The organism is Hyphomicrobium sp., assembly GCF_041674905.1.
Taxonomy (GTDB): Bacteria; Pseudomonadota; Alphaproteobacteria; order Rhizobiales; family Hyphomicrobiaceae; genus Hyphomicrobium_B.
Genome location: NZ_JBAYUV010000010.1, coordinates 57479 through 98757, shown reverse-complemented (window position 1 = coordinate 98757; position 41279 = coordinate 57479). Strand labels below are relative to the sequence as shown.

Below are 41279 nucleotides of genomic sequence, written 5' to 3'. Positions count from 1 at the left end.
GATGTGCGCATACGCTCCGTACAGGAAGACCAACATCGACAGCGTACCGAGCATGTAAAACATGATCAGCTGCTGCGTATTGATGCCCCAAAATAGCTCGCGCGATTCCACCGATATGTCCCTATCGATCCACGACATCGAGCCGTGGCGAATCCATAAATTCGAATGAATGCGTGGCGACGCTCATGCGGTCGCGTGAATAATGCCGAGCCGGCTCTGGAAGCCGGCTCGGCAAGGATAGGCGCTTAACCCACCGTTTCGCGATCGGAGATCTTGGGATAAGTCTCGTGACCCCAAACCTGACGCTCGCGGATCCAGGGTTGCGCACGCTGCGGGTTGGAGGACTCGAATTCCCGAGCGATGCGATGCCCTTCGAACACGGCCTGTGCAATGAGGCCCGGAGCGAAGCAATCTCCTGCTTGGTAGATTGCCTGGATGTCGCGCTTCTCCCATTCGTCTTTACGCTTGGCGAGTTCGCGATAGAGGCTGTCGTTCGGAACGCGCGCCGTGCAGACGACGAGCGTATCGAAAGGAACCTCCACGACATCCGTGCCGGCACGACGCGGAAGCTCGCCCGTCTTCGGTGCGAGATTACGCTTATAGCCGTCGCGGAAGAGATAGTACGCGGTGGCCTTCCCGGGCTCGACCTTGGTCAGCCAATGGCTGGTCAGCTCGTGGATCTTCTTCTCGTACATCATGCGGTGAAGGTTCGGCGCCTCGAGGGTGAAGTGCGTATAAGGCGCAACACCCTTGAGCGGCGACAGGATCTTCACGTGCTTGCCGCGATCGGCGAGATATTCGGCGATCGAAACGCCCGTGAAATACCCGTCGCAGTCGACAACCAGAACATTGTCGCCGACAGGCTTGTTCTGCATCAGGATCTGCTCAGGCGTGCAGATGTGCGGCAGCGAAGCGTCGATACCCTCGACAGGTGCATGCGTGACGAAGTTCAAGCCGTCGGTCGCCCAATGCGAGCCGGTGGCGAGCACGACTTTGTCGGCGCCGTAGTTGAGGACGTCTTCCGCCGTCATCTTGCCGATGCCGGTGTGGACTTCGACGTTCTTCAGCTTCTGCAACTGAAGTTGCCGATAGATCGCGACGCGACCCCACTCGGCAAGGCCCGGATACTTGACGACCTTGCGGATACGGCCGCCGATTTCGGCATCCGCTTCGCGAAGGTGGACGTCGTATCCGCGCTCACCGAGAACGCGGGCGCATTCCATGCCGGCCGGACCGGCGCCGACGACCAGGACCGAGCACGAGTCTTTGGTCTTGGCGAACTTCTCAGGATGCCATCCACGACGATATTCTTCGTTGGCCGTGGCGTTCTGCGTGCAGATCATCGGCGGGCCGCCGATTTCCCAGCGCGAGATGCAGACGTTGCAGCCGATGCACTCGCGGATATCCTCGTAGCGACCTTCTTCGATCTTCTTCGGGATGAACGGATCGGCAATCGAGGGACGGGCAAAACCGAGAATATCGAGACGGCCTTCGCGAATGCGTGCGGCCATATCGTCAGGGCTCGTCTCGCGGCTGACGCCCAGAACCGGAACTTTCGCCGCTTTTTTGCAATCGTCCGTCCAGCTACGCTGGTGACCAGCCTTGTAGAAGCGCGACGGACCCGCGTCCTCGCCCCACTCCGCGATGTCGCCGACGTTGAGGTCCCAAAGATCGAGCAGACCCTTGCTGTCGACGAGTTCGACGAATTTGATGCCTTCGTCCAGTGCCTCGATGCCGTCGGAGCCATAGAGCGTGTCGACGGCAAAGCGCGTGGCGATCGCGGCCTCATGGCCGACAGCCGCCTTCACCTTCTCAAGCGTCTCGACCCAGAAGCGGGCACGATTTTCGAACGATCCGCCGTAACCGTCTGTCCGGTGATTGTAGTACTTGGACAGGAACTGGAGCGGCAGATAGCTGTGCGCGCCATAGACGTAGACGATATCGAAACCAGCCTGAACCGAACGCTTCGCGGCTTCGACATAAAGGTTCTGGAGATGCTTGATATCGTCCAGATCGGCTTCGTGGCAGTAGGTCAGGTATTCGAATTCAGAAGCCTGCGAAGTCGGGCCGTAGGAGATGGCGCGCGATTCCATGCACGGCGCATGCGAGCCGCCGTACCAAAGTTCGACGCCACCGAGCGCGCCATGCTTATGCAGGCTATCGTTCATGTAACGCAGGTTGATAACGTCGCCCTCGTCCCAGATACGTGCGGAAACGCGATGGCAGTCATCGGCTTCCGGTGAGATCGAGCAGTATTCAGTGCAGCAGGCACCCCATCCGCCTTCGGCCTTCATGCCGCGATGGCCGGCCTGGGTTCCGGGTTTCTCCGATCCGGCGCCGATGCAATGCGGCACCTGATAGAATCGGTTCTTCATCGTCTTTGGGCCGATCTTGATCGGCTCGAACAGAATGTCGTGCTTGGGGTTTCTTGCCATGGGCGTTTTCTCCTCCCTCCTCAGGGAAACCATTTAAGACCGTTTTTATCCATTTTGGTCTATAATGTCACCATGTATAGGTCCAAAATTTGGCCTAAGGCAACCAGAAAAAAGTGGTTGGAGAGACAAAACAGCCCATGTAAAAACCATCCCGCAGTGCAAAATAACCAATAAATCCGCCCTTAATTCTACAGTGTCGCACCATTAAATATTGAAAAAACAACATCGAATCCATGTGGTTTAATTTGGTTTACAATAGCCCAATTGTATGTTAGAATTTTTTAAGTTCTTGCATTGCAACATCCCGTGGTCGACCATTAAAAACCATTCTAAAGTGAAAACATCCGCATGCAGCGTATTTTGCACGAGGAAGATTTGGTTTCTGGGGTATCGAGAGATCAGTCGGATTCGAGCACGGGAGTTGGACAATGGGTCATCCGGCAAGCCCTGTTATTGACCCGCGGAACTGACAATCGCCGAGACGGCTAAACTGAAGCGGCAAGATTCAAAACATGGACCATAGAATCAGCGAAGCACTTCCGCCCTGGGAACTGAGCAGAGACAATCATCCGCTCATCAAGGAACGCGTGAAAGCTGCGGCGGACACGCTTTTCCATCAGATCGCATCGGGCCAGTATTCATATGGGACGCGCCTCGCCTCCGAACGCGATCTGGCGAAAGAATTCAGCCTCAGCCGCGCGGCGATCCGACAGGTCATCGACTTTCTCGAAATCTATGCCGTCGTAAAGCGGCAGCCGAACAGCGGCACCTTCGTGAATTACGTCCCGCCTAAGAACGGCTTCTCCGTCGGAGGTACAAAAGCGGGAGAAGGCCATCTGATGGACATCGGCGCGATAGCCGAAACCGCGTCGCCGCTCGAGATGAACATTCTTTGCTCGATCATCGAGCCTGAGATGGTCAGGATCGCGGCCCTTTACATGTCGGTCCGCGACCTCGCGAATTTGCGCAGCGTCTTCGATGAAATCGAAAAAATCGTCACCGACGCCGAACTCTTCGCGCACCTCGAGAAGAAATTCCTGATGACCATAGCCGAGGGAACGCACAATCGGCTGCTCATTACCGTCTATCGCATCGTCACCGAAGTGCGCCGCCAGCCGCACTGGTGCGCGACGAGAGTCAAATCTCTGACGCCTGAGCGGATCAGCGATACCCAGAACCGCTTGAAGTCGCTCTACACGGCGCTGGAAAACCACGACATCGAAAGCGCCGTCGAGTTCATGAAACTCGTCATCGCAGGTGCCCAGGACGACCTGCTGAACGCGCGCTGATCGCCTGAGAGTGCTTCCGGAAAAGCGGGAACCGGCTTTCCGCTAAGAAGCACGGCAAAGGAAAGAGCTAAAGAGCTAGAGCCTTTCGGCGTTTCCACCAAAATCGGAAAGGCTCTAGCGGCTCAGCGCCAGTTTTTCTTCTCGCTGATCCCACATCAGATTGAGCGACCGCATGTGCTTGATCAGCAAATAACCGTATTGGCTCCACCACGCGAGAGGCGAGCCGAACTCGACGATACGGGCGCGGCCGTTGCGAATGGCGACGACAGGCCAATCCCCGACAAGCGCGTTATCAATGCCGAACAGCTCGCGACCCCACCACGTCGCCTCGCCGAACACGTGCTTGCCCTTTCCGCCGACTTTCATCATCGCGAGAACGGTCAGCGGCTCGATCGTGCGGGCGCGCTCGACCGCGACCTTCCACATCTGAAGGATCGCGGAATATTCCCACGACACCGCGCTCCATTCGCCCGGATAACGGCGGCAGAATTCACTAAAGAAACCTGCCGGATCGCCAAAATTGATTTGCGGTCCGGTGAGCATCGGATCGTCGAAATCCGGAAACTGGAAGACGAAGTTCTCCATGAATTCCGGGCTCGTTTTCTTGATCAGATCGAGATAGTTGTCGCACGTGCAAGAGATAATCCGGCCTTTGAAGCCGCGCTTGTAGGCTTCGATCGTCATGGCGTGGACGAACGGCTCGTACGCCGTATCCCAGCACAGCACGTCGGGCTTCTTTTCCAGCAACCGCCCGATAATCCCCGAAAAATCGCTCGTCTGATTGGGAAAGAGATGCTCGTCGACGAGCGTCAGACCGGCCGCTTCAAACGCCGCACGATACGTCGCAATCGACGGCAAGCCGTGCTCATCGTTCTGGGTACACATCGCGACCGTCTTGAGACTTGGATCGTCCCGCACCAGCCAATCGACGCCGGTTACGTTGTAGATAGGGTGGACTTCACAGGGCGCGATCAACGTGCGCGCGTTGGGCGACAGATCGCTCGGCAGCAACGTCGTAACGAGCGCCTTGCGTTGGTTCACGAAATCCCTGAGCGGCCGCGAGAAGTCATTGCCGCCGAGCATCATCACCAGTTGCACGCCATGATCGATGAGCAGCTTTCGCGCGCCGGCCAAAGCTTTTTCCGGCCTGAACTGCGTATCGTAGGGAATGACGTCGACCTGGTAGCGGCGATCCCCGATGCGGATTCCGCCCTTTCCGTTCACCCAGTCTTTCCAGATGAGACAGCCCATGAACCCCGGCTCGGCCCAGGATTTCATTTTGCCGGACAACGGCGCAAGCATTCCGACTTTGAGTACCTTGTCGGCGTCGATGACCGTTCGAGGCAAGGTGAGCGACAGCGCCGAGGTGACCGTGGTTGGAGACCGCATTTCTAGCCTTCTTTCATCCCAGCGCCCTATCTGGGATCGCATCGTCGACTTTTAAACTCGGCAGGATCGATGGCCACAATGAGAATTTGAGACGGTCGTCGAGTTAACGTTCGAATGCCTCGACCCGGCGCCAACCTCAGATAATAAGTCTCTCGCGCCGAAGACCACGAAACACCAGCTTTCAAAGTTGCGCGAGATGACATTGCGCGCAAAAGCGAAGTGCGAGGGTCATCCGCAGGCATCGGCACGGCGCGTACTATACATTTTTTGTATACAAAAAAGGTCAGAAGCGCGAGCCAGAATATGCGTCGCACGCAAGTCGCCAATAGAACCCAGGCGACCAAACCGTCTTGAACATCGGATTATTTGAAATCGAGACTGTTCTATCGCATTGCAGCAGCGGATTTACACGCACCCCTCAGCGATCATGATGCTTCATCACGATGAGCCGATTTAGCCGGCGCCCAATTCCCCAGATTTCAAACTCGCAGTTTTTAAGGCTTCTCAAGATAGCCAAAAGCGCCAATTTGCGTCGATTGGACTGGTAACAAATTGTTCACATTGCCCAGTAATTAGGCTAGGACCCCGCTACGCCTCAACCTCAAATCGGAATGCATAAACAGTGGTCAACATTGATGAAAAGCTGGCGCCAATCCTTGCAGAGGTTCTCCGCAGGAATGCCGGCGAAGAAGAATTCCATCAAGCCGTCAGGGAAGTCCTTGGAAGTCTTGGCCGCGTCGTCGCCAAACATCCCCGATACACCAACAACCATGCTCTGATCGAGCGTCTGTGCGAGCCGGAGCGGCAGATCATCTTTCGCGTGCCGTGGGTCGACGACGCCGGGCACGTTCGGATCAACCGCGGTTTCCGGGTTCAGTTCAACTCGGCTCTCGGCCCCTACAAGGGCGGCCTGCGCTTTCACCCATCGGTCAACGTCGGCATCATTAAATTTCTCGGTTTTGAGCAGACGTTCAAGAACGCGCTCACCGGGATGCCCATCGGCGGCGGCAAAGGCGGGTCCGACTTCAATCCGCGCGGCCGCTCCGACGGCGAGATCATGCGCTTCTGTCAGTCCTTCATGACCGAGCTTCATCGCCACCTGGGCGAATACACCGACGTTCCCGCCGGCGATATCGGCGTCGGCGGCCGCGAGATCGGCTTCATGTTCGGCCAGTATAAGCGCCTGACCAACCGCTACGAAGCCGGAGTCCTGACAGGCAAAGGCCTGACTTACGGCGGTTCTCGCGCGCGCACCGAAGCCACCGGCTACGGCACCACGTATTTCGTTCAGAGCATGCTGGCCACGAAAAAACAGGCCTTCGAAGGACGCCGCGTCGTGGTGTCGGGATCGGGCAATGTCGCGGTCTACGCCATCGAAAAGGTCGCCGAGTTCGGCGGCAAGATCGTGGCGTGCTCCGACTCGAACGGTTACGTCGTCGACGAAAACGGCATCGACCTCGCTCTCGTCAAGGAGATCAAGGAAGTCAAGCGCGGCCGCATTTCCGACTATGCCAAGGCCAAGGGACCAAGCGTCCGCTATATCGAAGGCGGATCGATCTGGGATGTGCCGTGCGATATCGCGATGCCCTCGGCCACACAGAACGAACTGACCGGAAAGGACGCGCAGGTTCTCGTGAACAACGGTGTTATCGCGGTCGGCGAAGGCGCCAACATGCCGTGCACGCCGGAAGCAGTCCACATCTTCCAGCAGGCCGGCGTCCAGTTCGCACCCGGCAAGGCGGCCAACGCCGGCGGCGTTGCGACCTCCGCGCTCGAAATGCAGCAGAATGCATCACGCGACAGCTGGACCTTCGAGCAGACGGAAGCACGTCTCGCCATCATCATGCGCGACATCCACGACAGCTGCGCCGAAACCGCCAAGGAATACGGCGCTCCCGGCGACTACGTCCTGGGCGCGAACATCGCGAGCTTCGTCCGCGTCGCCGAAGCGATGGAATCTCTCGGCGTTATCTAAGGCATGGAATGATCGGCCGGGCGATGCCGCACAAGGCGTCGCCCGGCCGAACCAATCCAATTCCTCACGCCGCAGACAACGTGTTCAACTCGGCTCGCACGCTATCGACGGTCGGCTTGATGAGCGCGCTGACGCCCGGAATGGCGAGCGCCTTGTCGAAGAGCTGGTCCAGCGCGGGCCGCGTCGCGGCGATCGCATTGACGACCGTCTTGCGGACATCCGGCGAAAGCTGATCGAGAAGCTTCTTGAGCCGCGAAAACTCATCGGCGGATTTTGCCAGAGGCTGAGCAACCGCTTGCGCGGAAGCCTCGTCTTTTATGCTCATAAGCGACGAACGCATTCCATCCACGGCATTGGCGAGTTGCGCGCCGACGTCCGTATCTCCGATTCTGATGCCTCGTATATTATCGAGGGCTTGGAACGGCGCCGGGATGACGTCGGTGCCGGCAGCACCCGTGCTGGTGCCCGTGCTCGACGGCGCGGTGGAATTGGCGTTCGAATGCACTGGTGTTTCCGTCGCTGGCGGCGTCGTGACTGCCGTCACATCCGGACCGGGACCGGAACGCAGATTCCAGGCAATGCCGAGCAACGCCAGCACAGCAAGCGCCGGAAGGGCCCAGCGCCACGGCGACGACGGCTCACGCGCCGCGTCGCTGTATCCCGGCGGCGAAGCCGTCGTGTAACCTGCTCTCGACGAGGCCGTCGCCGACGTGGCGACACGCTCATCGCTCGTGACGCTATCGAGAACCCCCGTGCCCCGGAGATACTTCGAAAAACCCGCAGGAAGCGCGCGCGCAATGGTGTCCTTCTGCGACTCGAGCAAATCGGCAAGGCCGTCAGCATCGAGGCTCTTCGCGCGTTGCTCTTGCCCCAGCGCGCCCATGACGACCGGCGCGAGCAGACCCATGAGACTTTTCGAGATGCCACCGCCGATGCCGCCATATTGACTGACGGCGTTGGCGAGCGCGGACGTCGTGGAACCGCCGAGAAGTGAATCCAGCATGCCCGTGCCGCTGTCGATCACGCTCTTCTGTGTCGGACTGCCAATGACATTGCCGAGGTTCGACAGCAGCCCTGGCTGCTGCTGCGCTACGGCGCCGTTCAACGCCGATGCGCCTCCGGGCCTTGTAATCAAAGAAACTAGCGCGGCGAGAAGGCCGGGAACGCCAGCCTGCAAAGCTTTTTCTGTTTGAGTTTTATCGAGCCCGAGGCCCGAAGCGATGCGCGCAATAATAGTGGGGCTTAGAATTTGCGTAATGCTGGAGATCAGATTTGCCGACATGGGAACCGTCCTTCCGGTTACCCCCCGATGCAGAAACTCCCTCAGGCTCGTTAGTTAGACGCGCAAAGCCGCGTCGAGTCCATCCATCGCATCTGCCCCTCGCATCTGCATGACGGACGAGAGAGAAAGCTCCATAGCTCTAAAAAGTTCGCGCGCGCGAACGTGACCATCGTTCAGCGAGCGACAGATTCAAATTATGTATCGTTTGAGAAAAATGCGGCCAGGAGCTGAACGTGCAGCTGCCGGTGCGCAGCCGGAAAACGCGATCAGAATTGCGATCCGTCAAAAACAACAAGGCCGACGCCCGCAAGGGCGCCGACCCGTTCGTGGACATCGGATACGGGAATGAAGAAGGGAGTACCCGACGAACAAAAAATATCTTCAACCGACAGACGAGTCAATTGCAAAGAAACTTTTTTTCTCTATAGTCACTGAAATGTGCGTCCGAATGATTTTATTTCCGGCTGACACATGAAATTCGGGCGCGTCATCGCAGATGAGTTGAGGTCGAGGCCGACGAAGCGCCGAGATGATGTCACGCAAGCTCCTCAATCAGCAGCAGCGGCGGAACTCCGATGACGAACACGTCAGCATACCAAAAAAATTGCATTCGCAGGCGTGCATATTCCAGCACACATCAAATCATCCGTGTACGGTACATTACAAGTAAGCGTTTTCAATCAGAAACGGATTATCAAATTTTGTGAAAATCATGAAGCTCAAACACCGAACATTGCCGTTCGATCTTCGCTCGCTCGAGATATTCCTCGCCGTCTGCGAGACCGGAGGCATGGCCGCCGCCGCAGGCGAACTCGGGCTGACGCAGCCCGCGGTGTCACAAACGATTTCGGAGCTTGAGAAACGCACCGGCACCGCTCTGTTTGATAGGAAGTGCCGCCCCCTCGCCCTGACTCTCAGCGGCTCGTTGATGCGCCAGCGCGCAACGGCGTTGCTCTCCGACGCACATCAGATCTCACCCCTGCTGCAGGACGCCAAGCAGGGAAAAGTCTCATTTATCCGCGTTGGTTTGGTCGACTCCCTCAATCGCGCCCTGACCATCAAGCTCTCGGAATATCTGCAATCGCGCGCCGGCAAGGTCGCCATCCTCACCGGATTGACGGCCGCCCATGCGAGCGAACTCCTGACACGCAAGCTCGATCTGTTTCTGGGTGTTGACGATCTCGAAGAGACGGCAGGTCTCGAACGATGGGAAATCGGACGGGAGCCCTACGTCCTGCTCCTGCCAGCGGGCACGCGCATGGTTCAAAGCATCGATGATCTGAAGCGCCTAGCCGACACCAAACCGTTTATCCGCTTTAGCGCGCGTTCCCAGACGGGCGTAGAAATCGAACGTCACTTGCGCCGTCTTGGCATCGTCGCGGCGCAATCGTTCGAATATGACAGCCCCTATTCGGTAGCGGCCATGGTCTCCGCCGGACAAGGCTTCGCGATCTCGACAGCGCTCTGCGTCTCCGAATCCCAGGTCGGCAATGAAGGCCTGATAACATGTCCGTTACCAGGCCCGATCGTGTCGAGAAAACTGTCCGTCGTCGCCCGCTTTCGAGAGCTGGGGCAGATCCCACGGGACGTTGCAGACGTCACGCGCGTCGCATTGGGCGAGCAAATGTGCGCCCTGAACGTTTAGGCCCGCTTAAGCCGAATATTGGTGCGCAACGGGCAAAACAATAATCGGCTTCATCGGCTCTTCGACGTTTTCTGCTTCGGTCACGGCAACTTGGCCGCTCGTCCCGCTCTGCAACCGGGTCTCTGTCGTCTCCGCCGGGGAGGATTTGTCGTCGGCATCGCTCATATCGAACAATCCTTCCATGTTTGAGTTCTGTCGCGGCTCGCGACGGCTACTGCGAGAAACCTGGAAACGCCGTCTGACGCTGCAGACTATCGCTTTTTGAAATAAAGACGATAGGAAAAGTCATTCGTTCCGTGTGCCCGAGAATTTCTGCATCAACGCGAAGATTGCTATGATGCGCGGGCAGCGCGACGCGATCCCAATCGCCCGGAACGAAGCTATGCAAACTCTCGCCCGCCCTGATGCCGCCGGCTAATGCGATGAGATCGTGAACGGTGCTGAATACGGGAGCCTTGTAGATCCCAGGCCGTGAAACACAGCCGAGCAACGCATAAAGAGTCTGCGGACCGTTCGGCATATCGCTGCCGAGCGTATCGCCCGTTGCCACGATCTCGGGCACCCACGAGACGAATTCCGGATCGGCTATCAGCGCCGACGCCCTCGGTTCCTCGCTGTTTGACGAAAGACAGATCTGCCGCAAGCTCTGCTGTTCCGGCTGACTGTCCGCATCGATCAAAGTGAACTGGACATTCGATCCCAATCCACGATCCCGCAAAAACAGGAATTCCTTGTAGAACTTACGGCAGGCACTCTCGTGCCTTCGCGTGTAACAGAGGACGATCTCCGCCGCGCCAAGCGCATGCGCGACAATCAGCAATCCTTCGAGAACCCGATGCGGAAACTGGGTCAGGAAGTAGGATTGCGCCATCTCGCCCGGCCGGTCTTCATCAATGAGCATGACGACCTTGACCATTGAGCACAGCGCCCGAAGCTCTCTGATCCGGACGCCAAAAGGCGCTTCCGCCTTCTCGAAGAGACGCACCGCCGCCGAGGACAACGCGCAGATGACGCTTTCGGGACTGCGCCGCTTGGCGACACAGCTTTTCAACACGCCGTAGCCGCCGGAAGCACAATAGGGCTCGAACGCCTCCGCCGATCCGAAATCCAATTTTTCCCGCGCTCCCGAGTGGACACGCCCGTTCTGCATAATGGCCGGAGCGCGCCAGCATTGGGCCAGGCATGTCTCGCGCGAGATCAACTCGCTGCGAATGAGCCCCGACTCCACCAAGGACCGGCAAAACTCTTCTGCTCCCGCCAGCGCGCACGGCAGACCGACGCAGACACGCGCGCGATTTTCATCCGCGTCGCTAATGTCATCGTCAGGAACATGATCGCTTTCGTCGCGAAGCACGGAAGCGAAATCGGCTTCAGAAACATAGCCGCGATAGTGTTGCACTGCTCTGAGCCAGCCAGAAAGACATGAGCGTCTGTTCAATGGCGCCCCAGCCTCTGCTGGAAAACCGATCTACGAGCGTCACGAGCGTGCTTCATTTCCTGAGCATCGCCGGCGAATGCGAAGTCAAAAAAAGACGGCTGAGAGCGGTCGCTCCCAGCCGAGTTAGACGCACAGTGGGAAAAAGGCTGTGTGTGCGCCGCGAGGACTAGTGGAACACAACGACCCCCCTTGACGTGTATTCCGGCCAGGACAACCGAGGAGGAACACGCTCGCCCTGACCATTCGCCACGTGAAAGCGCCGAGGTCAGGCTCAACGGGACCTCGGCACATGCCGCGATGAATTCCGATGCCGTCAGATCGCGCACAGGACTCCGAGCACTGGAAAAAGCGCAGCAAAGGCGACCTGTTTTCGACGTGCTCAACATTACGACCAAATACGATCAGTGCTGACGACCTGTCGCAGTATTATGGTCGCTCACACGAGCGCAAGTAAAAAAACTTTCCGGATGAGAAATAACTTTGCGGGTGCGAACGGCCTTCGCAGTGCGCCATAAGCCCACCGTTATGGAAATGTCGCGATATAACCGAATACCGCGCATCCTCACGAAATTGGTCGATTATGGTCAGCAATCGGAATTTTTGAAGCGCATTCAGCAAACATGGCGTCGGGCAAATTTTATCCGAACGCCGCGCAAGCAAGAAACAACGTTTGCTGACGATCAGCCGGTTTGCTCTTGCGATGTCAATGACACTGCCGGGGCGCCACGCGCATGCCGGCTTATCCCCCAAAGCGCCAGGAACGTAATGATCGAAGCTGCCGTGAGATAAAGTCCGACCGCTTGAACTCCGAACTTGGTCGCAAGCGTCGTGGCGACATAGGGAGCCAGCGACGCTCCAAATATCCCGGCAAGATTGAAAGCCAGCGAAGCGCCCGTATAGCGCACGCCGACGGGAAACGGCTCCGAAAGCGCCGTGCCGAGCGGTCCGTAGGTGAAACCCATCAGTGCCAGACCGAGAACCATGAACGCGACCACACCGACAACGCTGCCGGAGCCGAACAGCGGTTCGAATAAAAGTCCGAAAACGCCGATGAGCGCCGTCGCCCAGAGCAGAACAGTCTGCCGCCCGACCCGATCGGCGAGCCATGCCGACAACGGGATGGTCAGCCCGAAGAAAAGAACGCCGATCATTTGAATCGGCAGAAATTGCTGGCGCGTGAAGCCGAGGTCGCTGATGCCCCAGCTCAATGCGAAAACCGTCATCAGATAAAAGAGAACGAACGTCGCCAGCGCGCCGAAGGTGCCAAGGACCAGCAGCCAGAGATGACGCGAGAGCACGGCCGCCAGAGGAACGCGCACCCGCTCATTCTTCTCGATAGCTTTCTGGAACGCCGGCGTTTCTGAAATGCGCAGACGCACATAGAGACCGACAAAAACCAGAACAGCGCTGGCAATGAACGGAATCCGCCAGCCGAACGAGAGGAATTGCTGATCGGTCAGCAGTTCGGTGATCGCGAGAAAGACGCCCGTCGAGCAGAGAAAGCCGATGGGTGCGCCGAGCTGCGGAAACATGCCGAACCACGCCTTCTTGTCCTTCGGCGCGTTCTCCGTCGCGAGCAGCACCGCTCCGCCCCACTCGCCACCAAGCCCCAGCCCCTGAAAGAAGCGGCACAGCGCAAGCAACAGCGGCGCCCAGACACCCGCCGTTGCATACGTCGGCAGCAGCCCGATTGCGATCGTCGCCAAACCCATGGTCAGCAGCGCCGCCACCAGCGTCGCCTTGCGCCCGACCCGATCGCCGAAATGCCCGAACAGGACGGCGCCGATGGGCCGCGCGAAAAACGCGATTGAAAATGTCGCGAACGATTGCAGCGTCGCGGTCGTCGCGTCGGCGCTCGGAAAGAACAATTGCGGAAAAACGAGAACCGCCGCCGTCGCGTAGATGTAAAAATCAAAGAACTCGATCGTCGTTCCCGCAAGGCTCGCGAACAGGACGCGGCGCGTCGAGACGTTCTCTGATCCGGTCAAAGGCTCACCCGATGATGCTTGGCGAAATACGATTCGGCTGCCGGAATATTTCAGCCTGCGCGAACCTCCGCAAGCGGAACCAGGCACGTAAGCCCGTTAGCGTCGTCAGCCGGCGCCCGCGGCGGCTTTTGCGAGCCGCCTCACTTCCAGTCAGGAAAACCATCGGCTGAGCCAGGAGAGCGCTTTCGTCGCCCAGCTTCGTACAAGTGCCAAAAAAAAATGGAGAGAGGCAACGTCGCCGCTGCCTCTCCCCACGGTGCGGGCGCTACCTTCGGCGCAATAGCCTCCCGCCTTCTCGTCAGCTCAGGGATTTCTGCGCGCAAACGATGCGGCATACACGGCTCCACGATCCGCAATCATCGGATCAGCAGCCTCTATCCCAGCCGGAACTGCGTTAGGCATGAAGATGAGCTCTTTGTTTGCCGCATCGTCGCCAGCGCTTTTCGTGAGCGAAATCGTCCCAAGTGAAACCGTTTTGCGATCTGCGGGCCAGGCAATCGATGGATTATCGACCTTGTCGCCCGCGTCCGCGATCTGCGCGACGAGCGTGAAAGTCACCGGACCGTCCCCGACGCGCTTTTTGATTTCGTCGCTGAGGTAAGACGCAGCCGCCGCTTTCGCGTCAGCTTCGTTGAGATAATGCTCTCCTCCAGCCGGCAAGATTTGGTATCGAACGAATGCCGCGGTGCCGTCCTTGTTCGTGAACTTGAAGGCGTTGACGGCGTAATAGGGCAGGCTGGCAAAGCTCACAGGATTGGGTTTGGCAGCGGTCAGGAAGGCCTTGGCGATGGGATGATCGCCGAGAAACGTGTCGAGCGGCGTCGGCTTCGGGGTATCGGGCTTGCTCGTTCCCAGCGCCACGAGAAGCTGACGGAACTCGCTGGTCGTGGCGGCCGGAAAGCCGTTGAACGAATGCGCGACAATGTTGGTGTCCGAACCGTCCGCCAGTTTGAACTTCACCGCCATTCCGCGCGGGCTGGCCAAGCCTTCGTTGTCGGCGATCGTCGGAATGCCGGCGAAATTCGAAAAGCGCACCGTGACCGGCACGCTCGATCCGGCTTGCAAATGCGGCGCCGTCGTGAGGCTCGCAGCTTCGGGCGAAGCGATAAATGTCCCGCTCAAAACTGTTCCCTTGGCGTGAACGGGGCGCGCCCCCTGGTGCACGCCAAAAACGCCATTGATGGCATCGACCACCGCGTCCGGGGCGGGAGCCTCGTCGGCATTGGTCGTGATCGCGAGCAAAGAGATCGCGGCGGCAATCAGTACGGGGATAGCAGCTTCCTTCATAACCGATCTCCTATGTGGGACGCTTTCAAGCAGAAAAACGCACACACACCCGGCGGTCGCGACGGCACAATGACAGCCCGTTCTCACGTAGATGTGCGTTTGGTTTGCTGATTAGTCGGGCGAGAACAGCCGGACGTTACGCGCAGTTCGGACGAATTCCACAAAATGGACACTCGCCTTCGGAAAACGATCGCCGAGGAAGCCGCCGAATACCGGCCGCTGCTTTTTCGGATGGCTTTGACACAGTTGAAGAACGCGGCGGCAGCCGAGGATGCGACCCAGGAAACCCTGCTCGCAGCCATCGAGAAGGCCGAAAGTTTCGAGCGGCGCTCGACGCTGCGCACGTGGCTGTTTTCGATCCTGCGATTCAAGATCCTGGACATCATGCGCGACCAGTCCAAGGCGCGACGGCGCGACCGCGAGCTGCCGATCGAGCCCACCGCCGACGACGACGGCGGCGGCACCTTCGACGCCCTGTTCAATGACAGCGGCTGCTGGGTTGACACCAAGGACGTCTGGACGAACCCTCACACCGTCGCGGAGCGCGACGCGTTCTTCAAGGTTCTGGAAGTGTGCATGACGCGCCTCCCGGCACGAACCTCGCGCGCATTCCTGATGCGCGAGTGGCTCGAGCTGGATCCGCCCGAAATTTGTCGGGAACTCGGGATCTCTCAGGGCAACCTGCGCATTCTACTTTACAGGGCCCGGATGCAGTTGCGGCTTTGCCTCGACGTGCATTGGGAGCGAGACTGAGAAATGGCAAATCCGATATCCTGCAAGGACTCGACCTGGCTCGTCAGTGAATCGCGCGAGCGCCCGCTTTCGAAGGCGGAGCTGGATAACCTCGAAGGCCACATCGCGGAATGCCCGTTCTGCAAGGGCGCCAGCACGCAGTTCTCCGTTCTGTTCAAACAGCTCGACCGCTATCTGGGAAATAGCAAAGCCGAAAAGGACGAGTCCGGCTGAAAGCTGCCCCGCACCATGCCCTTTTTCTCGGCCCCCGAGATAACAGCCCGACCTAAAAGATTGAGTTTCAAGCCTGATTTTGAAATGGCCACGCCTCGCTCTTGCCCCGACTCGTGCGTTATGAATAACGAATGAATCGGTCGGGGACTCCTTGCCCCTCGCCGAAAGAAGCGTGCTTCGTCGAAGGGTGGCGGCGGGACCAGGTGATCGACAAACCGAAATCATCGCTGTCGAAACTGTTGCTGCTCGCCGCCGCAAGCGTTCTGCTGTCGGCACATCCGGGCCACACGCAGCAGCAGCAGCCAAATCCGGCTGAAGCGGCAGGCCAGATCGCCGATTTCTTCGGTAAGGTCGGCGACCAAATCTACGAGAACTGCATATTCGAGCTATCGGACGAGCAGATCGAAGTGCAGCACGCGCTCGTCGCAGCCTACATCGAGCACGGCGCGAACGGCGCCGCCGCGAGAAAGCTCGCCGCGAAACAAATTCAGCCTCCGAAATTATCCGCCGAGTGCGAGCAGATCCGCGATTTGCCGCGAGTTGCGCCGCCGCCCGCCGAGGCCGCCATTCCACCGGGCGCATGGGAGCCGAAAGTTGCGGCCACGCCCAAACCGAAAACTCCGCCCGCGCCCCCTGCTCCGCCGGCGCGCGCCATCAGCTTAGCGAGCAAAAAAGTTCTGCCGCAATGGGACTGCGCCGAAGGCGTCGACTATGTCACGATCCAGCACAAGGGCTATCCTAGAAAGCTGACCGGCGGCGAAATCTGCAATCCGTTCCAGGACGTCGTGCATGAAGTCCCAACTGCGGTCGGAAACTTCCGCCTGGGCTACACGATCAAAACCGGACGCCTGTTCGTCATCGCCGAGGGTGGAGCGCGCGGCCAGACGATCGCTTGGGCCATCTCCGGCCGCGAAGTCTGCCGAAATAATCCGGACCCCGACTGCCTCGCGACGCGCGCCGTCGGACCGCTCCCGCCCGGCGAATACACGTTCTCCGCGAATAAGGATCAGCGCGTCACATGGGGTCCGACGATCAAGCGCTATGTCGTCGGCGTCTACATGAAGAAGTTGTGGGGCAAGGAGCTGTATTCTCCGCAGCAGACGTCCGCCATTCTTGCGCGCGGCAATATCGCGATTCACGAGCGCTTGAAGGGCGAGATGTCGGAAGCCTGCCTCGGTTTAGAGCCCAACGGATGGGCCTATGTCGCAGCGCTGATCAGGAACGCGCGCGCCACCGGCCTCAGCGTCTACGTCGACGAGCCCTATCCGCAGGTCGCGGAAAATCCGCCAATCGTCGTCGCATCCTCGTTCTCGCTGACCTCCATTTTCAAATAATTGAACGAGCGGCTAAGCTGGCCTGAAATCGCACTTGGCCTGGCTCGCAATGCGTCATTGCACCATCAGCGCGACATGTAACAAAGACGCCCGTCAGATCGAAAAATCCCCCGAAAGCCGACGGCGCACATGGAGGAACGCAGAATGAAATTCACGAAAGATCAGGATGCCATCGCCCGCCTGACGCCGGAGCAATACCGCGTAACGCAGGAGAGCGGCACTGAACGTCCCGGCACCGGCGAATATCTTAACAACAAGGAGCCGGGCATCTACGTCGATGTCGTATCGGGCGAACCGCTTTTTGCATCGTCCGACAAATACGAATCCGGCTGCGGCTGGCCGAGCTTCACCAAGCCCATCGTGCCCGCACACATCAACGAAAAGCGCGACACGACCCACGGCATGATGCGCATCGAGGTTCGCTCGATGCACGGCGACAGCCATCTCGGTCACGTCTTTCCCGACGGCCCTCGCGATAAAGGCGGACTGCGCTACTGCATAAATTCAGCGTCGCTGCGTTTCGTCCATCGCAACGACATGGAAGCGCAAGGCTACGCCGCTTACCTTGATCAGGTGCAGGATGTCCGCTAACCCGGAGTCATCGGCGAATACAATTCTGTAATCTCGACGCAGAAGAGGCCCGCCTCTTGCGAAATCGCGCGATTTATCGCCTCGACACACAAGCCGATCTGGACCGCGCAGTGAAAAAGCTCGCGCGGCGTGACCCTCGGCTTAAGCCCATCCTCGCGCAGGCCGGGATGCCCCAGCTCAGGCGACGGCCTGCGGGATTTTCCGGATTGGCGGCGATCGTCGTCGGGCAACAGCTCTCGATCGCAAGTGCGTCAGCAATCTGGTCGCGGCTGGAACTCGCATTTGACCCATTTCATCACGACGCGCTGCTCCGCTCCCGCACCGACAGGTTGGCCCGCCTTGGATTGTCGGCGGCCAAGATCAAGACGCTCAAGCACATCGCCCGGGAAATTGCGGAAAAGCGCCTGGACCTCGACGCGCTCGCGGATGCCGACGCCAACGAAGCGCACCGCATCCTGACGTCGCTGCATGGCGTGGGGCCGTGGACAGCCGATATCTATCTCTTATTCTGTCTTGGCCATGGCGATGCCTGGCCGTCGGGCGATCTCGCTGTGCAGGAAGCCATGCGCATCGGGCTTGATATGGCATCGCGCCCGACAGCAAAGGAAATGAATCCGCTAGCGGAAGAGTGGCGGCCGCTCAGAGGCGTCGCGACGCACCTATGGTGGGCCTACTACAAGGTTGCGCGCAACCGCGATGGCGCTCCCGTGCCCAGCGTTGCGAGCATCGCTGGCATCGGCAATAATTCGCCGACGCCACGCGCAACGCGTCTCAATCCTTCTTCGCCAGCGCAACCAGAACCGGCCGCAGATCTTGCGCCGACTGCAACGGGGCATCGAACCACAAGCGCGCGACCTCGTCGCCCGACGTGAGATCCAGCCCCTCGGGATCGAGCGCCGCGAGCTTCCAACCCGATGTCTTGACCCCTACTTGTTTGGCGTACTTTTCGACAGCGTCCGCATGATCCGAGTTCATATGCGAGACCGCGCCTTCCTCCATGTCGACGAGTCCCTCGACCCCTTCGAGCGACGTTGCGAGATCGCTGATCTTCGGCGCGAAGGCTTTTCCGAAGCCCCCGTTCAGTGACGAGCGCACGGTCTTGAATTTCCAGAACGCGAAATCCGGAAAATCTGCGTAGAGCGACGCCTTCGGATGGCGGCTGAGATAACGCCGCCTGAGGTTGTCTCGCTCGCGTCCGGCCGGAACGATTTCCGCCGTTCCGATCAGCGTGATGCGCGCGTGCGCAAGCGGATCGCCCTTGCCCGGTTCCCCGACCAGCAGCGAGCACCGGCCATCCTTTTCCAGATTGGCGAAATGTCCTGACAACCGCGAGATGAGAAAAACCGGCGCGCCGTCCATCGCCGTTGCGAGGCTGACGCGCGACACGAAGGGAGAGCCATCGAGGGGATCGATTGTCCCTAGTGCCGCCTGTCGCGCCGTGCGGATCAGCGTTTTGCCAAGTCGGCGCGCATTATCGTCGACCGGTTGAAGAACGTCTTTTTTTTCTGCTGTCATTTTTTCCTCTGCCAAGAGCAACTGCTGGCTTCGAAACCCCAGCTCGCTATGTCGAAATTGAACGCTGGGCGCAAGGATTATATCGGCAGAAAAAAATGCAGACGGACACGGCGCCGGCGCTGAAGTGTCGTTCTGACGTCCGTAAATTACTTTAGCGGATGATCATCGTCATCGAACAAAATGCGCTCCGCCGCCCCGTCGAGGTCTTCGTATTGGCCGCTGCCGAGCGCCCACATGAACGCACCGAGAGCAAGCGCGCCGAGAACCAGAGCGATAGGGACCAGATATAGAAAATCGAGCATCACGCGCTCCGGGTCTGAAGCCTCAGTCGCGGAAGAAAATGCGCTATCTTACCGTCAAAGTATCGCAACCGCCCGCCATCGCGCAAGCGCAGCGCATTGGCGACAACCAGCAACGACGACAGCGACATCGCAACGGCCGCGATGAGCGGCGTTACGAAACCGGCAATCGCGATGGGCACGGCAAAGAGATTATAAATCACCGCCAATCCGAGATTCTGATACACGAGCTTGCGCGCCGCCTGCGCGATGCGAAACGCCTGCGGCACGGCCATCAGGTTTTCGTGCAGGAAAACAAGATCCGCCGCGTTGCGCCCTATGTCCGCCGCCGACGCAGGCGCCATCGAAGCGTGCGCCGCGACGAGCGCTGGCGCATCGTTGAGACCGTCGCCCACCATCAGAACCTTGCGGCCGGAGTCTTGCAGATCGCCGATACGCATGACCTTTCCATCGGGCCGCACGTCCGAGGAAAAAGCGATGCCAAGAGAGTCGGCAACCTGCCGGACCGATTGCGCGCGATCGCCTGAAAGAATTTCCACCACCACACCGGACTGCTTCAAGTCCTGCAGAGCTTCAGCAGCCCCACAGCGAAGCGGATCGCTGAATTCGAACGCCGCGAGACGTTTGCCATCCTCCGACAAAACGACGTTCGAACCATCGGTCTCTATTTCATGACCGGCGCTCGCAATCACAGCCCACGACGGCCGGCCGAGCCGGTACACATGCGCGCCGATGCGCGCTTCCATCCCCGCCCCGGCAACTTCGGTGATGACAGCGTCGTTCGGCCAGGACGCATCGGCCCCGTTTGCGAGAGCCGCCAGTGCGCGGGCATAAGGATGCTGCGAATGCATCGCAATCCTCGCCGCAAGCGCGACAATAGCCGGATCGAGTTCTCCGCGATTGATAAGGCGCGGCGCGCCGATCGTCAGCGTGCCGGTTTTGTCGAACACGACGGTATTAATTTCCGCCAGCCGTTCGAGCGCGCCGCCATCCTTGAGCAATATGCCCTTCTCGAACAGCCTCCGCGCGGCCATGACCTGCACCATCGGAACCGCGAGCCCCAGCGCGCACGGGCAGGTGATGATCAGCACGGCAATCGCGATCGTAATAGACCGGTGCGCATCTCCGGTCGCGATCATCCATCCGACGAACGTCAGAAAGGCGGCGCTATGAACAGCCGGCGCATAGAGTTGCGCGGCGCGATCTGAAATCCGTCTGAATCCGGATCGTCCGGCCTCCGCCGTCTCCATCATCCGGATCATTTCGGCAAGAAAGGAGTCTTCCGCTTCCGACGTCGCCTCGATCGTCAGCGGCCCAGTCAAATTCATCGTTCCCGCCTGCAGCAACATTCCAACCGTCGCTGGCCTCGGCAGACTTTCGCCCGTGACGAGCGAGCAATCGAGGTTTGATTGACCCGAGATGGCGCGCGCATCGACCGGGATGCGTTCTCCCGCCACCACCAAAATCGTCATGCCGGGCTTGAGATCGTCCACCGGTGTATAAACCCGCGTCCCGTCAGGACGCAGAACGAGCGCGCCCCGCGCCGCAAGGTTAGCCAAGCCGGTGACGGCCGTCCGCGCGCGCTCGCGCATCACATAATCGAGCGTCCGCCCGATCAGCAAAAAGAACAACAGAGACGCCGACGCATCGAAATAGGCGTGCGCTCCGTGATGGATAGTCTCGTAAAGGCTTAACCCGTAGGCAAGCAGGACGCCGATGGAAATCGGCACATCCATATTGGTATGGCCGCGGCGAAGCACGCTCCACGCCGAACGAAAGAAGATGCGGCCGGAATAGAGCAGCGCCGGCAGCGCGATCGCGGCGGACACCCAGTGAAATAAATCACGCGTCGCGCCATCTGCGCCGCTCCAGACCGAAACCGATAGCATCATGATGTTGCCGGCTGCGAACCCCGCAACGGCAAGCGCGCGTATGAGTTCCGAAAGCGTGCGATCCTTTGTGACCGCTTTGGTACTGGTGAGATGCGCTTCGAAGCCGAGATTGTGCAGTGTCTCGACGAGCGGCGGCGGATCTCCCTCGTCGTGCCACTGAACCGTCACGCGCTTGCTCGAAAGATTGACGCGCGCCTCCGAAACGCCGGAGAGCTTCGACAGGCTCTTTTCGATTTTCTGCATGCAGCCGCCGCAATGCATCGTCGGGACCGAAATCTCGACTTGCCGCAAGCCATCTTTGAGAACGCGGCTCGCGAGCCGCAGCTCATCAGCCTTCGCGCGATCGCCATTGCCTGTCACGGCGAATGAATTTCCGGCAAAGCCCGATGCCATCGCAATTTCCAATTCAGCCGTTTCGACGCAAAGTCTTCCGGAAAAGTGGGAACCGGTTTTCCGGTAAGAAGCACGACAAAATAAAGAGCTAGAGCCTTTCCGCGATTCCACCAAAATCGGAAAGGCTCTAGGGTTTGATGCTCTCGTACGCATGCCACGTCCCGTGCCCAAGCACCGGAAACGCAACGATCAACCCGAGAAACCCTGTCGCGACGCTCAATGCGATGAGGCCAAGCATGATCGCACCCCACGTCAGCATGAGCGGCAGATTGTTCCACACCAGCGCCAGGCTCGTGCCCATCGCAGTCAGTGCGTCGACCCGGCGGTCGAGCAGCATCGGAACTGCAAAAGCGCTGATAGCAAACGAGAAGCCTCCGAAAAGCGCGCCCACCACGCACCCGACGATGAGCATTGCCCAGCCCGTCGGCGTCGTGAGCAGCATCTCGGAGATATGGTTGAGGCCCGGAAACGGCCGCATGCCGAAAAACAGCGCATAAACGATGACCGCCGCGCGCATCCAAAGCAGCATGAGCAGGCACAGCAGCGCGCCAATAAACAAAATTTGCGCGCCTGATTTCGGATGCACAAAGATCATCCGGCGAAGACTGACGGGTTCGCCAGCGGCAATCCGGCGGCTTTTCTCATAAAGCCCGATCGCCAGGATCGGCCCCACGACCATGAAGCCCGCGAGCGCCGGAAACAGGATGTAATCATGTCCATAAAAGAACATGCCACCGACAATAACCAGCGAAAGCAGAAAGATCAGGACCCCGTAGGCGATGCTTGGAGCCGGTTTCGTCCAGAAATCGCTCCAGCCTTTCTCCAGCCAGCGAAACGCCGTCGATGGCGCGAGATCGCGTTTCCATCTTTCTTCGTGGGCCAGCGGCGGGCGGACTGCCGGAATGATTATCATCATCACCTCTCTACCTGCTGAACGCCTCAGGGTGTGCAGGATGATTGTGCGGCACTGAATGATCCTGACGTTCCATGAGAGTCACCAGCCCGCACGTGTGCAACGCAATCCGGTTGCGATGAAAATGCGACGTGGACCAGATGCCAATTCGCGGCCGTTACGAAAGCCACGCCCGCAGCCACCGAAAACCAGATTATGACGTTGCGCTTCCATTTTTCCATGACTCGACGACACTACTTCTGATCCGGTTTTCTCAAGTCGGCCGTGTAAATTGCCAGAATCTTGCGTTCGACGGGAGAAAGCCGCGCTTCCCAGGTTGGCATATGCCCCTGTCGCCCGCCCCAGACCGTCGTATAGATCGTTTGCGGATCGCCGCCGTAAATCCAGAACCGATCTGTAAGATTGGGCGCGCCGGTTTCACTGTTCCCCTTCGCATCTTCCCCGTGGCAGGACGCACAATTATCGGCGAAAATCTTCTGCCCCGCCGTCACGTCGCCAGCCTGAGCACCACTCGCGCCCGATAAACTCCGAAGATATGCGACGACTTTTTCGATGTCGTTACGTTGCAGAATGCCGTCACGTCCGAACGCCGGCATTTGCGACGTGCGGCTCTCGGGATGCGTCGAATTGATTCCGACTTTGATCGTCTCCGCGATCTGCTCGGGAGACCCGCCCCACAGCCACGAATTCGTCGTCAGGTTCGGAAATCCTTTGCCGCCGGTCGCCTGTCGCCCGTGACACGCGGCGCAATTGTCGCCGAACAGCGCCTTTCCCGTCTCGCGGACGTCATGCATCAACCGAGGGTCTTTCTGAATGTCCGCGAAGCTCTCCTTCTCGATGCGATCCGTCCATGCGGCACGCTCGGCCGCAGCCTGTTTCACGTCTTCTGTCACGAAGATTCGCTGATCGAAACCGAGCAAGCCCTTCGTATAGCTCGTGCCTGTCGGCCATGTGGGCATCAGGATCCAGTAGCCGACACCGAACAGGAACGCGAGAATAAGGAAGAAATAGACCGCGCGCGGAACCGGCGTATTTAATTCCTTGATGCCGTTCCACTCGTGCCCCGTCGTCAGATAGCCCGTGTGTGCATCGCGTTCTTCTACCGACATGGCTTGTCCTCGTCGTAAAAGATCGAACCGGCGGCCTCGTCAAAGCGCTTCTTGTTGGTCGGCCAATAAGTATAGATCAGGACGATCGCCGACAGCCCAAGCAAATAGAAAAGGCCATACGACTTCGAGAACCATACAAGCGTCTCGTGTTCGAAGCTCATGATCATTGCCCCACGGAGGCTAATGGCTTCTTGGCGGCATCGGTGAGATGACCGAGGATCTGAAGATACGCCACCATCGCATCCATTTCGGTCAGTTGCTCGGGATGACCGCCGAATACGCGAACCGTCGTCGCCTTGCCGTAACGCTGCACAACTCCTTCGGCTTCCTTCGAATCCGGCTTCGCCTGCCCCTGAGCATCATGCGATGCGTTCGCGATCATATCGTCGGTATACGGAACGCCGACGGCGCGCAGCGCACTCAGATCCTCGCCGAGATTGCTTGTTTTCAACGGCGTGCGCGACAGCCAATCGTAGGACGGCATCACCGATTCCGGCACGACACTCCTCGGATCGTTGAGATGCGCGACCTGCCATTCGTCGGAATACTTGCCGCCGATCCGCGCCAGGTCCGGTCCCGTGCGCTTCGAGCCCCACAGCATCGGGTGGTCATACTTCGACTCGACCGCCAGCGAATAAGGACCGTAGCGCTCGACCTCGTCGCGCAGCGTGCGGATCATCTGCGAATGGCAAGCGTAGCAGCCTTCGCGGATGTAGATGTTGCGGCCCGCAAGCTCCAGCGGCGTGTAAACCCGCATGTCGGGGGCATCCTCCACCGTTTGATGGATGGTGAACAACGGAGCAATCTCGACAAGGCCGCCGATGCTTGCCACGGCGACGATCGCGACGACGAGCCCGATCGCCTTGCGCTCCATACGATAGTGAAAGCCGAACATGCGCTTACTCCCCGGGCTGCAAGGCCGGCATTCCGGCCAGCACGGGGTCGGGATGATCGCCCACCGGCTCCGCAGTGGCCTGCGGCGCGGTCCGGATCGTCATCCAGATATTGTAGCAGCCGATCAGTGCGCCGATGAGGAAGAACAGCCCGCCAACCGCCCGCGCGATGTAGTAGGGGCGCATCGCGACCAGCGAGTCGACGAACGAATAGGCCAGTGTCCCGCTGTCATTGTAGGTGCGCCACATCAGCCCCTGCACGATGCCGGAGTTCCACATCGCCACGATGTAAATAATGGTCCCGATGAGCGCGAGCCAGAAGTGAGCCTCGACCAGCTTCCAGGAATACATGGCATCGCGCTTCCAAAGCCACGGCACCAGCGCATAGATTGAGCCGAACGTAATCATCGCCACCCATCCGAGCGCACCCGCATGCACGTGACCGATCGTCCAATCCGTATAGTGCGACAGGGCATTCACCGGACGGATCGCCATGAACGATCCTTCGAAGGTCGAAAGTCCGTAGAACACGGCTGCGACCATCATGAAACGCAGCGTCGCGTCATCGCGAACTTTGTCCCACGCACCATTGAGCGTCAGCAACGCATTCCCCGCCGATGCCCATGACGGAATGAGCAGCATGAGCGAGAAGGTCATGCCCAGCGACTGCACCCACTGCGGCAGCGCCGTGTAGTGCAGGTGGTGGGACCCGGCCCACATGTAGAAGAACGTAATGCCCCAGAAGCTGATGATCGACATCCGGTAGGAATAGATCGGACGCCCGGCGCGCTTCGGCAGGAAATAGTACATCATGCCGAGAAAGCCCGCCGTCAGGAAGAACGCGACTGCGTTATGACCGTACCACCATTGCGTCATCGCATCCTGAACGCCGGAAAAGAGCGAATAGCTTTTCGCGCGGAAGATGGACGTCGGCACCGCCAGGTTGTTGACGATATGAAGCATCGCCACGACCAGGATGAACGCCAGGAAATACCAGTTGGCGACGTAGATATGCGGCTCCTTGCGCCGCGCCAGCGTCCGCAGGTAGATGACGAAATACGTGACCCAGACGACGACCAGCCAAATGTCGGCATACCACTCGGGCTCGGCGTATTCCTTCGATTGCGTGATCCCGATGAAATAACCCGTCACGGCGAGCAGGCAGAACAGGTTGTAACCATAAAGCACGAACAACGGACTGAGCTGATCCGGCAGACGCGCGCGCGTCGTCCGCTGCATGACGTAAAAGGAGGTGGCGATCAGCGCATTGCCGCCGAACCCGAAGATAATGCCCGTCGTATGTACAGGCCGTATCCGGCCGAAGCTCGACCATCCAGCATCGAATGCGAGGTTTGGATTGACGAGTTGCCAGGCAACCCAGTCGCCGATGGTCAGCGCGAAAGCGGCCCAGATCATGGCCAATATGACACCGGCTTTCGTCGGCTCGTCATAGTAGTGGTCGAAACGGTCGGCGCCAGGCTCGGGCTCGAAATAACCCGAGATCACGAACAGCAAGCCGGCAATCGCGTAGAGAACGATGAAAACGCCGTGGATGCCGATCAGATCATCGCGACCTCCGATCGCGATCGTCAGGCCAATGCCGGCAAGCACCAGCAAAATGAGCATCGCGGCCTGACGTTCGAATTTCGTGAGTTGTCCGATCATGCCTTGAGGCCCTCTTCCTCCGAACCAACCAGGAGAGATATATCGCGGGTCGATCCATAGGTTTCGCGAGAAACTTATAAGTCGTGCCCGGCAAGGCCGTAAAATGTCAAGTGTGCGCTGCAATCCGCCGGAGAGCGGCAACGCAACCGTTCGCGGAAGCAGAGTTCCACAATTGCAAATGTGGTCAAAGAAAATTTAACAAAAATTCGCGTGGGCTTCCGTTTTTTCTGAAACCCGCAAGACGATCGGCAATGAGCCCTTAGACGACTTCCACGGTCGCATCGGAGAACAGCGCACCCGCATCCGAATGACTGCGAAAAACATCTTCGGGAAGACGAGCGACGGAATTCTGCGCCGTCGTCTCCAGCATAGCAGCAACGCGCGCTTTCGAACGATCGAGATTTGCGCCGCTGAGCACCCCGGAGCGCCGAGCCTCGATAACGCGCTCCGCTAAGGGGCGCGCGCGCTCAGTGTCTCCCCAGTGCGCGCAGATCATGAGCATGTCGTTGCCTGCCGCCATGAAATTGACCGCCATATCGGGATTGTCGAACAACCGGCTCACCGCGCGCATGCTGACGTCGTCCGAGACGATGATGCCCTCGAAGCCCAATTCTTCCCGCAGCAGACCGTGCGTGATCTTGCGCGACAACGTCGCCGGCCAATCAGGATCGATTGCCTTGAACAGAATGTGCGACGTCATGATCATGCCGAAGCTCGCATTGATCGCCGCCGCGAACGGCAGCAGCTCCCGCCGCCGGAGCTCGTCGAGTGTGGCGTTGATGACCGGTAGCTCGAGATGGGAATCGACCTGCGTATCGCCGTGGCCGGGGAAATGCTTGCCGCACGCACGCACGCCTTTGGCTTCCATTGCCTTCGCGAACGCGAGCGCCTTCGTGACCACCCCCTCGACGGTGGAGTCGAATGACCGCGCCCCGATCACCGGGTTTTTTGGATTGCTGTCGATGTCGAGGACGGGCGCGAAACTGAGGTTGATGCCGAGCGACGCGAGTTCCGCACCCATCGCAGCCCCAACCGCCCCCGCATCCTCGCCCCACGCGCGCGCATAATTGTATCTTGTGATCGGCGCAGGCGTTCGGCAGACGCGGCCGCCTTCATGATCGATGGCGATGAACAGGCGCTCTCGTCCCGTCTCTTCCCGGACCGCGCTGATCAGCTTGGCATGACTGGACAGCCACGCTTCATAGGGCACGTCGTGGCAGAAATTACTTTTGTACAGAATGACGCCCGCCGGCCGCAGGTCGCGAAGCAGCGCGCGATCCGCGGGGTCGAGCGTCGTCGTCGGACGCAATCCGACGATAAAATGATCGCCAACGCTCGCGAGGTCGGTGCTGGACATGCTGAAATCTTCTTGCAGGCTGATCGGACGCCGGTCACGGCACAATACGACTAAGCCCGCATTATGACACCTGGGCCGAGTTCACAATAAGCCGGTAGCTGGCGACAGGCGCAAAGCTTTCCAAAAAACCGCGCAAAAAAGAAAACGGCGGACCGGAGTCCGCCGTTTTCCCAGCACGGGAAGAAGCTCGAGAGACTTTAGAATTTCACTTTCACACCACCGTAGGCAGCGAACGGTATGGCAGGCGTAATCGAACGTTGACGGCCGCCTTCGTCCGCTTCCTCGAACTCGATCGGCGGGGTATCGGCCGCGCCGCCAACATTGGCAAGCTCAGCGTTGTAGTAAGTGCCGTAGAGCCCATAGCGACGATCGAAGACGTTCTCAAACAAGCCATAAATCTGGATGTGGTCCGTCACATCGTAGGACGTATGGAGATTGAGTCGCGCATAACCCGGCAGCGGACTATCCTGGTTGGCCTCGTCGCCAGTGAAGTATTGGCTGCTCTGGGCAATGAGATCCGAACCGAACTTCCACTTCTCTGTCAGCCAATAGTCGAAGCCGACTTTGAAGATATGATGCGGCGTCCCCGGCAGGCGATCACCCGGGCGCACTTGGACGCAACGGGCTTCATCCGCATCCGGACCTTCCGCCCCTTCGCATTCGCCGGCAAACGGATTGTCAGGTGATGACAACTGGATCGAGTCCCGGAACGTCGCGTCGAGGTAGGTATAGTTGGCGTAGGCATAGAGCCGGCGCGACCGGTATTCGACGGCCGCCTCGACACCCTGACGCAGCGTATCGCCTGCGTTCAGGAAGTAGCCGCGACCGTTCGACGTCGCATCCGCCACACTCAGGATATCGTCGGTGTTGAGCGTCCGGAAGAGGCCGAGGCTCCAGTTGAGGCGGTCGCCCGTCCACCCGAGGCCTTGCTCGCCACGGATACCGAGTTCAACTGTCCGAGACACGATTTGCTTCAACGGCGGGTCGGCCGTCAGGAAGCTCTCGATGATGCACGGAAGCTCCGGATCGGAGCACGCGATCTCGGCCGGCGTCGGCGCACGGTTGGCTTCCGAATAGCCGCCATAGAGCGAAAGGCCCGGCGCGAGCTGATAGGTGAGGCCCGCCATCGGGTTGAAGCGGTTGAACGTGTTGGTGCCGTTCAGCGCTTCCAGCTCTTCGCTGTCCGTGTTGTTCTTGATCTTGATCGACGCGTAGTTGAACCGTCCGCCGACCGTCAAAGCCAGACGATCGGTGAGGTCCGTCGTATTGAGGAAGTAGGCGCCGAAGTAGTCGTTGGTCGTCGTCAGGTTGCGCGGCGTGACGTCGTCGGAACCGCACTCGCCGTCTTGCAGCGGCACCGGGCAATCGTCATCATCCGGCGGTGCGACGAACTTGATGCCAGTCCCGCCGACGACAAAGCGCGGCTGGAAGATGCCAAGCTCGCTGTTCGCGGTGTAACCGACGCGGCCATGATCATAGCTCGTGCCGATGGTGAACTGGTTGCGATAGCCAAAGAGGCGCGACTTATCGGTCGCCTGCAAAGCTATGCCCCAGCTATCGGCATCCTGGCTCGTGCGATCAATTGAGCCGTAGTGTGCGGTCGGATCGAAGTTGATCGTGCCATCCGGGTTGACGCCCGGAGTTGCCGGATTGGCAAATGCCACACCGTCTTCAATGCACAGAAGGCCGGGCGAGTCATCGCACTCCCCTGCCTCGGCGATATTGCCGTCGACATGCTTCTGCTTGAACTTGCGGTAGTAGGCGTTACCCGAGATCGACAGTGTGTCGGTCGCCTTGACCGTGCCGTTGAGCTGATAGAGCTGCAGCGTGTTGTCCGTCGTCTGCGGCGACGTGAAGGTGCGGTCCCAGCCGCGTTCGGCAAGCAATTCCTCCGGCGCCGCAGCCGTCACGCCAACGTGGTTGTCGGCGCCTGTGAAATTGAAGTGGAACTCCGACCAGGTATTTTTAAATCCGAGATCCAAATATCCGCGCCGCACTTCGGCCTCGGAGAAATCGCGGAAGCCATCATCATTGATCGCTTCAAAGGCGCCATAGATCCCGAAGTTGCCGACCTGCTGGCCCGCCTGCGTCGAAACCTGCTTGCGACCATAGGAGCCGAAGCGCGTGTCGACCTCGGCACCTTGATAATTGAAGCCGTCCTTCATATCGATGCTGATCGCACCGCCGAGCGCGTTGAGACCGAAAATCGGGTTGCCGGTCATCACCGTGATGTTGTTGATGGCGTTCGACGGCAGGAAATCCCAGTTGACGATATCGCCGAAGGCTTCGTTGATGCGGGTGCCATTCTGATAGACGGCGAGCCCCTGCGCGACGCCGTTGACGGGCGACGCTTCGAAGCCACGGTATTGCACGTTCGTCTGGAACTGATTGCCCTGCAGGTCGCCGACGATGACGCCGGGCACGCGTGCTTGCAGCGCTTCCTGCGGAATGACCGTCTCATCGCGCTTGAAGTCGGTCGCCGTGACTTGAGAAACCGCTGCGGGAACTTTCTCAACCGGAAGCGAGCTCGCCCCAAACGGCGACATCCTGACGTTGGCCGGTGGGACTTCGGAGGTCGATGTTTCGACCGGAGCTTGCGGCGGCGCTTCCGCGACCGGCTGAGGCGCAGGTTGCGGCTTCGGCTTCTTCTGAGCCTGCTTCACCGGCTTCGGCTTGGCCTGCTGCTGGATGACTTTGACTTCGGGGAGGTTGCCTCCGGAAGTAGCTGGATTCTGCGCACCTGCAGCAGGAGCTTGCTCCGCCGCTGCCGGCGGATTTTGCGAGGTGCCCGAGGCACCGCCCGCATCCTGCGCGAGAGCAGGACCGGTCCCCTCAAATACTGCAAACAGCGCGATGACCGCCGCCGACGCGAAAAGCTGACGCCTCATATCTCCGTATTCCCCCATGTTTCCCTGACCTCCTTTGCTTTCATCAGCAAATGTTCAGGTCACGGACATCCCCCAGCGGTTGAGCCGAAAACCGCCGCCATGATCTAGGGAAATGAACTTTTGGAGGGTGGGTCAATCCTTGCTCGGACAGGATTATTTCCCAATGGGGATTTCCCTCCTCAGTCGTGGCGAAAGCGTCACTAACTCAGAAAATAATAGGAACATCCCATTCGAATTTCGGGAAATTCTTCCCGAAATCAGCGGGCCGAATTAAAGTTGCCTAAGCAATGCTAATGGGGTGATTCCTCCGGGCGAAGCCATGCGGGATGAATCGCGAAGGTCATCACAAAAACTGGATGCAGCTTTCGTCCAGACGCGCCCGACGAGCCAAGGCGCCGCAAGCGGCTGCGTTTGCAGCGGCGGCGGCGGGTGCGACTACGCCTGCCGCAGGGCGTTTTTGAAATTATCGTAGATGGTTTTTGCAGTCCGATTGAAGGCCGGCAGCCGTGCCGCGACCTCGGATTTCAATCGGCCAGTAGCCCCCTGCCCAAGCGCGACGTCGAGAGCCTTCGCATAGACCGGGATCGCGGCCCAATCGGCGACCGTCTGCTCCATGATCTCGACGTGAAATTGAAAGCCGTAGGCTTTGTCGCGATAGCGGAAAGCCTGCACCGCGCAAGCGTCCGACGATGCGAGCACGCGCGCGTCGTCAGGCAGACTGACAACCTCGGCGCCATGCCACTGCAGAACCTCGATCGGGTCCGAGATACCGCGGAAAATTCGATCGTCCAAACCCGCTTGCGTCTGCTTCACTGTCAAAATGCCGACTTCGGGTGTCTTTCCCAAAGCAACCTCGCCTCCGATAGCGGCCGCGAGCAACTGGTGTCCCAGGCATATGCCGAGATAGGGCCGTCCGAGATCGACGACGAATTCGCGGATCGCGGCTTTTTCCGCGACGAGCCAGGGATATTTGTCGTCTTGCCAGACATCCTGCGGGCCGCCCATCACGACCATCAGATCGTACGCGGACACGTCCGGCAACGCTTCGCCGGCATCGAGCTCGACGGTATCCCAGCTGAAGCCATCGGCTTTGAAGAACTCCCGAAAGATCCCGGGATGCTCGACATCGACGTGCTGCAATACGAGAATTTTCATTGGCTCAGCCCACCTTCTGCAGACAATGCGCAGTAGCGCGTCACGGCCCCTTAAACGAAAAGAACTCGCAGATGCGAAGCAGCACCTGCGAGTTCGAAAGATGAGCGACCGGGGAGAGCATTGGCAACCCTCCCCGTCGTGGGTCAGATATCGAGAGTGTGGTCGCGCTCCCACTGCGTCAGGTGAGACACATAGGAATTCCACTCTTTCATCTTCATCTTGACGTAGGACGCGGAGAATTCCAGGCCCAGTGCTTCCTTCAGCTCCTCGTCCTTATCGAAGTTCCGCAGCGCATCGAGCAGATTGAGCGGCAGTTTCGGCGCATCTTTCACAAGATGACCGTCCTGGTACATGTCGATGTCCTGGCGCTTGCCCGGATCGGCCGACTTGTTGATGCCGCTCAAGCCTGCAGCAATGATGACCGATTGCAGCAGATACGGGTTGACGGCGCCGTCCGGCAAACGGATCTCGAAGCGGCCCTTGCCCGGAACGCGAACCATGTGCGTGCGGTTGTTGCCGGTCCACGTGACCGAGTTCGGCGCCCACGTTGCACCCGACGCCGTTCTCGGCGCGTTGATGCGCTTGTATGAGTTGACGGTCGGGTTCGTGATAGCAGCAAGGGCTTCCGCGTGGCGCATGATACCGCCGAGGAAGTTGTAGCCCTGCTTCGACAGGCCCATCTCGTCCGAACCGTCATAGAACGCGTTGACCTTGCCCGTCTTATCCCAGACCGAGATATGGGCGTGGCAACCGTTGCCGGTGAGGTTCATGAACGGCTTCGGCATGAACGTCGCGCGCAGTCCGTGCTTCTCGGCGATCGCGCGCGTCATGAACTTGAAGAACGCGTGACGGTCTGCGGTCAGCAGGGTGTCATCGAAGTTCCAGTTCATTTCGAACTGGCCGTTCGCGTCCTCGTGGTCGTTCTGGTAGGCGCCCCAGTTGAGTTCCTGCATGTAATCGCAGATTTCCGCGATCACATCGTAGCGGCGCATCAGGGCCTGCTGGTCGTAGCAGGGCTTCGCGGCATTGTCCTTGCCGTCGGACACCTGCGTGCCGTCGTCATTCGTCAGGAAGAATTCGCACTCGACGCCGGTCTTGACGTAGAGACCCTTGGCGGCAGCCTGCTCGCGCAGCTTTTTCAGGATAACGCGCGGCGCCTGCGCAACCGGCTTATCCTCCATGACGAGGTCAGCAGCGACCCAGCCAACTTCGCGATTCCACGGAAGCTGCACCAACGATGTCGGATCGGGTAGACCGAAAAGATCGGGATGCGCCGGCGTCATGTCGAGCCAGGTCGCAAACCCGGCAAAACCAGCGCCGTCTTTTTGCATATCGGCAATCGCCGACGCGGGAACGAGTTTAGCGCGTTGAAAACCGAAAAGGTCGGTAAACGAAATCATGAAATAGCGGATACCGCGCTCTTTCGCGATCGTCGCAAGATCAAGAGCTTGCGCGCTTGGAGCTAAATCTAAAGGCATTTATCACTCCCGTGATTTTTGTCGTTTGTATTTTTTAAATAGAAGGGGCGGCTTACAAGCCGCCCGCTCCATTCACTCCAGGAATCCAGCTGGTGCCGGCGAGAGGTACACGTGCCATCGCCGCGGCTTCCATCGTAAGTGCGCAAAGATCTTCCGGTTCGAGATTATGAATATTATTATGACCAGCGGCACGAGCCACCGTCTGGATCTCAAGCGTCATCACCTTGAGAAAATTGGCGAGGCGCCGACCGGCGCGAACCGGATCGAGATGCTTGGCGAGTTCCGGATCCTGCGTCGTGATACCTGCGGGATCCTTGCCCTCGTGCCAGTCGTCATAGCAACCGGCTTCCGTGCCGATCTTCGCATACTCGGCATTGAGTGACGGATCGTTGTCGCCGAGCGCTACCATAGCGGCCGTACCGATCGAAACTGCATCCGCGCCAAGTGCAAGAGCCTTTGCTGCGTCGGCACCGTTTCTGATTCCGCCCGAAACGATGAGCTGAACCTTGCGATGCATACCGAGATCCTGCAGTGCCTGCACCGCCGGACGGATACATGCGAGGATCGGCAGACCGACGTGCTCGATGAACACTTCCTGCGTTGCGGCGGTGCCGCCCTGCATGCCATCGAGAACGATGACGTCGGCGCCAGCTTTGACCGCGAGAGCCGTGTCATAATAGGGGCGCGTGCCACCGACCTTCACGTAGATCGGCTTTTCCCAGTCCGTGATTTCGCGCAGCTCGAGGATCTTGATTTCAAGATCGTCGGGTCCCGTCCAGTCAGGGTGACGGCAGGCCGACCGCTGGTCGATACCTTTCGGCAGGTTGCGCATTTCTGCGACGCGATCCGAAATCTTCTGGCCGAGCAGCATGCCGCCGCCGCCGGGCTTCGCGCCCTGGCCGACAACGACTTCGATCGCATCAGCTTTACGAAGATCATCCGGGTTCATGCCGTAGCGTGACGGCAGGTACTGATAGACGAGCGTCTTGGACTGTCCACGTTCTTCCGGCGTCATGCCGCCGTCGCCCGTTGTCGTCGACGTGCCGGCGATACTGGCGCCGCGTCCCAACGCTTCCTTGGCGTTGGCCGAAAGCGCACCGAAGCTCATGCCCGCGATCGTGATCGGGATCTTGAGTTCGATCGGCTTCTTCGCAAATCTCGTCCCGAGCGTAACCGTCGTCGAGCACTTCTCGCGATATCCTTCGAGAGGATAGCGCGAAATCGAGGCTCCGAGGAACAGAAGATCGTCGAAGTGCGGCAGGTGCCGCTTCGTGCCGCCGCCACGGATGTCGTAGATGCCGGTTGCTGCCGCACGACGGATTTCCGACAACGTATAGTCGTCGAACGTCCAGGATTTCCGCGGCGTGGTCTGGGGGTTATGATAAGTCATCAGTATGCGTCCGCGTTGTCGATGTTGAAGTTATAGAGCTTGCGGGCCGAACCGTAGCGCTTGAACTCGCTCGATTTGACGTTGGACATTCCAGCGTCCTTGAGAAGCTTGGTCAGCGTCTCGTGATGTTCGGGACGCATTTCCTTTTCGATGCAGTCGGCGCCGAGGCTTTTCACTTTTCCGCGTACGAAAAGCTTGGCTTCGTAGATCGAGTCACCGAGTGCGTCGCCTGCGTCTCCGCACACAACGAGATGACCGGATTGCGCCATGAACGCCGACATATGGCCGATGTTGCCGTTGACGACGATGTCGATGCCCTTCATCGAGATACCGCAACGCGAGGACGCGTTGCCTTCGATGACCAGCATGCCGCCACGACCCGTGGCCCCGGCGTACTGGCTGGCGTCGCCTTTGATGACGACCCTGCCCGACATCATGTTCTCGGCAACGCCCGGACCGGCCGAACCGTGAACCGTGATCGCAGCCTGCTTGTTCATGCCGCCGCAATAGTAGCCGACGCTACCTTTGACAGAGATGGCAATCGGCGAGTCGACGCCGACCGCGATGGCGTGCTGGCCGCGCGGATTTAAAACTTCCCACGACGCCTCGTTCGCGCCCGAGTCTTGACGGTGTAGGTCTTGATTGAGTTCGCGTAGCGAACTCTTCGCGAGATCGATCGTTCTCATAAGTCGGCACCCTAGCTGACGTTTAGCGTTCCCAGAAATAGACAGTTGCGGGCTCAGGCTCCCACACATGCGCCTTGTCGATATTCGGCAGATCAACCAATGCCCGATATTCCGATCCGAACGCCACGTAGTCGTCGGTTTCAGCCATGACAGCCGGCTTGCACGCGATCGGATCGCGCACGACGCCGAAGCCATTCTTCGTGCCGACAACGAAATTGAAGAAGCCGTCGAGATCGTCGAGCGTACCGCGCAGGGCATCGCCGAGATTGAGACCCTGCTTCATGCGCCACGTGATGTAGGCCGCCGCGACTTCGGTATCGTTTTCAGTCTCGAAACGCATGCCGTCGCGACGCAGTTCGCGGCGGAGGCTGGCGTGATTGGAGAGCGAGCCGTTGTGCACGAGGCACTGGTCGGGTCCGGTCGAGAACGGATGCGCACCGAGGGTCGTCACAGCCGATTCAGTCGCCATGCGCGTGTGGCCGATGGCGTGGCTGCCGGTCATCTTCGCGAGTTCGAAGCGCTTCGCGACATCCGTCGGATAGCCGACTTCCTTGTAAATCTCGATGGCGTCGCCCGCACCCATGATCCGGATGTTCGGGGTATTCGCCCGGAGCCAGGTCACGACCGCGTCCGACTTGTCCGACGGCACAGTCAGGACAGCGTGGCTGGACTTCAAAGCGATATCCGAGGCGACGCCGGCCTCTTTCTTGATCCGGTCCGAAAGCCCCTTGAACGCGTCGGCGTCAGCCGACTGGATCGTGATTTTGCTTTTGCCTTTGCTCGGAGTGCCGTAAACGGCGAAACCAGCCGAGTCCGGACCACGCTCGCACATCGTCGTCAGCATGCTCGAAACCATGCTTCCGAGTTCTGGTTCAAGTGCCTGATTTTTTAGAAAAAGACCCACAATTCCGCACATGACGGCCTGCCTTTTTGATTGAGAATGCTACACATCGACTTATGCGACTTTAAAGCCGGCGTCAACCAGTAAGAACATTTATTTCTCGAGAGGAACATGAATTTTATTTTGCGGCACATTTGGCCGCTCGTGGCCTTGCGCCTGCACCTCTGTCAGGGGCTGACAAAAATCATGCCCCTCAATACACGGACTTCAGTGACTGTGAAGCACTTCTTTTTCCCTAGTCGAATTATTGACGCCCGTTCAGTACGAGTAACCATACGGGGCGCAGGGGCAGATTATCCGTATACGGATAATAACGGACGCATATTTGAATTCCACCAATCTCGAAATGCATCAGCATCGGCGATGTACGTCCACGGTCGAGGATGATCGCGTGATCCCTCCCGCGTCCCAACCGGCGCGATCGCGCTGATCAACACATCCGCCATCTCGAAATAGAGCTTTCGCGCAACAGCATCCATGGAACGGCCCCCGCCGCCGAGACGCTCGCATCGAATAACGATAGCATCGGCAAGCGCGCCCGAACCTTCATTCGTGAGCAAAACCCTTGTCCGCATTTTCCGCAAAACGTGCATCTGCAAAACGTGCAAAGCGCGAAGCGATTATACTGACGCTCGCATACGCTCTGGCACTCGTCGTGGCGTGCTTCGCCATGCCGATAGCTCACGCCGCCGATCGCGACCTCGCAAAACGACAAACGATTGATCGCGAGAAACTCGCCGAATATGCGCAAGCGCGTGCGGCCTACGAAAGCCTCGCTGATCCCTATTGGGAATCGATCGCGAAAAAGCGATCGAAGCGGCGCGCACGACGTTCCTTTAAGAACCTGACGGCGAGCGAATACGTGTTGCAACAGCCGCCCATTTATTCAGGCCCGCTGAAGCCAGCGCCCCCAGACGGCGCAACGTCGCCCGCAAAACCCATTCCCGTCATCGCGGATTTTTTACGAGAAGCCAAAGCTCAGTTCAGTTTCGTTCCCGAGGCACCAAAGACGGAGAACGAATATAAGCGCGCCTACGTGGTCGCTGCGCGAACCGCGGGTCTCACGGCGGAACAGTGCGTCAGGATTTATGCCTTCGAGTCCGGCGGCGACGGCAAATATGATGTGCAGGCCGGACTTGAATATGATGTGCCCGCCGCACGCGCCGTCTCGACGGGCCTCGGATACAATCAATTGCTGAGCACTAATAGCGTCGAACTCCTGGCCGAAGCCGGAGATGAATTCATCTCGGTTCTGAGAAGCAAGGCCAGATCGGCAACGGGCGCCCGCAAGGCTGCGCTTCTCGGCAAGATCGACATCGTGAAGAAAATGATCGCCTTCAGCCGAACTGTCCCCGATCGCTGGAACGATCACGCCCGTCTTGCTGATACCCCGAAAGGCATCGGCATCCATGCTTTGAATCTCGACATCGATGTCGGCCCGCTGCTGCAGGTGAGAAAACTGCTGACGTCGGTTGAGTTCGCCCGTCGCTATGACGTCAACGGACCGCTATCAGCCGCCGAACTCGAAATGATGAATTTGACCGGTGACGGCAACGGCTTCGAAATGGTCATGATGACGGATCGCCTGCGCGCCCGAATTCCAACGTCGAACTTTTTCCAGCGCGGCGGCTATGAACGCAACCCGGTTGCCGGCACCAACAATACCGTTGCGAAACTCATCGCTGCCACGAATGCGAAAATGGACTCCGAGGCCAAGCTTCAAGGCGCGAAAACCATGGCCGCCCTTTTCGAAAAATTCTAATCAGCCAGCCAGTATTACAAATCATTACAAAACCGCGATGATTTGCATCAGAGAAAAGCTCTGTTTCGTCCGCTATCTACGAGAGAAATCAGCCCACTCTTGCAGTCGCATGGCTGGCGCAGCGCACCGTTATCCAGAGGGATGGGGGACATGACGGCATTCACCAGAGAAGAAGTGCTTTCAGTCACGCATTGGACCGACACTCTTTTCAGCTTCACGGCGACGCGGAGCCCGAGCTTGCGCTTTGACAGCGGGCAGTTCGTCATGATGGGCCTTGAGATCGAAGGTCGGCCGCTGACCCGCGCCTATAGCGTGGTGAGTGCAAGCTACGACGACTACCTTGAATTTTTGAGCATCAAGGTTCCGGACGGCGCGCTAACTTCCCGCCTCCAGCACATCAAGGAAGGCGACCGCATTCTCGTCGGACGGAAGCCGACCGGAACTCTCATCATCCCCAATCTTAAGGCCGGTAGAAATCTCTACCTCCTCGGCACTGGAACCGGCCTCGCTCCGTTCATGAGCATCATTCGCGATCCGGAAGCCTACGAGCGCTTCGAGAAAGTTATTCTCGTGCACGGTTGCCGCCTCATCTCGGAACTCGCCTACGGCGACAGGATTATGCGCGAGCTTCCGCAGGACGAATACATCGGAGACGCAATCCGCTCCAAGCTCATCTACTTCCCGACAGTCACGCGCGAGCCGTTCAAGAATCGCGGCCGCATCACAGACTTGATGAAATCACCGGAATTCTACGCCGAGATAAACCTCCCCGTGCTCACGCATGAGCAAGATCGCGTCATGATCTGCGGCAGCCCTTCGATGCTGGGCGAACTCAAAACATTCTGCATCGAGCAAGGTTTCAAGGAAGGCAATTCCGGCGAGCCGGGCGATTTCGTCATCGAAAAAGCGTTCGTCGAAAAATAGCGTCCCGCAATCGTCCGCTTCGATGCGCGCCACGTCGCGAAACCTGTCCGCATGCGCGCGTCGTCATGGACTCGCGACGCAACTTGAGTTGCGCGTCGGCAGGTATGAACTTGAGGAAATAAGGTTTATAGTCCGAGACGCCCGCCCGTAATCCAACCGAGGAAATCGAGAGCATGGCCGATTGGAACCTGAGAAGCACTCGTCGCGAATGGGACGACTGGTTCGGCATTTTCCTTGGAATTTTGATCGCATTGGCCCCGTGGATCGTTGAGGAAGACGGCAATTCGGCCGCCGTCGCAAACGCAGCGATCGCTGGCCTGCTCGTGATGGTCCTCGCCGAAGCCGATCTCGTGAAATTTCGCCGTTGGATCGAAGTCTGCCAGCTGGGTTTGGGCGCGTGGGTCGCGGCGTCGCCTTTCATATTCGACTATGCGGCAAGCGGCAGTCTGCGCTTTCTGCATATCATCGCCGGCATCGCTGTCGCCGCCCTGAGCATTTTGGGACTTCGGCAAAACGAGCAGGACGCCGCATAAACGGCGATGAACGTTTATGCGACGACGGCCGCGGAGATCACATGGCATTGCATCATGTAAAACCGGGGGAAGTTGCAGACCTCGGGCCACTCGACAAAAAGCATTCCGACGCTAAGACGAGCGCGATCGCGAAAACAAATTCGTTCGAAGCGATCCGCCTGATCGTCAAGGCGGGAAGCGAACTTCCGGCGCACGGCGTGACGGGCGAGATCACGTTGCACTGTCTCGAGGGCCACGTCGTACTCCAGCTCGACGACCAAACCGTCGAACTTTCCGCCGGGCAATGGATTTATCTTGAGGGCGGCAGACGTCACGCCGTCAAAGGCATCAAGGATTCATCGCTGCTGCTGACCATCCTGTTTGCCCGCTGACTGGATGAAGCACCGCACGCTTCATAGGTGCTACGAAAGCGACGATAGCAAGCGACGCACTTGCTGCTTCACGCGAGCCGGGACATGGTCCGGAACGTATCCGCTGTTCCGTAGTGATTTTGTCCAGCTCCCGATCGTATCGGACGTACCGGAACGCGCAGACTCGATCGCGTGTTGAATGGAATCCAGGTTGGCGTCGAGCGTGCTCCGCCGCCGGACGGTCGATCGGCCCGCAAGCGTCCCGATGGCAAATCCCAGAACTCCGACCGCCACGAGTGTTAGCACGGGATTATTTTTGAGAACGTCCACGCCCTCTTGCACGACATTGGAAACTCCGTTGTCATCGTCGGCCGTCAGATTCCGACCGCGCTCGTCGGTCGTGGCGAAATCGGATGAAGTGGTGCTCTGCATCGGTTTGACCTCAAGATGATTGTGAAGATGTATCCGGTTGGACTCCGGAAGAATCCGAACCTGGCCGGCTCACGACATAGAGACCAGCAGCCGCGGCTAAAATGATCGGCCAGTTCTTCATGCCGGTTCTCAGAATGGCAGGAAGTACGATCGGCGCCGCCGACGTCACCACCGCCATCACCGTTTCGTCATCGAACAACGATTGCGGTCCAGCCGCTCCGTTTAGGTCTTCCTTCGGTGAGGCTTCGCCCGCAACCGTCGCTTCCGATGCCGCGGCCGTCTGCCGGCTGACGGCTTGCCTCCGGCGAATTCTGACCACCAGCGCCACGACGAAGCCGAGGAGACAGAACGCTCCGGCGACGATCAGCGTGCCGAGTTCCGAGCCATAAACGCGATCGAGATAAAGCGTGAAGCTTGTCGCCGCGAACCCGAGCGCGACCAGGAACGGAATTGCGATGACAATCCGGTTTCCGAGATCGCCGATTGCCGAATCGACGGTTTGTTCCGCGCGTTTGAAGAGGGCCGCAAACATTCGTTGATCCTAATATTAGGCCTTCCACAGGGCGCCAAGGACAAAGCCCGCCGCGACGGCGAGGCCGAGAGTAGTCATCGGTTGGTCGGAGACGGATTTGTCGAGTGCCTTGGAAAAATTCTTGCCGACCTTCTGAACGTTGGAGCTAAGCTCTGCTCCTTGCGCGAGAAGTTCGTCGCGGGTCTGCTCGACATGAGCGGCGGCCCGCCCTACCGCATCCGCCGCGCGCGTTCCCGCATCGGTGACGCGCTCCACCATATCATCGGAGCGTCCTTCTGGAGTTTCCTGTCGTGCCATTGCGTGCCTCGTCAATTGAGCGGCTCATGAGCTGTGTAAATCAAACGTCAAACGCGGCGCCCGACGACTTTGTTCCGGTTCGGCTCAGTAACTTCCCGAGAGCGCGGCTCCGCGTTTCTGCACGCTCGCCGGTGTTACCGACGACGCCGGCGGATTAGAAAGATCATCCGAATTCAGCGAAGCCATTAAATCCGTTAATCGATTGAATACCTGCGCTTGAACATTGCCGCGCGAAGAGACCGAAATATTTCCGGCCGGCCGCGTCAGATCGATAACCGCAATTTGAGAGTTCGGAA

The 41279-nt window shown here is 59.0% G+C and carries 38 protein-coding genes (1 of these 38 cut by a window edge); 12 read left to right on the top strand and 26 right to left on the bottom strand.

From position 1 onward, the window contains the following. Nucleotides 1-245: 245 nt before the first annotated feature. Nucleotides 246-2435, bottom strand: a complete 2190-nt coding sequence (locus WC026_RS06515; protein ID WP_372710027.1) for an FAD-dependent oxidoreductase — start codon at nt 2433-2435, stop codon at nt 246-248. 512 nt (nt 2436-2947) lie between these two features. Between WC026_RS06515 and WC026_RS06510 the strand changes: the two genes are divergently transcribed. Beyond that, complete coding sequence (locus WC026_RS06510; protein ID WP_372710026.1) at nt 2948-3724, top strand: FadR/GntR family transcriptional regulator; 777 nt, start codon at nt 2948-2950, stop codon at nt 3722-3724. 114 nt (nt 3725-3838) lie between these two features. Here the strand turns inward: WC026_RS06510 and WC026_RS06505 are convergent, their stop codons facing one another. Further along, complete coding sequence (locus WC026_RS06505; protein ID WP_372710025.1) at nt 3839-5113, bottom strand: ABC transporter substrate-binding protein; 1275 nt, start codon at nt 5111-5113, stop codon at nt 3839-3841. 622 nt (nt 5114-5735) lie between these two features. Between WC026_RS06505 and gdhA the strand changes: the two genes are divergently transcribed. Then, complete coding sequence (gene gdhA / locus WC026_RS06500) at nt 5736-7088, top strand: NADP-specific glutamate dehydrogenase (RefSeq protein WP_372710024.1); 1353 nt, start codon at nt 5736-5738, stop codon at nt 7086-7088. A gap of 64 nt (nt 7089-7152) precedes the next feature. Here the strand turns inward: gdhA and WC026_RS06495 are convergent, their stop codons facing one another. After that, nucleotides 7153-8370 (bottom strand): DUF937 domain-containing protein, encoded by a 1218-nt coding sequence (locus WC026_RS06495; protein WP_372710023.1) that lies wholly within the window; start codon nt 8368-8370, stop codon nt 7153-7155. Nucleotides 8371-9082: 712 nt separating this feature from the next. On the opposite strand from WC026_RS06495, the gene WC026_RS06490 reads away from it, so the two are divergent. Further along, entirely contained in the window at nt 9083-10015 is a 933-nt protein-coding gene (locus tag WC026_RS06490; protein WP_372710022.1) for a LysR family transcriptional regulator, read from the top strand. 6 nt (nt 10016-10021) lie between these two features. On the opposite strand, the gene WC026_RS06485 is transcribed toward WC026_RS06490, so the two are convergent. From WC026_RS06485 to WC026_RS06470, 4 genes are all read right to left on the bottom strand, one after another. Continuing rightward, on the bottom strand, nt 10022-10198 hold the full coding sequence (locus tag WC026_RS06485) for a hypothetical protein (protein WP_372710021.1): 177 nt from the start codon (nt 10196-10198) through the stop codon (nt 10022-10024). A gap of 28 nt (nt 10199-10226) precedes the next feature. Next, nucleotides 10227-11414: an SLBB domain-containing protein gene (locus WC026_RS06480; RefSeq protein ID WP_372710020.1), complete on the bottom strand. Its 1188-nt coding sequence runs from the start codon at nt 11412-11414 to the stop codon at nt 10227-10229. A gap of 719 nt (nt 11415-12133) precedes the next feature. Continuing rightward, the gene (locus tag WC026_RS06475; protein WP_372710019.1) at nt 12134-13441 is read right to left on the bottom strand and encodes an MFS transporter; all 1308 of its coding nucleotides are present in this window, start codon (nt 13439-13441) and stop codon (nt 12134-12136) included. A 303-nt stretch (nt 13442-13744) separates the two neighbouring features. Beyond that, nucleotides 13745-14728 (bottom strand): catalase family peroxidase, encoded by a 984-nt coding sequence (locus tag WC026_RS06470; RefSeq protein ID WP_372710018.1) that lies wholly within the window; start codon nt 14726-14728, stop codon nt 13745-13747. Between the two features lie 165 nt (nt 14729-14893). Here WC026_RS06470 and WC026_RS06465 point away from each other — a divergent pair, with 165 nt between their 5' ends. From WC026_RS06465 to WC026_RS06445, 5 genes are all read left to right on the top strand, one after another. Continuing rightward, nucleotides 14894-15481: a sigma-70 family RNA polymerase sigma factor gene (locus WC026_RS06465; RefSeq protein WP_372710017.1), complete on the top strand. Its 588-nt coding sequence runs from the start codon at nt 14894-14896 to the stop codon at nt 15479-15481. A gap of 3 nt (nt 15482-15484) precedes the next feature. Next, the gene (locus WC026_RS06460; protein WP_372710016.1) at nt 15485-15694 is read left to right on the top strand and encodes a hypothetical protein; all 210 of its coding nucleotides are present in this window, start codon (nt 15485-15487) and stop codon (nt 15692-15694) included. Nucleotides 15695-15897: 203 nt separating this feature from the next. Further along, on the top strand, nt 15898-17028 hold the full coding sequence (locus WC026_RS06455) for a DUF2778 domain-containing protein (protein ID WP_372710015.1): 1131 nt from the start codon (nt 15898-15900) through the stop codon (nt 17026-17028). Nucleotides 17029-17172: 144 nt separating this feature from the next. Further along, complete coding sequence (msrB, locus tag WC026_RS06450) at nt 17173-17619, top strand: peptide-methionine (R)-S-oxide reductase MsrB (RefSeq protein ID WP_372710014.1); 447 nt, start codon at nt 17173-17175, stop codon at nt 17617-17619. Between the two features lie 56 nt (nt 17620-17675). Then, nucleotides 17676-18491: a DNA-3-methyladenine glycosylase gene (locus tag WC026_RS06445; RefSeq protein ID WP_372710013.1), complete on the top strand. Its 816-nt coding sequence runs from the start codon at nt 17676-17678 to the stop codon at nt 18489-18491. On the opposite strand, the gene WC026_RS06440 is transcribed toward WC026_RS06445, so the two are convergent. The 15 genes from WC026_RS06440 to WC026_RS06370 form a co-directional block, all read right to left on the bottom strand. Next, on the bottom strand, nt 18391-19134 hold the full coding sequence (locus WC026_RS06440) for a HugZ family protein (protein ID WP_372710012.1): 744 nt from the start codon (nt 19132-19134) through the stop codon (nt 18391-18393). The genes WC026_RS06445 and WC026_RS06440 overlap by 101 nt on opposite strands. A 146-nt stretch (nt 19135-19280) precedes the next feature. Continuing rightward, nucleotides 19281-19436, bottom strand: coding sequence for a cbb3-type cytochrome oxidase assembly protein CcoS (ccoS, locus tag WC026_RS06435; RefSeq protein WP_372710011.1), 156 nt, complete (start codon nt 19434-19436; stop codon nt 19281-19283). Further along, nucleotides 19436-21718: a cation-translocating P-type ATPase gene (locus WC026_RS06430; RefSeq protein WP_372710010.1), complete on the bottom strand. Its 2283-nt coding sequence runs from the start codon at nt 21716-21718 to the stop codon at nt 19436-19438. The genes ccoS and WC026_RS06430 overlap by 1 nt, the downstream gene beginning before the upstream one ends. Nucleotides 21719-21845: 127 nt before the next feature. Beyond that, nucleotides 21846-22631, bottom strand: coding sequence for a DUF2189 domain-containing protein (locus tag WC026_RS06425; RefSeq protein WP_372710029.1), 786 nt, complete (start codon nt 22629-22631; stop codon nt 21846-21848). Nucleotides 22632-22864: 233 nt separating this feature from the next. Next, the gene (ccoP, locus tag WC026_RS06420; RefSeq protein WP_372710009.1) at nt 22865-23740 is read right to left on the bottom strand and encodes a cytochrome-c oxidase, cbb3-type subunit III; all 876 of its coding nucleotides are present in this window, start codon (nt 23738-23740) and stop codon (nt 22865-22867) included. Continuing rightward, a complete protein-coding gene (locus tag WC026_RS06415) occupies nt 23731-23901 on the bottom strand; it encodes a cbb3-type cytochrome oxidase subunit 3 (protein ID WP_372710008.1) in 171 nt (56 codons plus the stop codon). Before WC026_RS06415 ends, ccoP begins: the two co-directional genes overlap by 10 nt. A gap of 2 nt (nt 23902-23903) precedes the next feature. Next, nucleotides 23904-24635: a cytochrome-c oxidase, cbb3-type subunit II gene (gene ccoO, locus WC026_RS06410; RefSeq protein WP_372710007.1), complete on the bottom strand. Its 732-nt coding sequence runs from the start codon at nt 24633-24635 to the stop codon at nt 23904-23906. Nucleotides 24636-24639: 4 nt separating this feature from the next. Then, nucleotides 24640-26298 (bottom strand): cytochrome-c oxidase, cbb3-type subunit I, encoded by a 1659-nt coding sequence (gene ccoN, locus WC026_RS06405; protein ID WP_372710006.1) that lies wholly within the window; start codon nt 26296-26298, stop codon nt 24640-24642. A gap of 259 nt (nt 26299-26557) precedes the next feature. Next, a complete protein-coding gene (gene nagZ / locus WC026_RS06400) occupies nt 26558-27655 on the bottom strand; it encodes a beta-N-acetylhexosaminidase (protein ID WP_372710005.1) in 1098 nt (365 codons plus the stop codon). Nucleotides 27656-27852: 197 nt separating this feature from the next. Next, complete coding sequence (locus tag WC026_RS06395; RefSeq protein WP_372710004.1) at nt 27853-30543, bottom strand: TonB-dependent receptor; 2691 nt, start codon at nt 30541-30543, stop codon at nt 27853-27855. 435 nt (nt 30544-30978) lie between these two features. Continuing rightward, complete coding sequence (locus WC026_RS06390; RefSeq protein WP_372710003.1) at nt 30979-31698, bottom strand: type 1 glutamine amidotransferase; 720 nt, start codon at nt 31696-31698, stop codon at nt 30979-30981. Between the two features lie 143 nt (nt 31699-31841). Next, nucleotides 31842-33176, bottom strand: a complete 1335-nt coding sequence (glnT, locus tag WC026_RS06385) for a type III glutamate--ammonia ligase (protein WP_372710002.1) — start codon at nt 33174-33176, stop codon at nt 31842-31844. A gap of 52 nt (nt 33177-33228) precedes the next feature. Continuing rightward, a complete protein-coding gene (locus WC026_RS06380) occupies nt 33229-34566 on the bottom strand; it encodes an FMN-binding glutamate synthase family protein (RefSeq protein WP_372710001.1) in 1338 nt (445 codons plus the stop codon). Continuing rightward, nucleotides 34566-35252 (bottom strand): protein GlxC, encoded by a 687-nt coding sequence (locus WC026_RS06375; RefSeq protein ID WP_372710000.1) that lies wholly within the window; start codon nt 35250-35252, stop codon nt 34566-34568. The genes WC026_RS06380 and WC026_RS06375 overlap by 1 nt, the downstream gene beginning before the upstream one ends. A gap of 22 nt (nt 35253-35274) precedes the next feature. After that, a complete protein-coding gene (locus tag WC026_RS06370) occupies nt 35275-36168 on the bottom strand; it encodes a glutamine amidotransferase family protein (RefSeq protein WP_372709999.1) in 894 nt (297 codons plus the stop codon). A 655-nt stretch (nt 36169-36823) separates the two neighbouring features. Between WC026_RS06370 and WC026_RS06365 the strand changes: the two genes are divergently transcribed. From WC026_RS06365 to WC026_RS06350, 4 genes are all read left to right on the top strand, one after another. Beyond that, nucleotides 36824-37915 carry a hypothetical protein gene (locus WC026_RS06365; RefSeq protein ID WP_372709998.1) on the top strand — a complete coding sequence of 364 codons (1092 nt, stop codon included), beginning with the start codon at nt 36824-36826 and terminating at the stop codon, nt 37913-37915. A gap of 150 nt (nt 37916-38065) precedes the next feature. Further along, a complete protein-coding gene (locus WC026_RS06360) occupies nt 38066-38839 on the top strand; it encodes a ferredoxin--NADP reductase (protein WP_372709997.1) in 774 nt (257 codons plus the stop codon). Between the two features lie 173 nt (nt 38840-39012). Continuing rightward, nucleotides 39013-39372 carry an SPW repeat protein gene (locus tag WC026_RS06355; RefSeq protein WP_372709996.1) on the top strand — a complete coding sequence of 120 codons (360 nt, stop codon included), beginning with the start codon at nt 39013-39015 and terminating at the stop codon, nt 39370-39372. A 41-nt stretch (nt 39373-39413) separates the two neighbouring features. After that, nucleotides 39414-39743 carry a cupin domain-containing protein gene (locus tag WC026_RS06350; RefSeq protein WP_372709995.1) on the top strand — a complete coding sequence of 110 codons (330 nt, stop codon included), beginning with the start codon at nt 39414-39416 and terminating at the stop codon, nt 39741-39743. A 30-nt stretch (nt 39744-39773) separates the two neighbouring features. Here WC026_RS06350 and WC026_RS06345 read toward each other — a convergent pair whose 3' ends face one another. The 4 genes from WC026_RS06345 to WC026_RS06330 form a co-directional block, all read right to left on the bottom strand. After that, the gene (locus WC026_RS06345; RefSeq protein WP_372709994.1) at nt 39774-40154 is read right to left on the bottom strand and encodes a hypothetical protein; all 381 of its coding nucleotides are present in this window, start codon (nt 40152-40154) and stop codon (nt 39774-39776) included. Nucleotides 40155-40164: 10 nt separating this feature from the next. Continuing rightward, the gene (locus WC026_RS06340) at nt 40165-40686 is read right to left on the bottom strand and encodes a hypothetical protein (protein ID WP_372709993.1); all 522 of its coding nucleotides are present in this window, start codon (nt 40684-40686) and stop codon (nt 40165-40167) included. 15 nt (nt 40687-40701) lie between these two features. Continuing rightward, on the bottom strand, nt 40702-40983 hold the full coding sequence (locus WC026_RS06335) for a hypothetical protein (protein ID WP_372709992.1): 282 nt from the start codon (nt 40981-40983) through the stop codon (nt 40702-40704). 84 nt (nt 40984-41067) lie between these two features. Next, a protein-coding gene (locus WC026_RS06330) for an AI-2E family transporter (protein ID WP_372709991.1) crosses the window boundary here: on the bottom strand, nt 41068-41279 show its 3' portion. 1606 nt of this gene lie beyond the right edge of the window; the window shows 212 of its 1818 coding nt (coding positions 1607-1818); the start codon falls outside the window, past its right edge; the stop codon is at nt 41068-41070.

Coding starts and splice junctions, on each gene's coding strand:
- WC026_RS06370 (WP_372709999.1), bottom strand. CDS start 36,168: ATGTGCGGAATTGTGGGTCTTTTTCTAAAAAATCAGGCACTTGAACCA.
- WC026_RS06515 (WP_372710027.1), bottom strand. CDS start 2,435: ATGGCAAGAAACCCCAAGCACGACATTCTGTTCGAGCCGATCAAGATC.
- ccoP (WP_372710009.1), bottom strand. CDS start 23,740: ATGTCGGTAGAAGAACGCGATGCACACACGGGCTATCTGACGACGGGG.
- WC026_RS06380 (WP_372710001.1), bottom strand. CDS start 34,566: ATGACTTATCATAACCCCCAGACCACGCCGCGGAAATCCTGGACGTTC.
- WC026_RS06510 (WP_372710026.1), top strand. CDS start 2,948: ATGGACCATAGAATCAGCGAAGCACTTCCGCCCTGGGAACTGAGCAGA.
- WC026_RS06340 (WP_372709993.1), bottom strand. CDS start 40,686: ATGTTTGCGGCCCTCTTCAAACGCGCGGAACAAACCGTCGATTCGGCA.
- WC026_RS06395 (WP_372710004.1), bottom strand. CDS start 30,543: ATGAGGCGTCAGCTTTTCGCGTCGGCGGCGGTCATCGCGCTGTTTGCA.
- WC026_RS06470 (WP_372710018.1), bottom strand. CDS start 14,728: ATGAAGGAAGCTGCTATCCCCGTACTGATTGCCGCCGCGATCTCTTTG.
- WC026_RS06440 (WP_372710012.1), bottom strand. CDS start 19,134: ATGACAGCAGAAAAAAAAGACGTTCTTCAACCGGTCGACGATAATGCG.
- nagZ (WP_372710005.1), bottom strand. CDS start 27,655: ATGTCCAGCACCGACCTCGCGAGCGTTGGCGATCATTTTATCGTCGGA.
- WC026_RS06490 (WP_372710022.1), top strand. CDS start 9,083: ATGAAGCTCAAACACCGAACATTGCCGTTCGATCTTCGCTCGCTCGAG.
- WC026_RS06345 (WP_372709994.1), bottom strand. CDS start 40,154: ATGCAGAGCACCACTTCATCCGATTTCGCCACGACCGACGAGCGCGGT.
- WC026_RS06495 (WP_372710023.1), bottom strand. CDS start 8,370: ATGTCGGCAAATCTGATCTCCAGCATTACGCAAATTCTAAGCCCCACT.
- WC026_RS06425 (WP_372710029.1), bottom strand. CDS start 22,631: ATGATAATCATTCCGGCAGTCCGCCCGCCGCTGGCCCACGAAGAAAGA.
- WC026_RS06485 (WP_372710021.1), bottom strand. CDS start 10,198: ATGGAAGGATTGTTCGATATGAGCGATGCCGACGACAAATCCTCCCCG.
- WC026_RS06390 (WP_372710003.1), bottom strand. CDS start 31,698: ATGAAAATTCTCGTATTGCAGCACGTCGATGTCGAGCATCCCGGGATC.
- ccoN (WP_372710006.1), bottom strand. CDS start 26,298: ATGATCGGACAACTCACGAAATTCGAACGTCAGGCCGCGATGCTCATT.
- msrB (WP_372710014.1), top strand. CDS start 17,173: ATGAAATTCACGAAAGATCAGGATGCCATCGCCCGCCTGACGCCGGAG.
- WC026_RS06360 (WP_372709997.1), top strand. CDS start 38,066: ATGACGGCATTCACCAGAGAAGAAGTGCTTTCAGTCACGCATTGGACC.
- ccoS (WP_372710011.1), bottom strand. CDS start 19,436: ATGCTCGATTTTCTATATCTGGTCCCTATCGCTCTGGTTCTCGGCGCG.
- WC026_RS06355 (WP_372709996.1), top strand. CDS start 39,013: ATGGCCGATTGGAACCTGAGAAGCACTCGTCGCGAATGGGACGACTGG.
- WC026_RS06335 (WP_372709992.1), bottom strand. CDS start 40,983: ATGGCACGACAGGAAACTCCAGAAGGACGCTCCGATGATATGGTGGAG.
- ccoO (WP_372710007.1), bottom strand. CDS start 24,635: ATGTTCGGCTTTCACTATCGTATGGAGCGCAAGGCGATCGGGCTCGTC.
- WC026_RS06375 (WP_372710000.1), bottom strand. CDS start 35,252: ATGAGAACGATCGATCTCGCGAAGAGTTCGCTACGCGAACTCAATCAA.
- WC026_RS06365 (WP_372709998.1), top strand. CDS start 36,824: ATGCCGATAGCTCACGCCGCCGATCGCGACCTCGCAAAACGACAAACG.
- WC026_RS06350 (WP_372709995.1), top strand. CDS start 39,414: ATGGCATTGCATCATGTAAAACCGGGGGAAGTTGCAGACCTCGGGCCA.
- WC026_RS06505 (WP_372710025.1), bottom strand. CDS start 5,113: ATGCGGTCTCCAACCACGGTCACCTCGGCGCTGTCGCTCACCTTGCCT.
- WC026_RS06415 (WP_372710008.1), bottom strand. CDS start 23,901: ATGAGCTTCGAACACGAGACGCTTGTATGGTTCTCGAAGTCGTATGGC.
- WC026_RS06465 (WP_372710017.1), top strand. CDS start 14,894: ATGGACACTCGCCTTCGGAAAACGATCGCCGAGGAAGCCGCCGAATAC.
- glnT (WP_372710002.1), bottom strand. CDS start 33,176: ATGCCTTTAGATTTAGCTCCAAGCGCGCAAGCTCTTGATCTTGCGACG.
- WC026_RS06430 (WP_372710010.1), bottom strand. CDS start 21,718: ATGGCATCGGGCTTTGCCGGAAATTCATTCGCCGTGACAGGCAATGGC.
- WC026_RS06460 (WP_372710016.1), top strand. CDS start 15,485: ATGGCAAATCCGATATCCTGCAAGGACTCGACCTGGCTCGTCAGTGAA.